This window comes from Oscillospiraceae bacterium (assembly GCA_015065085.1).
In the GTDB taxonomy this organism is placed as follows: Bacteria; Bacillota; Clostridia; order Oscillospirales; family SIG627; genus SIG627.
Genome location: SVQW01000012.1, coordinates 1 through 57671 on the forward strand (window position 1 = coordinate 1; position 57671 = coordinate 57671).

The 57671-nt window shown below is 44.1% G+C and carries 36 protein-coding genes (1 of these 36 running past the window's edge); 23 read left to right on the forward strand and 13 right to left on the reverse strand.

Annotated features, from left to right (window positions below; translation table 11 throughout):
- Positions 1-127: 127 nt before the first annotated feature.
- Genes E7588_08215 through E7588_08225 form a run of 3 tightly spaced genes read left to right on the forward strand, consistent with a single transcriptional unit; the run spans position 128 to position 3243 of the window.
- The gene (locus tag E7588_08215) at positions 128-307 is read left to right on the forward strand and encodes a hypothetical protein (protein MBE6689239.1); all 180 of its coding nucleotides are present in this window, start codon (positions 128-130) and stop codon (positions 305-307) included.
- Positions 300-2219: an SAM-dependent DNA methyltransferase gene (locus E7588_08220; GenBank protein ID MBE6689240.1), complete on the forward strand. Its 1920-nt coding sequence runs from the start codon at positions 300-302 to the stop codon at positions 2217-2219. The genes E7588_08215 and E7588_08220 overlap by 8 nt, the downstream gene beginning before the upstream one ends.
- Entirely contained in the window at positions 2206-3243 is a 1038-nt protein-coding gene (locus E7588_08225; protein ID MBE6689241.1) for a restriction endonuclease subunit S, read from the forward strand. Before E7588_08220 ends, E7588_08225 begins: the two co-directional genes overlap by 14 nt.
- Before the next feature lie 100 nt (positions 3244-3343).
- Here E7588_08225 and E7588_08230 read toward each other — a convergent pair whose 3' ends face one another.
- Both E7588_08230 and E7588_08235 read right to left on the reverse strand, forming a co-directional pair.
- Positions 3344-3694: a four helix bundle protein gene (locus E7588_08230; GenBank protein MBE6689242.1), complete on the reverse strand. Its 351-nt coding sequence runs from the start codon at positions 3692-3694 to the stop codon at positions 3344-3346.
- 261 nt (positions 3695-3955) lie between these two features.
- Positions 3956-4471 (reverse strand): ATP-binding protein, encoded by a 516-nt coding sequence (locus E7588_08235; protein MBE6689243.1) that lies wholly within the window; start codon positions 4469-4471, stop codon positions 3956-3958.
- 220 nt (positions 4472-4691) lie between these two features.
- Here E7588_08235 and E7588_08240 point away from each other — a divergent pair, with 220 nt between their 5' ends.
- Positions 4692-5522: a sugar phosphate isomerase/epimerase gene (locus E7588_08240; GenBank protein ID MBE6689244.1), complete on the forward strand. Its 831-nt coding sequence runs from the start codon at positions 4692-4694 to the stop codon at positions 5520-5522.
- A gap of 55 nt (positions 5523-5577) precedes the next feature.
- On the opposite strand, the gene E7588_08245 is transcribed toward E7588_08240, so the two are convergent.
- Positions 5578-6324 carry a hypothetical protein gene (locus tag E7588_08245; protein ID MBE6689245.1) on the reverse strand — a complete coding sequence of 249 codons (747 nt, stop codon included), beginning with the start codon at positions 6322-6324 and terminating at the stop codon, positions 5578-5580.
- Between the two features lie 85 nt (positions 6325-6409).
- Between E7588_08245 and E7588_08250 the strand changes: the two genes are divergently transcribed.
- From E7588_08250 to E7588_08275, 6 genes are read left to right on the forward strand one after another with little or no spacing between them, the layout of a single operon-like run.
- Entirely contained in the window at positions 6410-7690 is a 1281-nt protein-coding gene (locus tag E7588_08250; protein ID MBE6689246.1) for an insulinase family protein, read from the forward strand.
- Positions 7687-8976: an insulinase family protein gene (locus E7588_08255; GenBank protein MBE6689247.1), complete on the forward strand. Its 1290-nt coding sequence runs from the start codon at positions 7687-7689 to the stop codon at positions 8974-8976. The genes E7588_08250 and E7588_08255 overlap by 4 nt, the downstream gene beginning before the upstream one ends.
- Positions 8977-8980: 4 nt before the next feature.
- Positions 8981-9811 carry a prolipoprotein diacylglyceryl transferase gene (gene lgt, locus E7588_08260; GenBank protein MBE6689248.1) on the forward strand — a complete coding sequence of 277 codons (831 nt, stop codon included), beginning with the start codon at positions 8981-8983 and terminating at the stop codon, positions 9809-9811.
- Positions 9808-10647 (forward strand): bifunctional methylenetetrahydrofolate dehydrogenase/methenyltetrahydrofolate cyclohydrolase FolD, encoded by an 840-nt coding sequence (folD, locus tag E7588_08265; GenBank protein ID MBE6689249.1) that lies wholly within the window; start codon positions 9808-9810, stop codon positions 10645-10647. Before lgt ends, folD begins: the two co-directional genes overlap by 4 nt.
- 18 nt (positions 10648-10665) lie before the next feature.
- Complete coding sequence (locus tag E7588_08270; protein MBE6689250.1) at positions 10666-11604, forward strand: hypothetical protein; 939 nt, start codon at positions 10666-10668, stop codon at positions 11602-11604.
- 15 nt (positions 11605-11619) lie between these two features.
- Positions 11620-12786 carry an exo-alpha-sialidase gene (locus E7588_08275; GenBank protein ID MBE6689251.1) on the forward strand — a complete coding sequence of 389 codons (1167 nt, stop codon included), beginning with the start codon at positions 11620-11622 and terminating at the stop codon, positions 12784-12786.
- 72 nt (positions 12787-12858) lie between these two features.
- On the opposite strand, the gene E7588_08280 is transcribed toward E7588_08275, so the two are convergent.
- On the reverse strand, positions 12859-16374 hold the full coding sequence (locus E7588_08280; protein ID MBE6689252.1) for a hypothetical protein: 3516 nt from the start codon (positions 16372-16374) through the stop codon (positions 12859-12861).
- On the reverse strand, positions 16371-19682 hold the full coding sequence (locus E7588_08285; GenBank protein ID MBE6689253.1) for a hypothetical protein: 3312 nt from the start codon (positions 19680-19682) through the stop codon (positions 16371-16373). Before E7588_08285 ends, E7588_08280 begins: the two co-directional genes overlap by 4 nt.
- Positions 19683-20004: 322 nt before the next feature.
- On the opposite strand from E7588_08285, the gene E7588_08290 reads away from it, so the two are divergent.
- The 8 genes from E7588_08290 (at position 20005) to E7588_08325 (ending at position 30568) form a co-directional block, all read left to right on the forward strand.
- A complete protein-coding gene (locus tag E7588_08290; GenBank protein ID MBE6689254.1) occupies positions 20005-21714 on the forward strand; it encodes a hypothetical protein in 1710 nt (569 codons plus the stop codon).
- Between the two features lie 269 nt (positions 21715-21983).
- A complete protein-coding gene (locus E7588_08295; protein ID MBE6689255.1) occupies positions 21984-23972 on the forward strand; it encodes a hypothetical protein in 1989 nt (662 codons plus the stop codon).
- Positions 23973-24428: 456 nt separating this feature from the next.
- Positions 24429-25274 (forward strand): Mrp/NBP35 family ATP-binding protein, encoded by an 846-nt coding sequence (locus tag E7588_08300; GenBank protein MBE6689256.1) that lies wholly within the window; start codon positions 24429-24431, stop codon positions 25272-25274.
- Positions 25275-25501: 227 nt separating this feature from the next.
- Complete coding sequence (locus tag E7588_08305) at positions 25502-26695, forward strand: phosphoglycerate kinase (protein ID MBE6689257.1); 1194 nt, start codon at positions 25502-25504, stop codon at positions 26693-26695.
- 28 nt (positions 26696-26723) lie between these two features.
- Positions 26724-27479 carry a triose-phosphate isomerase gene (locus tag E7588_08310; protein MBE6689258.1) on the forward strand — a complete coding sequence of 252 codons (756 nt, stop codon included), beginning with the start codon at positions 26724-26726 and terminating at the stop codon, positions 27477-27479.
- A 151-nt stretch (positions 27480-27630) separates the two neighbouring features.
- Positions 27631-28941: a DegT/DnrJ/EryC1/StrS family aminotransferase gene (locus E7588_08315; protein MBE6689259.1), complete on the forward strand. Its 1311-nt coding sequence runs from the start codon at positions 27631-27633 to the stop codon at positions 28939-28941.
- A 1-nt stretch (position 28942) separates the two neighbouring features.
- Positions 28943-29749: a creatininase family protein gene (locus tag E7588_08320; GenBank protein MBE6689260.1), complete on the forward strand. Its 807-nt coding sequence runs from the start codon at positions 28943-28945 to the stop codon at positions 29747-29749.
- A gap of 12 nt (positions 29750-29761) precedes the next feature.
- A complete protein-coding gene (locus tag E7588_08325) occupies positions 29762-30568 on the forward strand; it encodes a creatininase family protein (protein MBE6689261.1) in 807 nt (268 codons plus the stop codon).
- 58 nt (positions 30569-30626) lie between these two features.
- Here E7588_08325 and E7588_08330 read toward each other — a convergent pair whose 3' ends face one another.
- The 6 genes from E7588_08330 to E7588_08355 form a co-directional block, all read right to left on the reverse strand.
- Positions 30627-33107: an S-layer homology domain-containing protein gene (locus E7588_08330; protein MBE6689262.1), complete on the reverse strand. Its 2481-nt coding sequence runs from the start codon at positions 33105-33107 to the stop codon at positions 30627-30629.
- A 61-nt stretch (positions 33108-33168) separates the two neighbouring features.
- Positions 33169-34857, reverse strand: a complete 1689-nt coding sequence (locus E7588_08335; protein ID MBE6689263.1) for an AlwI family type II restriction endonuclease — start codon at positions 34855-34857, stop codon at positions 33169-33171.
- A gap of 12 nt (positions 34858-34869) precedes the next feature.
- Positions 34870-35718, reverse strand: coding sequence for a Dam family site-specific DNA-(adenine-N6)-methyltransferase (locus E7588_08340; protein ID MBE6689264.1), 849 nt, complete (start codon positions 35716-35718; stop codon positions 34870-34872).
- A gap of 251 nt (positions 35719-35969) precedes the next feature.
- Positions 35970-36812, reverse strand: coding sequence for a sugar phosphate isomerase/epimerase (locus E7588_08345; protein ID MBE6689265.1), 843 nt, complete (start codon positions 36810-36812; stop codon positions 35970-35972).
- 10 nt (positions 36813-36822) lie between these two features.
- Positions 36823-37692 carry a sugar phosphate isomerase/epimerase gene (locus tag E7588_08350; GenBank protein ID MBE6689266.1) on the reverse strand — a complete coding sequence of 290 codons (870 nt, stop codon included), beginning with the start codon at positions 37690-37692 and terminating at the stop codon, positions 36823-36825.
- 102 nt (positions 37693-37794) lie between these two features.
- Complete coding sequence (locus E7588_08355; protein MBE6689267.1) at positions 37795-39936, reverse strand: hypothetical protein; 2142 nt, start codon at positions 39934-39936, stop codon at positions 37795-37797.
- Positions 39937-40230: 294 nt separating this feature from the next.
- On the opposite strand from E7588_08355, the gene E7588_08360 reads away from it, so the two are divergent.
- Positions 40231-41073, forward strand: coding sequence for a helix-turn-helix domain-containing protein (locus E7588_08360; GenBank protein ID MBE6689268.1), 843 nt, complete (start codon positions 40231-40233; stop codon positions 41071-41073).
- Positions 41074-41151: 78 nt separating this feature from the next.
- Here E7588_08360 and E7588_08365 read toward each other — a convergent pair whose 3' ends face one another.
- Positions 41152-48492, reverse strand: a complete 7341-nt coding sequence (locus tag E7588_08365) for a hypothetical protein (protein ID MBE6689269.1) — start codon at positions 48490-48492, stop codon at positions 41152-41154.
- Positions 48493-48587: 95 nt separating this feature from the next.
- Here E7588_08365 and secA point away from each other — a divergent pair, with 95 nt between their 5' ends.
- The 4 genes from secA to asnB are packed head-to-tail and all read left to right on the forward strand — an operon-like array spanning position 48588 to position 56710.
- A complete protein-coding gene (secA, locus tag E7588_08370; GenBank protein MBE6689270.1) occupies positions 48588-51335 on the forward strand; it encodes a preprotein translocase subunit SecA in 2748 nt (915 codons plus the stop codon).
- 39 nt (positions 51336-51374) lie between these two features.
- Positions 51375-52649: a hypothetical protein gene (locus E7588_08375; GenBank protein MBE6689271.1), complete on the forward strand. Its 1275-nt coding sequence runs from the start codon at positions 51375-51377 to the stop codon at positions 52647-52649.
- A gap of 17 nt (positions 52650-52666) precedes the next feature.
- Positions 52667-54790: a hypothetical protein gene (locus tag E7588_08380; GenBank protein MBE6689272.1), complete on the forward strand. Its 2124-nt coding sequence runs from the start codon at positions 52667-52669 to the stop codon at positions 54788-54790.
- A gap of 30 nt (positions 54791-54820) precedes the next feature.
- On the forward strand, positions 54821-56710 hold the full coding sequence (asnB, locus tag E7588_08385) for an asparagine synthase (glutamine-hydrolyzing) (GenBank protein ID MBE6689273.1): 1890 nt from the start codon (positions 54821-54823) through the stop codon (positions 56708-56710).
- Positions 56711-57005: 295 nt separating this feature from the next.
- Here asnB and E7588_08390 read toward each other — a convergent pair whose 3' ends face one another.
- Positions 57006-57671 carry the 3' portion of a hypothetical protein gene (locus E7588_08390; protein ID MBE6689274.1) on the reverse strand. 492 nt of this gene lie beyond the right edge of the window, so the window shows 666 of its 1158 coding nt (coding positions 493-1158); the start codon falls outside the window, past its right edge; the stop codon is at positions 57006-57008.

Consider the following 57671-nt stretch of genomic DNA (forward strand, 5'->3'; position numbering starts at 1 on the left):
GTTGGAGCCTTCTCAAAACCATCGAGTGGTAGGAGTTGTTAACCAATCCACAGCATCTAAACAATTATACCATAGTTCTTGGAGAGGAACTCTAAAAACTACTACATTTATTATACGAGGAGTTGTTTTGATTAAAGAAAATAAAGCAAATAGAACTCGACAAGTCCAATTCCGAATGGACCCGAAAATATTTAACAAACTAAAGTCAACCATTGTATATGACGAAGAGATACACAGTATGGCAGACTTATTTAATGAAGCTGCAAAGAAATATTTAAAAGAAAAGGGTGTGAAAATAAATGGCTAAAAAAGAAGTAAAAACAGATTTATGGGTATGGGAGCTTTTGAAACAAGCCGATATCAGCCTTGACGCTCAGGGTAGCACCATACTTGAAATAGATACCGTACTCAAAACAGCCTCCAAGAAAGGCACAGGACGAGTAGGCTTTCCTGAATATGTTGGAGTGGTTAAAGACTACTTGCTTGTTATCGAGGACAAAGCGGACTTGTCAAAGCATATCAAACTTGACGACGGCGGTGTTATCAGTCAAGAAGTGCAAGCCGTAACAGATTACGCCGTTAATGGCGCTGTGTTCTATGGCAAACATCTTGCAGAACATACAAGCTATAAGAAGATAATAGCCTTCGGTGTGTCAGGTGACGAAAAAAAGCACAAGATTTCACCCGTGTATATAGACGAAACAGACTTTTACAGAGAATTACCGGAAGTTGAGTCTTTTATTTCCTTTAACGAGAGCAACATCGACGAGTATTTTGTGCGTGAAGTGTTGCAAGAGGACACGGACAGCGAGAAAGAAACAGCGGAAATCTTAAAGGATGCAGCCGCTTTGCACGAAGATTTGAGGAATTACGGCAGTCTTAAAGATACGGACAAGCCGTTGATTGTTTCGGGAATACTGCTTGCACTCAGAGAAATAGAATTCAAAAACTTTTCCATTGAAGAACTAACAGGCGACACTATCAAGACCGACGGCGAAAAGATATACAGAGCAATAGCAGACAATTTACAAAGGGCTAATGTGGCACCGGAAGTCAAAAAACAAAAACTCTTGTCACAGTTTGCACTAATTAAGGACACGGCAAAACTTAATTCCGTAGATCCGAAACTGAAAAGGACACCTTTGAAACATTTTACAGAGTTCTTATATGACAAGATTTATCGCTCTATCCGTTACAGCCAGAGTGCAGAAGATTATCTCGGCAGATTTTACGGCGAGTTTATGAGCTATTCAGGGGGCGACGGACAGACACTTGGTATCGTATTGACACCAAAGCATATAACGGAGCTTTTCTGTGATTTGGTTGACATTAAACCGACGGACACAGTTTTCGATCCGTGTTGTGGCACGGCAGGTTTTTTGATTGCGGCTATGCACAAAATGTTAAAGCAAGCAACAACCGACAGCGAAAAGCGGAGCATAAAACAAAAGCAACTGCACGGCGTTGAACTTCAACCCTATATGTTCACGATAGCTACAACTAATATGATACTTCGGGGCGACGGTAAGAGCAACCTTATAGACACCGACTTTTTGAAGTTAAACCCCAATCAGTTGCAGTTAAAGGGTGCGACAGTTGGCTTTATGAATCCGCCATACTCACAAGGCAGTAAGGCAAATCCCGATTTATACGAGATAGCTTTCACGGAGCATTTACTGAACAGCTTGACAGTCGGTGCGAGGTGTGCTGTTATCGTTCCGCAGTCTGCTATGACCGGAAAGAGCAAGGACGAGCAAGCCGTCAAAGAGAGCATTTTGAAGCATCATACTCTTGAGGGTGTTATCTCATTGAACAAAGACACCTTTTACGGCGTGGGTACTGTTCCGTGTATTGCAGTCTTTACGGCAGGCATACCGCACGAAGCGGACAAGATTTGTAAATTTATCAATTTTGAAAATGACGGATACAAGGTAGCTCCGCATGTAGGACTGATTGAAACTGAATCAGTAAAGGACAAGAAAGCACATCTGTTGAGTGTATGGCGTGAGGAAATGGAAGCCGAGAGCAAATTCTGTGTATATACAACAGTTGAAGCCGCTGACGAGTGGCTACATAGTTTTTACTATTTTAATGACGAGATACCAACCGAGGCGGACTTTGAAAAGACAATCGGAGACTATTTGACATTTGAGTTTTCTATGATAATGCAAGGGCGAGAATATCTGTTTGAGGAGGACGGCGATAATGCTAAATCTTAACGACAGAGAATGGAAAGTATTTAAAATTTCTTCTTTATTCAAAATAGTATCGGGCAGAGATACGATTTTAGATAACAACACAGGGAATATGCCATATGTTAATTCTTCTGGTGTAAACAATGGTATAACTCAATTTGTAAATGAGTTTAGGGTGATTGTAGAAAATTGTATTACAATCGCAAGAACAGGAACAGTTGGTGCAACATTTTATCAAAAAGGCAAAGTCGCTATTTCTGGTAATATAAGAGCCTTAATCCCTGTTGGATTTGTCTTAAATCAAGATATTGCATTGTTTTTAATACAAACGATAAAAAATACAACAAGTGGAAGATTTAGCTATGGAAAAATTTTAGGAACAGAAAGAATAACAAATCTTAAGATTTTACTCCCAATTACCGATGACGGACAGCCCGACTATGCTTTTATGGAGCAGTATATCAGGGAGCGAGAGGACAAGCTCAAACAGAAATACAGAGATTTTGTCAATGCTCAACTTGAAACGCCACCGATACCGCTTGCGGAAAAGACATGGGGCGTGTTCTATCTCAAAGACCTATTTGACATCATACAAAGGGGCAAGCGACTTGTTAGAGAGCATCAGCAAGCAGGCACAATGCCCTATGTATCATCGACAGCAATGAATAATGGTATTGACGGCTTTATCAGTACGGAACGCACGACAAGGGAGTTTTCAAACTGTTTGACGATAGCAAACAGCGGAAGTGTCGGCAGTAGCTTTTATCAGCCGTCAAAGTTTATAGCATCAGACCACATAACCCACTTGAAGAACGACAGCTACACAATGTATGTCTATTTGTTCATCGCTACAATGACAAAGCGAATGAGTGAGAAATATAACTTTAACCGAGAGATTAACGACTACCGAATATCAAAAGAGAAGATACTGCTACCCACAACCGACGAGGGCAGCCCTGACTACGAGTATATGGAGCAGTACATCAAAGCCGTTATGTTCGGGAAGTACAAAAAATATCTTGAATATCAAAAATGTCCGCTACTTTAACGAGCAGGGAATATGTGTACCATATTCCAAACATTTAGGATATCCTAAGACCTTATTATAAAAGCCTGAAACGACATCTCTCGTTTCAGGCTTAATGATATTATTTTGATTTAACTGTTTTTAGTGAAGAAATTAACATTCTGCGAATGGCACCACATTCATTTTGTATTTTCTTATATTTCTCTTTTTCGATACAATCTGTTTCATATAGTAATTCCAACCAATACTCTGTTTCATAGCATTCTTTTTGTGCTATTTCAAGCTTTGATATAAAATCATTCTTGCTTTGAGCATATTGTGCTTCGTGAAGATTTGCACCTATTGAGGTTGCAGAACGAAGCAGTTGATTTACCAACACCGCTTCTTTATGACTCGATTTAATTTCTCTACACAAGAAAACAATATCCTTTGCAAATTGCTTTGCTTTATCTCTTAAAATACTATCCGCCATAATCATCACCTCTCAATAGTTATACTGTAATTTTTCTGTTTTTTCAAGTTGTATTCTGTACTTCGTACAGAGTGATATTTTTGACAAATCAAAAGTGTTATTAAAACCTTTGGTTTTAGTGGTATTTTATTCGCTGATAAACTGCCGAAGGCAATACCACTGCGGAGCAATATCACTACGAAGTAATAGAACTCGCCGTAAGGCGAATAAAACTGCCGAGTGTCCTTAAGAACACTCCGCATAAACCGGACGCATTTTTATTTACAGTTCGATATTTATTTCGTATTCATCATCAATAAGCACATAATTAAGCTTGTATTCCTTTGCATTTCTCAGAAAATACGCGTTATCCTCCGCAACACCCTCCGGCGTAAGCTCATCATCACAAATACGCTTTTCGATGGCACAGGCATGCTTTTTTATATCATCAAAATGATTTTTTATGTATCTCTCGCTCATTACAAGGCAGTAGTACCTTATATTTTCAAGATATCCGCTGTCAAAATCATTTTTCCAGTTGCAAGGGACATAGCACCCCTCCACAATAAGATTCTGATTGTTTTCGATGGCGGTTTTTATAATCTCACGGACTATGGGCCATAAATACTCTGTCAGTTCCTTGTCATCGCTTAAAGGAGTAAGCTTTGTATTACCGCTTCGTATAAGACCCATTTTCAAATGATCGATTGACAGGTAAGGATATCCGTATTTTTCAAGTAGGTTTTGCGCAAGAAGTGTTTTTCCCGTGTGGGAGGCGCCCGTTATAATGATTATCATTTTTCCCCCTATTACTTTTGCAAATCTTTTTCCTTATTATAGAGTATATCATAATATTTATATTTATGTCAATATTTTAACAAAAATAATATATGATATTGCATTTATTACAAAATAACATTCAAAAACGGCACGTTTTTATAATAAATACTCTTGAAATATATGTTTTTCCATGGTATAATGGTACCAGTATTATTACATAACCAACTATATTGGAGGTATGTTTATGGAACTTGGTATTTTTTACTGTCAGCTTCTTTCGGCTGAAAAAGAACAGGGCGTAAAATACGAGGATGCAATAGCAAAAGCTCAGTCGCTGGGCATTACGGCTATTGATTTGGATGTAACCTATATTTATCAGACCGTACCCGAAGTGCTCAAGGAGCATCTTGCGCAATACGGAATGCATGTTTCTTCAGTTCACTCCGCAGCTCAGTGCAGTGTTTCTCCCGACGGCTGTATACATTTCGGTCTGGAGCGTATGAAGGAGGATATCCGCCGTGCAAAGCGTGTGGGAAGCCCGAGATTCATGGCTGTTCCTCAGCTCCCGGACGACTACAAGCCCGAAAACAGAAAGCTGTATGTTGACGGCTTCCGCAAGCTCTTCAAAAAACTGGCTGTGTACGGAAAAGAAATCGGCGTTCAGGTAACGGTTGAGGATTTCTCCACCACCTCTGTGCCTTACGCTTCCTTTGAAGACCTTGACTGGCTGATGGACAATATACCCGAGCTTATGTTCACCTTCGATTCAGGTAACTTCCATCTTGCCGGATTCGATGAAATGAAGGCTCTTGAAAAATACACCGACAGAACCGTTTATCTGCACCTCAAGGGCATTCTTAAGGTTGATTACGAAACCGATATTCTGCGCGACGGCCATTATTTTGAGATAATGGACCTTGGTACGGGCGTTGTTGACAACAAAGCAATTTACGACCACTTCAGAAGTGTTGGCTATGACGGCGTAATCATTATGGAGTGCAATTTCAGCGACCAGTACAACCGCACACTCAAATCGGTTGACTTCATGAACAGCATAATGAAAAAATAAACCAAAAGTGATATAATTCCGCTAACGCGGAATTATATCACTTTTTTACATTCGCCTAAAAAAGCTCGTAAAGAGACGCGCAGGCAAGAACATCTTTATAATTCAATTCCGATACCGTTACCATTCCGTCGGCAGAGTTGGAATGAATTATTTTGCCGTTGCCGATATACATTGCTACATGTCCTTTGAAAAAAACAAGGTCGGCAGGACGTAATTCTTCCTTTTTAATTTCGTAATCGGAATAAAACGGAAAACGGGCATCACGGTATATTTTTATGCCGTTTAAGTAATAAGCCATGAAGCACAGCCCCGAGCAATCAATACCAAGCGGTGTTTTTCCGCCCCAGCGGTAAGGCACACCCATATATTCCTTTGCACACCTTATTATTTTTGAAGGCTTTGCACGTTTTTGCGGCACAAGCGGCTCGAGATGGGCACAGGGTACAAAAGCTTCTGTGCCGTTATACTTTACGGTGCAAAACTTCTCGCCCTTTTCGATAACCTCCAAAAAAGCCCCCTTGGGCAATGTGTCCGAGGGAAGATGTATATATCCGGGCTGAGGCAATATATCACAAAAATGAGATTTTACCCGATGGGTAGGTCTGTACGTACCGCGTGTTATATCACATACATTGACATAACCCGCATAGCCGTAGTCTGTTTTACAGAATACCCTGCCCTCCTTCTGCTCTCCCACAACCGTCACCTCCCATCCGTGCAAAAGCTCGTCAGACACTTCTCCCAACATATTGAACATAAAGCTATGCCCTTTATTTACATAAAAAATGCTGTCGGTCGGCATAATAATTAAAACTCCCTTCAAAATTTTACAAATTATACTGTAATTGGAATGATATTTGTGTTATACTATTAGTCAGTAGAATAATATGGAGGTATTTGCCTTGATAAAAGAAAATATTTTCGACAGAATAAGTCTCAACATATCAAAAACAGATAAATTCAAAACGAATTTTCTTTCTCTGTTCTTTTCGGTACCGCTGAAAGAAGAAACCGCGGCAGAATATGCACTTCTTCCCAAGGTACTCACCAGAGGAAGCAATAAATTCCCTGACATGCGCGCTATAAACAGACACCTCGACCGTCTTTACGGCGGCCATATATCCACAACGGTATTCAAGCGCGGAGAAAGACAGATAATCGGTATTTTCGCAAGCTGTCTTTGTAATGAATATGCATTTGAAAAGACAGATATTCTCAAAGAGCTGATAAAAACCGCAGGTGAGCTGTTTTTCAACCCCAAAACCGAAAACGGCGGCTTTACCGCTTCCTACGTAGAAAGCGAAAAGAAGAATCAGATTGATTTCATAATGGCTCAAAAGAACAATAAAAACCAGTATGCCCTCAGACGCTGTCAGCAGGAAATGTGTGCCGACGAGGCTTACGGATTAAGCGAGTACGGTACTGCAGAGCAGGTGTCGGCCATAACACCGGTTTCCCTTTATAAAGCCTACAAGCGTTTTATCGCTCAGGCAAATATTGACGTGTTCTTTGTGGGAAAATGCGACGAAAACACGCTTAAAAGCGATATTACCGAAATGCTGTCAGGCGTGGAGCGAGCCGATGCTGAGGAATTCAAGCCCAACATTATAAAAACCGTAGGCGAAGTAAAGAATATTGAAGAAGAAATGAACATAAATCAGGGCAAGCTCACGTTGGGCTTCCGCTCGGGAATGTCCATTTACGACGAAAATTACCTTTCGTTTTCGCTGTTCAATGAAATTTTCGGCGGTTCACCCTCCAGCAAGCTGTTCATGAATGTGCGTGAAAAGCTTTCGCTGTGCTACTATTGTACCGCAGTGCCGGAAGCGCACAAGGGACTTTTGTTTGTTGCCAGCGGAATAGAGGTTGAAAACAAAAAGAAAGCACAGGACGAAATCCTCGCTCAGCTTAATGATATCAAAAACGGAAAAATCAGCGATGCCGAATTTGACAGTGCGGTCAAATCACTGATAAACGGCTACTCCGAGCTTAACGATGACCCTCAGAGCCTTTCATTGTGGTATTACGGACGTATGCTGGCAGGAATCAGCGAAACACCCGAGGCGGTATGCCAAAAAATCACAAATCTCACCAAAGAGGATGTTATAAATGCCGCACGCGGTGTGGTTCTTGACACGGTATACTTCCTGAAAGGAGCAAACCAATGAGTTACGTTCTTAACGAAAACAAGCATATAAACGAAAAATATTACTATTTCAAGCATAAAAGCGGACTTGATGTTTATGTGATTCCCAAAGAACTCGGCACATATTACGCACTGTTCGGAACAAAATACGGCTCTATCGACCGTACCTTCAAGCGTGACTGCGATAAAGATTTCATCACCGTTCCCGACGGTATTGCCCATTTTCTGGAGCACAAGCTTTTTGAAAACGAGGACGGCGTAGACACATTTGCACGTTATGCTCAATACGGTGCAAGTGCCAACGCCTACACCTCCTCTGACAAAACCGCTTATCTTTTCTCCTGTACCGAGAATTTTGACGAGTCCCTGGAAATTCTTCTGGATTTTGTGTCCCATCCCTACTTCACCGAACAAACAGTGGAAAAAGAACAGGGTATTATAGCCCAGGAAATAAGAATGTATGAGGACAACCCCGGTTGGAGAGTGTACTTTAATCTTCTTCGCGCGCTTTACAACAAGCACACCGTGCGAATCGATACGGCAGGAACGGTTGAATCCATCCGCGAAATAACCCCCGAAATACTTTATAACTGCTACAACACCTTCTACAACCCGGGTAACATGGTGCTGTGCGTCAGCGGAAAGGTTACTCCCGAGCAGGTTGAAAAAATTTGCGACAAGGTACTGAAACCGGGTGAGACAGTCGGTATCAGCCGTCGTTACGAAGAGGAAGCGCCCGAAATCTGTGAAAAAATCAAAACCGAAAAGCTTGAAGTAGCTTTCCCTCTGTTTTCTATCGGCATAAAAGACAATGACGTTCCCTCACAGGGAGAAGCATTGATGAAAAAGCAGGCAGAGCACGAAATAATAATGGAAAAGCTTTTCTCAAAATCAGGTGATTTTTATAACCGCCTTTACGAAGAAGGGCTTATCAACAACAAGTTCTCCTCCGGCTACGAGCGCGGCATATCCTTTGCTTTTTCGGACATTTCCGGCGAAAGCCGCGACCCCGAAAGACTTATGCTGGAAGTAGAAAAGGAGCTTGAAAAATATGCCTCCGATTTTGACACGCTTTTCACCGACGAGGATTTTGACATTGTCAAGCGTGTGGTCTACTCCAAAAACGTTCAGGACTGGGGCTCGACCGAGGAAATTGCCAACACCTTTATGGATTTTAAATTCATGGGCGGAGATATGCTTAAGTACCCCAATATTATAGCTTTGCTTACCAAGGAGGATGTGAAAAAACGCTTTCTTTCCACCTACAAAAGTGAGTTCTGCGCCATGAGCGTGATAATGCCGAGGTGAAAATATGGAAACAATGATAGGTTTCCCCGGGCTGGGGATAAAGGATTTCCATGTCAACCCAATCGCCTTTGACGGTGCAGAAATAGGCATGCCGTGGCTGAAAATTGCCTGGTACGGCGTAATTATCGCCTTCGGCATGATACTGGCTTACCTTTACGCCCTGAGAAACATGCGAATTGAGGGTATAAAGGATGACCATTTCCTGGATATAATTATTTTCACCGTTCCCATGGGCATTATTTCGGCGCGCATATTCTATGTACTGTTCAGCCTTAATGATTATCACAGCTTTTACGAAATGATTGCAATATGGAACGGCGGAATTTCCATACTGGGAGCGGTTATAGGCGGTGCTCTTACCATAGTTGCCGTTACAAAATTCAAGAGAATATCCACCTTCAAGGCGTTGGACGCCATTGCTCCTGCAGTAATGATAGGTCAGATACTCGGACGCTGGGGCAATTTCATGAATGCAGAGGTTTACGGCAACGAAACCACACTCCCCTGGCGTATGAGGATAACAAGTGCGCAGGGAACAATCGAGGTTCACCCACTGTTTTTATATGAATCCCTGTGGAATCTGGCAGGACTTATCATAATACACCTTATTTACAAAAAGAAAACCTTTGACGGTCAGATTTTTTTGTGCTATGTATTCTGGTACGGGCTTATCAGGAGTCTGCTGGAGCTTATGCGTAACGACGAATTCATACTCAAAACCTCGGGCGGACTTCCCGCATCATTCATAGTAAGCGTTGCCGCCTGCGTGACGGCACTTATCGTACTTATAACAAAAACTATTCTTACCAAAAACAAAAAGGAGAAAAAAATATGACTGTTATAGACGGAAAAGCAGTATCCGCCTCCCTGCGAGCGCAAATACGTGAAGAAGCGGAAAAGCTACCCGAAAAGCCGGGGCTGGCTGTTATACTGGTGGGAGACGACCCCGCCTCTCAGACCTATGTAAAGAACAAGAAAAAAGCTTGCGACGAGGTGGGCTTTTATTCCGAGGAATACCGTCTGCCCGCCGAAACCACTCAGGACGAGCTTTTAGAGCTTATAAATAAACTCAACAACGACGAAAAAATCAACGGCATTCTTGTTCAGCTTCCCGTTCCCAAGCACATTGACGATGTCGCCGTAATACAGGCTATTGCTCCCGAAAAGGACGTTGACGCTTTCGGATACGAAAACGTCGGCAGAATAATGATAGGCAATTTTGATTTCGTACCCTGCACACCGGCAGGCGTCATGCAACTGCTGAAAGCATACAACATTGATGTGAACGGCAAAAATGCGGTGGTTGTGGGACGAAGCAATATCGTCGGAAAGCCTCAGGCGATGCTGTTATTACATGAAAATGCCACTGTCACAATCGCACATTCCAGAACCAAAAATCTGGCAGAGGTAACAAAAAACGCCGACATTCTTGTCAGCGCCATAGGAAAAGCCAAGTTTATAACAGCCGATATGGTAAAAGATGGCGCAGTGGTTATAGATGTAGGCATAAACCGTGACGAAAACGGCAAGCTGTGCGGTGATGTGGACTTTGATAATGTGAAGGACAAAACCTCCTTTATAACTCCCGTTCCCGGTGGTGTGGGTCCCATGACCATAACAATGCTTATGAAAAACACTCTGGAAAGCAAGAAGAAAGCACTTAAAAAATAATTTTGAGGATGAAAACATATGAGTATTAAAATTTTTGAAGAAAACTACGAAAACTACGGCAAATGCCTGACAATTTCAAACGAACGTCTGGTTATGAAGGTAACACTTGAGGTGGGTCCCAGAATCATATATACCTCTCTGGACGGAGACAGCAATATATTTTTCAACGACCTGCCGCGCGCTGAAAAGCGTGAGGGGGCAGATATGGAAAAGGTATATGACAAGGGCGATGTATGGTATATCTACGGCGGAACACGTCTGTGGTTCAGTCCCGAGGAAATGCCGCTGACCTATTACCCCGATAATGACAAGGTGGATTATACCGTAAACGGCAACACAGTAACCTTTACTCCACCTGTACAGAAGGTTACCATGATGCAGCAGACAATATCCGTCACCATGGACGATACACTTCCCAACGTAAAAATAGACTATACCGCTCAAAATAAAGGCACAAAGCCCTGCAAGTACTCCCTTTGGGCAATGTCGGTTTGCGACAAGGGCGGTATGGCAATTATTCCCCAGCCCGCCGACAAAACAGGGCTTCTGGCAAACCGGGTTATCTCGGTTTGGGAATACACCGATATGGCAGACAAGCGTCTGAGCTGGGGCAGTGATTACATTGCAGTAAAACAGCTTGACGAAGAGGGTATCTCCCCCCTCAAAATCGGTGTGAACAACACCGCGGGCAAGATAGGCTTCGTTCACGGCTCAACACTCCTCATCAATTCCTACACTCCCGACCACAAAAGCGGAGAATACCCCGATTACGGTGTATCCACCGAAATTTACACCTGCAAAAAATTCATGGAGGTTGAAACGCTGGGACAGCTTTACACCTACGCTCCCGGTGACATTCATACTCATACCGAAAACTGGAGCTTTGTGGGCGGTGTGACCCAGCCCGCCATGGACAAAGACGAAATCAAGAGCTTTGCGGATAAGTACCTCAGATGAAATCGGAGAAAATTTATGAAACCGACTATTTTGAAGCATGGTACAATATACCAGTCCGATCATGTTTTCGGTTACGCAGGCTGGCCTACACTTACAAAACTTAAAGACGGGACACTTGTCTGCGTGTATTCCGGCGACAGACTTGCCCACGTTTGTCCTTTCGGGCGTGTACTGATGTCAAAATCCTTTAACGGCGGTGAGAGCTGGAGTGCGCCAATGACGGTTATGAACACCGCTCTGGACGACCGCGACGGCGGAATTGCAGTGTTTGGTGAGAACAGGGACAAAGTAATAGTCACAAGCTTTACCAATACCATAAAAATGCAGATTGAGTATGCCACCACACCCGACCATCCCCATCATCAATATGCGGGTCAGGAACCCAATCCCGGACTTACGGTAGCATATTTTGATAAAATGGAAAAGGCAGGAGTAGCCGAGATACGTGAAAAAGAGGCGCTGGGCAGTACATATGTCATAAGCTTCGACAATTGCAATTCATTTACGGATTTTACCCTTTTACCCATTACCGCTCCCCATGGTCCCTGCGTGCTTAATGACGGAAGTCTGTTCTATGTGGGCAGAAATTTCAGCAGTGAAAAAGGCGAAGATGCCATATACGGCAAGTATCACGCGCTGAAAAAAGGCATTTATTATATGACCGGCAAGGACGGAAAAACATGGACGGATGCGGTTGAAATACCTATGGTGTTTACCGAGCAACAAAAGGAATGGATGTTCTGCGAGCCTTACGCTTTACAGCTGTCAAGCGGCAGAATACTTGTGCACATACGTGTTCATAAATTTGAAAACGGCGAGCAAATCGGATGCGGAATTTACCAGTGCCACTCGGACAATATGGGTGAAAGCTGGACACAGCCCAAGCAGATAGTTGATGTGGGATTTCCGTCACATCTGACACAGCTTAAAAACGGGTGGATAATTTGTTCTTACGCTATTCGATTTGGAGAACAAAAGGGAGAAAGAGTAATTGTAAGCAAAGACGACGGCGAAACCTGGAGTGAGGAGTTCATTCTGCGTGACGACGGCGTTGACGGCGACCTCGGCTATCCCTCCACCGTAGAGCTGGACGACGGAGCTTTGCTTACTGCGTATTATCATAAATTACAAGGTCGTACAAAGCCTGGAATTTACTATACAAAATGGAAGCTTGAATACTAACATAACAAATTAATTGGCTGTAAAAAATCAAATTTGATTTTTACAGCCAATTTTTTGATTCTTAAACGTATGTCACAAATACACTTCTCTTGAAAGTGCAAAGGAGTAGATTATGATTTCCTTAACGGGTCTTTCGGTGATATCGCTTACGGCACGGGCGTAAAACTCCAGCTGTGTACGGTGGCGTTCAATCAGAATACGTTGGTCATTCACGCGGTCGGTTTTGAAATCCACAACGGTATAAGTGCCGTCGGGGTTTTCAAAAAAGCAGTCGATAACACCCTGAATAAGTATCTTTTCCCCTTTCACATCGCTGTCAATGGTATCGGAATCCACCAGGATGTTAAACCGCATTTCACGGCGTACATCACGTGAAGCCTTGATTTTTTTGTACAGATCGGATTTAAAGAAGTTGTCAAGCTTTGCAAAATCCAGTAAATCGTACTGCTCCTGTGTTATGAAATCCTCACGCACAAGTCTGTCTGCCTCGTATCTGCATCCCTTGGCGGCGCAGATTGCATAGTCGCAGAACTGGGCAAAGGTGTGCATGGCAGTTCCCGTTTCAGCACTGATATTCTGCTTTTTACCGCTTACAAAAAACGGGGCTTCAAAAGCATAGACCTCGGGAGGCTGCTGTGTGTCATCCGTAAGCCCCAGATGAAGCTGACTTACCGAAAGCTTCTGCGGCACTGCCGACAGGCGCTCATGCGGATAACAAAAGCTCAGACTGCGAGGGTCAATTTCAGCCACAGGACGGCTTACATTATACACGGCTGTTTTTTGCACATCTTCACTTTCGCCAAGCGGATGAAGAGTTACATCCAGTTTGAGACTCGGGGCAAAAAAAGTCTGATAAGTCATGATATTTTCTTCATAAGCCGCATCATATTTCAAAACGGATGCAATAATATCGTAATGGCTGTCCGCCTTTGTAAGCTCATGAAGAGGGTGGGTATTCTTGGCGGCAGAAAGCTCACTCGGTCCCGCGCAGGCAGTCAGCACAAGATGCTTTTTTGCTCGGGTAAGCGCCACGTACAAAAGGCGCATTTCCTCCTCAAGAAGCTTTTCCTTTTCAGCAAGTGACGCCGTTTTTCGAAGCAGTGTATCATAGCTTACGATGCCGTCGGCATCGGTATGCTTCATGGTAACTCCCATTTCCTTGTTGATTATCATACTGCCGGTAATATCGCCCATATTCATCTTTTTATTAAGACCGGCTACAAAGCAAACCGGGAATTCCAGACCCTTTGATTTATGCATGGTCATAAGTCTTACGGCGTTACCGCTTTCCTGCGGAACGTTATACGAAAAACCGTTTTCAATAATATCATTAACATAGGAAATGAACATGAAGAGACCTTTGATGTCCTTGGTTTCAAAGCTTTGTGCAAAGTCATAAAATGTCAGAAGATTTTCCTTACGGCTTTTGTCGTTCATCAGCGAAAGAACCGAAGTATCGTTGTAAACCGTGCGTATCAGCTGTGCCACACCTATTCCTGTACTAAGCTCCCGCCAATGCTTGAGGGTGCGGTCGAAGCTGTCAATTTTCATACTCAGCTCATCCTCATGCGTATTGCGGTACGACAACATGGCATTATAAAAGCATCCGTCGGCATCATTTTTATCCGCACAAAGCCTTATGTTATAGAGCTGGTCGGGGGTAAACCCGAAAAATGGAGTATTCATTGTACCCACAAGATAAATATCCCTGCGTGGATTGTCTATGGCATTAAGAATACACAGCATCATAAGAACTTCGCTTTTGTCAAAAAGTGACTCACGGCTCTCGGTAACACATGGAATATCATATTTGTCCAACACCTGCTTCATTTTCAAAAGTCCGTCGCTGTCACGCGCCAGAACCGCTATATCGCTGTAATCGTAACCGTTTTTTGCAAATTCCGTTATTCCGGATGCGATATATTCCCATTCCGCCTGCTTTTCCGCTTTGGAGTCACCGGCACCGCGTGGGGACATTTCAAACACGTGAAGCTGAGGAATTATTTTTTCTTCATCCTTGGTGCACACCAGCATGTCCTCGTCAATATACGAGCCGGGGGAAATGCTGTTCATGGTACCCGCAAAAAGCATATTGACAAAATCAAGAACACCGCCGTTACTGCGGAAGTTTTCTGACAGGAATATTTTCTGTTTTATTTCGCTTCCTGACCCGTAGTATTCAAATCCGTCTTTATATTTTCTGAAAATGGAAGGGTCTGCACCTCTGAAGCGGTAAATGCTTTGCTTTATATCGCCTACCATAAACAGATTTCTGCCGTTTGAAATTGCGTTAAACAGTATGTCCTGCAAAAGATTGGTGTCCTGATATTCGTCGATGAATATTTCGGCATATTCCTCTGTCAGTTTTTCGGCAAGCGGAGTTTTTTCGAAGGTACCGTTTTCGTAATCAAAGCTTCCGCTTTTGACAAAAGCTTTAAATGTAAAATGGCTCAGGTCGCTGAAATCCATAATGTGACGACGGATTTTTTCCTCACGCATGGAGATTATAAGCTCATTTACCATGCGTGCCAGCACACAGCTCATTTTGTAATTCATGGCACATTGCTCGAAAACCGTTTCCTGCGGATATGTAAGAATTTCGGTTTTGAGCATATTTATCATTTTTTTGAACTCTTCACGCGCTGATTTTATACGCTCCATTTCGTACTTCAGATCACTTCTTGTGCTCTTGAGGGATTGAGGAATGAAGCAGAATATTTTGTCGCGAAGTAAATCATACGAACTGTTGTCCAGTGTGCGGATAAGGTCCTTTACAAAATCCATATCACTTTTAACGGCAGGGTAATAATTCTTTTCAAGAAGCTCATCCGAAAGTGCAAGCGAGCTTGCGTTATTAAGTACCTTAAATATATTTTCAAGTCTTGTTTGCAGATTGTCTTTGAGAAGCTTTCCCCAGCTTGTTTCAAATACACCGATTTCACCGCGGTAATAGGACTCCAGTTCATTTTCGGTGCGGGTGTTGATTTTTGTAAGTATATTTTCAGGCTCGGGGAAGGATATGAACCTTTTATATATATTGATCAGCGCACTGCAAAAGCCATCATCATCCCTTGCCCCCGAAACAGCCTCGGCAAGATGGTGAAAAGGGCTGGCGGAAGCATTTTCGTACTCGGCATAGTATTTTTCAAGCACCTCATTAACCTTGCGGTTGAGGAATACACGGCTTTCCGCATCGTCCATAAGCCGCATTTTGGCAGGAAGCCCCAGAAGATTGAAATTGTCCTTTATGATGGAGGTGTAGAATGAGTCGATGGTTGAGATTTTGGCCTCGCCTATGCGTGAAATCTGACGGTGCAAATGACGGTCGGAGGGGTTCTCGGCAGATTTTTCGCGAAGTGCCTTGACAATTTTGTTTTTCATTTCAGTCGCCGCGGCACGGGTAAAGGTAACCACAAGGAAATCGGTTATTTCACACTTATCCTCAATTATTTTACTGATAATGCGGTTGGTCAGAACAGCCGTTTTTCCCGAGCCTGCCGCCGCAGATACCAACAACGTTGCTCCGCGTGCATTTATGGCATTAAGCTGTCCCTCTGTCCATTTGATATCACTTTTTCCCATACTCATTCCTCCTCTCCCTTTCTTATTTCCTGCCACGCCTCTTCAAGATCGTTTACGGTTTCATATCTTCTTCCCTTGCCCTCAAAACGGCAAACAGGATAGTTTTCGCAGTATTCGCAAGAATCTTTGCCGTATTTAAACGGATTTATGTCAATATTTCCGTCCTTAAGGCAGTTTATATGCCCCGATGCAAGGCGCTTTATATAATTTTCAAGGCTTCCGAACATTTCAAGAGTGGCAAGACTTTCACCGGCGCAAAGCTGACCGTCCTTTATCTTTACGGGCAAATACACCGAGCCGGGATTTTTCTCCATAGCGCTGACTATTTCCTCATTTTCCAGAATAAGCCCGCTGCGCTTGAAGCTTGTCTCTATCTGATGCAGGTATTCCTCACTGCCTGTCTCCACATTCCCCTCTACCTTAGGGCGCATAGCGGGCACATAAAGTATTCCCGCAGGTGTCACGTCATGCTTTATGCCGTCAACCGTTATACCGCCGCGTCTGACAGAAAACAGATATATCAGCATCTGAAGCTTGAAGCCGTTAAGTACCTCTTTGAGCTTGAATGTGCCGCTTGACTTACCTGTTTTATAATCCATTATACGCACAAATTCCTCGCCTGACGGAGAAGTATAGGTATCAATACGGTCAACAATCCCCTTGAATATCAGCTTTGAGCCATCCTTGAGTTCTATTTCGTAAGGCTGAATTGCTCCGTCGCCAATGCGCGCTTCCAGCATTGCGGGCTCAAACAGCGATTGGCGAAGCTCATCAACAAGGCTGTGCACCGTCAGAAGTGCAGTTTTTGAAATACGGTCAATAAGATATTTGAAGCGCGGTGTAGCGCTGTCAAAATCGGGCAGGTTTTCAGTGATATACTGCTGTGTTATTTCGTCGGTCACGCTCAGTATATCCTCATCCGACATATCCCTGACCTTACCGCCGGTTTTGAGCATGAATTTTTCAAGCACCGCATGAACAAACGTTCCCACAATGGAAAAATCCACCTTTGCGCGCTTTTCGGGCTTCACCCCCAAAAGATTGGACACAAAATAAGAATACCGGCAGTTTATATACTTTTCAAAAGAGCTTTGGGACATGTACATATCCTTACCCTCAAAAAAGCAGGGCGAAAGTCTTTGCGGTGTCTCGTATGCGCTGTGGGCAGTGCGAAGATATTCCAGCTTTTCCATGTAATCGGGGTGGTTTTTATAAAACTCGTAAAGCCCTGCAAGCTTTACCGGGTCGCTCGCATGATTTGCAAGTAAATAATCAAAGCCCTCGTTTTCGCAAACGGGAAGCATGCTGTACGAGTCAAATTCCTCATCCTTAACTTCCGTCAGCACCTTCTGCACACGGTGAACAAATGAAGATTTTGTCAGTTCCCCGCCCGTCATATCGTTTGTTCGCCACATAAGATGTATACCATGGGTAGGGCGGGCAAGCTCAAGATAGAAAAACATCTTTTCGCGGTAGCCCGAATATTCCCCGCTTTCACCCGCATCTATCCCCAGCTCCGCCAGAGTTTTGAGTTCCTTTTCACTCAGAAGCGCACCGCCGTCGGAAGGCTTCGGAAACTCGTTTTCACACATACCCAGAACAATGGTGTGCTTCACGCTGTCGGTGCGCATATGTCCCGCTTCACCTATCTGTACCTGATCCAGTGCACCCGGAATACGCGCCGAAGAACAGGAACTGCAAAGAAGCTTTAAAATATCGCGGAATTTTTCGGCAGATACATTTCTTTTGCCCATTATCAGAACCATCTGGTCGAGACAGTTCATAAGAATGTTCCATACCGTCATCTCCTCATTGGCAGCGCTGTAATCCCCTTTTTCGCGCAAAGCATTGCACTTTTCGGTGATTCCGGCAAGTATTTCGCGTCTGGCAAGAAATTCGTACAATGCGGTACAACGCTGTTTTATATCAGAGTGCTTCATGGCGTCACCCATCTCCGAAAGCGGTTCAAAAACCCTTTTCCTCAGTGAGTTGAGCTTTTCAAGCTTTTCCTTATGCTTTTGTTCAAAAGTCTCACCGTAGCCGTCGGGGTGCATAGTCCATTCTTTTTCCCAGGCAGATTTTGAATTTATGTTCCAGGTTATAAGATAGCTTTCCAAAAGGAATATTTCGTCACCGTCCAGTGACGAAAGACCGCTTTTCAGATATCTCTGCACCGCCTGCAAACGGTATGATTCACTTACACATTCCAGTGCCGAAAAAACAAAGGACAAAAGCGGTTTCAGTGTTATGTCCTCTCTTACCGACATAAAAAACGGTATTCCGTATTTTTCAAAGTACAAATCTATTATTCCGCGGTAGCTGTCCGGATTGCGCACCGCCACGGAAATATCGCTGTAACGTATATTTTCTTCTTTCACCAGCCTCTTTATCAAATGAGCCGACGCAATACATTCTTCATATATATTACGACATACGGTGACATTCACTCCGTCGGTTTTATCATTCGGTAATGCAAATTCATTAAAAATATTATCCTTCAGGTACTTAAGCCCTTCGGTGCAGGTACGTATATCGATATCGGGGGTAATAACATTTACATTTTCCCCCAGTTCCTTCAGCTTATTAAAAGCACTTCGGCATATTTCGAGGCTTTCGTCCAGGACATCACCTGTTCCCGCAAGAGATATATATACATTGTCTGCCTGATTTACAATTCGGCGTATAACATTCATTTCGCCTGCGCAAAACTCATAAAATCCGTCAATGTACACATTGGCGTCCTCAAAAAAGTAAAACTCATCCAGTGCTTCGCACAGTCTGTCCATATCGTCCAGCGGGTCGGAATAGTTTTCGTGAAGCTTGGCTTTGTACGCTGTGTGTATCAGCGAAATATCGTGAAGCTTGCCCTTCAGGATTCCGTCAAATTCATTATCCGTATTCAGAATGTCATTAAGCTGTCCCGCACTTCCACGACGGTTCAGATTATCAAGCTGAGCCGAAAGACGGGAAATAAAGTCGCTGTTGACACTATCGGCATATTGCTCCAACTGCCCCTCAAGCTCCTCCAGAACATCTGCAAGAATAAGCATTTTTCCGCCGCCGTCTATGTATTTTCGGGACATTCCGCCGTATTCACGGAAAACACGGTTACAAAGACGGGTGAAGTTAAGCACCTCAAGGTACATATTGCAACGGTTTGAGCACAAAGACACTATCTGCTTTTCACTTATAACCGATTGCTGCTCCGGCACAATGAGAAAAGCACGCTTGCCGTTTTCAACGTCCTTCTTTATGTTTTCATATATTATCCCGGTCTTTCCGAAGCCGGATTTGGCATAAATAATGTTAAGCATATGTACCGCCTTGTTTTTTATTGAACATATTATACACTATTTCCCCGACTTTTACAAGACACATTTTTCACAAGTCAGAGCCAACGTTTGAACGGGTGATTTTCGGAACATGATATATTTTTTGCATTGTATAAAATTATTTTCGCCAAATCTATTGACAAGCAAAAAAAATGTGCTATACTGCAAATGTAAGTTTTTATATGACGAAAAAGTGTACTCTTGTCCGTGCACACCACTGTTCGGATAAGGTGCCCGCCGTCATTACAAACATCACGTGTTTCTGATACAAACACAAATCAAAATTATTAAAGGAGGCAATTAAATGAACACAAAAAAACTTTTCAGTACCTTAGTTATTGCACTTTTATTATGCACCATGCTTTCAGTTTTCGCACTTGCAGCCGGCGATGTTTACCGCATTGGCTTCAACAGCGTCGGCGCATACCCTCCTGGCTGCGATCACTTTTTTAGAGGTGTAAATAGTCATGGAGGTCCCACACCTACTCAGTCTGTATCAAACTACATTTACAGAGCTGAAGTAGCTAAAGAAAATTTGCCGAACGACAATACCGCGATGCAATTATATTTTAATAATGGTGATGCCAAAAAATCTGCTCTTGCTGTTAACCTCTACGAGTATCCTTATGTGCAGATTAAGTACAGAACAAATTCTCCTACAATGGGTTTCTATGCTTGGGCGTATGAAAACGGCACCGATAGTACCAACGGTAGCGGCGCTGCTTTCTTTGGTTCAGGAAAAGTAACCCCCGATGCGTGGAACACCCTTAATCTTTATTTCCCCAATAATGGTGCCGAAGGTACCTACAGTGGTACCTATAAAGGTAATACGATAGCTAAACACGTGGGTAGTTTTGGATACCCCTCGCAAGATCGCAAATATCCGGTATGGAGATTGGATTTCCGCTTCTACGGTCTGAAAGACTTAAACGAAAATTGGTATGCTGAAATCGAGTACATCGCTTTCTTCAAAACAGAAGAAGCCATGAATACTTATGACCCCTATAAGCTTATCTCTTTCGATGGCAAGGGCAATATCAATCTGACCCTGTCCAACATAGTGAAGAATGATGGATGCGGAACTGCTACACAAGAAATAGCAAACGGCACTTACAGACTCGAAATACCCTACGACAACCCCGTTCTTGCCGGATATTCCGCGTTTTATGACTTCAACATTCCCGAAAACGACCAATTCAATCTTAACGACTACCCCTATGCTATGATCAAGTACAAAACTAATTTCCCCGCAGCAACGCAGTTCTATTTCTCTAAACCCGGTGCAAAATGGAGTGGTCTTTGGTTTGGTTTCAACAATCCGACCGAAAGCGGTTTGAGTTATTTCCAGGCACAGTTCCCTGCCACAACAGAAACCTCTTACACATACAGAGATACAACTGTCGGTGTATTCGGCTCCGGAGCATTCCCCTCTGAATCATACGATGCCACTGTTTGGAAAATTTTCCTGCAGCTCAAGGCTCTCACAGGAGACCAGATAGCCGAAATTCAGGAAAAGCAAGAAAACCTCTATTTTGAAATTGAATACATGGCATTCTTCAAATCGGAAGAAGACATGGATGATTTCTATGCTGCCGGATTAGCTCCTGAAACTCTGGGCGCACAGATAAGAGCCGATGGCACCTTTGGTTTGAGATTCGGATTCGCTCTTGACACCGCTCTTGCTCCCGCAGGCTGCGAAGTTGTTGAATACGGTGCGGTTATCGGTTTAGACGGCACCACACCCGTTCTGGGCAACACCGCGAAATACGCAGTTGTAAGCTCCGCCAAGGACGGTTTCAAATCCGCCACCGACGGCACTGTTATCAGCTACAACGCTGTTGTCACAAACATTCCCGACGGAACCGAGCAGGACAAGCCCAGCCAACTCGCTACCAAGCTTGTTGCTCGTCCTTATGTCACCTACACCTTTGGAGGATACACCTACACCACATATGGCGCATCCGTTACCAAGAGTGTTGATGACGTACGTGAAGCAAGCGGTTGGGAAAAATAATTAACTAAGCATTCATCTTAACTCCTTATATAAATGATTGCTTTCAGCAAACAAGCACCCTCACCACAGGGTGCTTGTTTGTTTTGTGAAATTATTTAAATTTAAATGCATGCAAAATAAAATTATTTTCAACCTTGCTATTGACACAAGGAAAAAATGTGATAAAATTATCGCGTATAAATATGGTGTGATGAGAGGGTAACCTCGCTGTCATCACGCACACGTGTTTCTGATACAAACACTAACAAAATATTTTAAGGAGACAAAAAATGAACGCAAAAAAACTTCTCAGCATCCTGGCTTTTACACTTTTATTGTGTACCCTGTTGACCGCGTTTGCACTGGCTGACTCCAAAGTCATTCGCTTTGACGGCAACGGAACTGTAACTCTTGCCGACGGATACCCCACCGGCGGTACTGTTTCCGATGGCATATTCAAGATGGATATGGCAAAAGGAAGTGTTGTAGGCGGAACTTTCCAGCCCACCTTCAAGTTTGCCGACGGGAATTCCTTTGATCTTGCAGAATACCCCTTTGTGAAGATTAAATACAGAACTGATTTTGATTACACAATTCAGTTCTACGTTAACGACGGCGGCTATTATTCCGATCTCACACGTGTGAGCGGAATTAATGACGGCAACTGGTATACTGCGGAATTGTATTTCAACCTTGACGGTGAAAAAGCGCGTACCTGGGGCGAACCCGAAAAATACACCGGAAGCGACGGAAAAACCTGGCTTACCACTTATCCCAATGTAACAACACTTTCCGTAACAAACTTCTTCTTCCAGTTTAAAAACGGTAAAGCTTCTCCTTCCGCAAATTACTTTGCAGAAATTGAGTATATCGCTTTCTTCGCTGATGAAGCCGATATGAAGAAATACGATGCAAAGCCCGACAACTACGTACTGCGCTTTGATGACTATTCCGACATAGGTGTTACTATCCCTGCAACATACAGCGGTTTTTCCGTGGATGACGGCATTTTACACATCACCACAACCGGAGATGTGACCACTCAGCATAAATTCAATTTTGCCAAATCCTTTAATCTTTACGATTATCCCTATTTCAAAATAAAGTTCAAGACCAACTGGCCCGCAAACACACAGTTCTATATGCCACGTGCGGAAGGCGGTAACTTCCTTTTCCAGCCTACACAGGACTGGGGCTCAGGCGCAACCGAACCCGAGGACGACAAATGGTACGGTGCGGAATTATGTTTTCCTGACGGCGATTCTTATAGCCAAAGTGCTTATATGTATAATGCCGCAGACGGCACAAAATGGAATTCCCGTATTGCCTCAACCCCCGCATTTCCCACTAAAAACGCTAAGGGAGGTTTGAGCGGATTTTTCATATTCTACCGTTCGATCACCGAAGATGATAAGGCGAAAAACTTAACTTATTACACCGATATCGACTATATTGCATATTTCAAAAATCCCGAAGATATGGCAGCATTTACGGCAGAAAAGAATGCTGTGGATACTGCAGCCACCGCATTGGAAAGCGACACAAGCTTCACTTATACAATGCACCTCGCCGCAACAGAAGCAAATATCGAGAAATATGTAAGAGAAACTGTTGAAGCAAAGTATCCCAATCTTTCCGTTACAGTTGAAGCTTCCGCAATTTCAAATGATAACAGCGCATGTGCGGTCGATTTAACTCTCTTCTACGGTAATACCAATTCCAAGGCTGTTGCTCATGCAACTGTAAATGTCACCCTTACTCATTTACCCGAAATCACTTTCGAAACCCTTGGTGCACAAATCAGAACCAACGAGCAAGAACAAACTCAGGCTCTGAGATTTGCGACTCTTATCAATGGTGACACTAATGATGTGTACTCCAATGTTTCTTACGGCATGATAGTTATTCCTCAGAATCTTCTCAACGCACCGACTTACGCGTTTGAGCAGGCAGCCGTAAACGGTGTAGGCACTCTCAAACTCACAACAATCGGCGGTGCCAATGTCAATGCAACCGCAATTGTTAAGAATGCCGACAAAGCACGGGATTGGATTGTGCCCGACGGACGCATATTTACTGTCGCCGTTACAAATATTCCCGAATCAGAATATGACAGACTTATAATTGCAAGACCTTTCATCAAATACACCGCGAACGGTGAGGACTTCATGTACTACGGCAAAGCAATCACTCGAAGTGTAAACGGTGTAATCAATGCATCTACCACAGAGAATAAGCAGGGTTACATTTGGGCAACCGGCGACGAAACCGCAAACTGATATATCCGAGAACAGATTTCTTTAACAGACCATATTGTCAGTCTTAACAGAGCGCAGAAATGCGCTCTGTTAAGACTGTCGAGAAAGTCGTGATACCGCAACGGAAATAATTCATTACAAAAAACAGAAATAAAGCAAAAAATACTTTAACAGCAGGCGATACATCGAATATCACCTGCTGTTTGTCGCTTTTTGCCGATTCAAGCCTTATCGTACCTTTGTACGCCGACAGGCTTTAATCGGCAAAATATCCCTGACTTTTCGAAAGTCTTTCAGTGTGTCGACAGGTTTATCGACACACTGAACAGAGCGCAGAAAAGCGCTCTGTTATTTTTTTATCAAATGGTAAATTTTTATGTCACATTTTGTTTATCTATTGACTTTTCGAAAGGAAAAGGTATATAATAGTAAGAAGTTTGCAGAATACTAATATTACATCTTCGGAGGAATGATAAAATGAGCAACGAACACGAAAACTGTACTCATGACTGCTCTACCTGTAAATCCAACTGCAGCAGCCGTGACCCCAAAAGTCTTATTGAAAAGCCCAACGAGCTTTCTTCCATAAAAAAGGTTATTGCTATTGTCAGCGGTAAGGGCGGTGTAGGTAAATCTCTTGTCACTTCAATGATGGCTACCCTCACCAACCGCAAGGGCTTTAAAACCGCCGTTCTGGATGCAGATATTACCGGTCCATCTATCCCCAAGGCATTCGGCATCACCGAACACGCAACAGGCGACGGTGAAAACCACATTATCCCGGTAACCACCAAAACAGGCATCGACATTATGTCTCTCAATCTTCTCACCGAAACCGACACCACTCCCGTTGTATGGAGAGGTCCCGTTATCGCGGGTGCGGTTAAGCAGTTCTGGACCGACGTTATCTGGAAGGACGTAGACTACATGTATGTGGATATGCCTCCCGGAACAGGCGATGTACCTCTGACAGTGTTTCAGTCACTGCCGGTAGACGGTATCATTATTGTCACCTCTCCCCAGGAGCTGGTTGGTATGATAGTCGAAAAAGCCGTAAATATGGCGAAAATGATGAATATTCCCATTCTGGGACTTGTGGAAAACATGAGCTATATTGAATGCCCCGACTGTGGCAAAAAGATAAATGTCTTCGGCGAAAGCCACATTGAGGAGATTGCCGCAAAGCACGGTCTTGAGGTTTTGGGCAAAATACCCATGGATCCCAAGCTTGCCGCTGCTTGTGACGCCGGAAAAATTGAAGATTTCGAAAATCACTCTCTTGACGATGCAAATGCCAAAGTTTTGAAAGTTTTCGGAATATAACTTGCATAACGGCCAAAACTAATGTGTTAACTTTTTGAAAACATAACACGTAAAATATTGTCAAATCATTTAATATATGTTATAATGACTTGTGTGCGCAATGTCGTCACACGTTAGTTATTACCAAGTTTTCTAATAAAAAAATCCTCACTCATCGTACCGTGTACGGTCTTTAGCCGTTAATTTAGTTTTTAATTAATAAATATCAAATACAAGGAGTTAAACCCATGGCAAACATGTACAACAAGAAATCCATCGAGGATATCGAAGTATCCGGCAAAAAGGTGCTGGTAAGATGTGACTTCAACGTTCCCCTGGAAGACGGCAGAATCACCGACCCCAAGAGAATTGTAGAAGCTCTCCCCACCATCAAATATCTCAAGGAACACGGCGCAAAAATCATTCTCACCTCTCACATGGGCAGACCTAAGGGCGAATTCAATCTGAAATATTCTCTGGCACCCGTTGCGGCAAAGCTTTCTGAGCTTCTGGGCTGCGAGGTGGCTCTTGCAAAGGATGTTATCGGCGAGGATGCAAAAGCTAAGGCAGCTGCCCTCAAGGACGGCGAAATTCTTCTTCTTGAGAACGTTCGTTTCCACAAGGAAGAGGAAAAGAACGATCCCGCTTTCTCCAAAGCATTGGCTGACATGGCTGAAATCTATGTAAACGATGCTTTCGGTACCGCTCACAGAGCACACTCCTCCACCGCAGGCGTTGCTGATTACCTGCCTGCAGTTTGCGGTTACCTCATTCAGAAGGAAATCAAGATTATGGGCGATGCGCTCAATGATCCCAAGCGTCCCTTCGTTGCCATTCTGGGCGGAGCTAAGGTTTCCGACAAGATAGGCGTTATAAAAAACCTGCTTGAAAAGGTTGACACCATCATCATCGGTGGCGGTATGGCTTACACCTTCATTAAGGCTAAGGGTGGCAATATCGGTATCTCCATCTGCGAGAATGATAAGCTGGACCTTGCAAGAGAATTGCTTGCAAAGGCTGAAGAAAAGGGCGTTAAGTTCCTGCTTCCCGTTGACAACCGTGCGGCAACTGCATACTCCAACGATGCCCCCAACATGGTTTGCGATTCCAACAACATTCCCGACACCCACGAAGGTCTTGACATCGGTGAAAAGAGTGTTGCTCTCTTCAAGGAAGCTATCAAGGGTGCAGCTACCGTTGTATGGAACGGTCCTATGGGCGTTTGCGAGTTCTCCAACTACGAATTCGGTACCAAGGAAATAGCGAAGGCTGTTGTTGAAAGCGGTGCCATCTCCATTGTTGGCGGCGGCGACTCTGCGGCTGCTATCGAAAAGCTCGGTTTTGCCGACAGAATTACTCACATTTCCACCGGTGGCGGTGCTTCTCTCGAGTTCCTTGAGGGTCTGGTACTTCCCGGTATCGCTTGTCTCCAGGACAAATAATTATTAATCTGTAAAGAAGGTTTTTACCATGAGAAAAAAAGTTATTGCCGGTAACTGGAAGATGAACATGACTCCCTCCCAGGCTGTTACACTGGCTACCGAAATAATAAACAAAAATCTTGAGAACAACGATTGCGGCATAGTAATATGCGTTCCCGCAATTGACATAGCGGCTGTTCAGCCCATTATTGCTCACACTAATGTCAAGCTTGGTGCTCAGAACGTACACTTTGCGCCCAGCGGAGCTTTCACCGGCGAATTGAGCGTTGATATGCTCAAGGAAAGCGGTGTTGAATACGTAATAATCGGTCACAGCGAGAGACGTCAGTACTTCGGCGAAACCGACGAAACCGTTAACAAGCGTGTTACTGCTGCACTTGAGGGCGGTCTTAAGGTTATCCTGTGCGTAGGCGAACTTCTCGAAGAACGCGAAGCGGGCAAAACTCTTGAGGTTGTTGACACTCAGACCAGAAAGGCACTGGAAGGTATTCCCGCAAGTGCACTGGCAAACCTCATAATCGCATACGAGCCCGTTTGGGCCATCGGTACGGGCAAGGTTGCTACCACCGAGCAGGCTGACGAGGTTTGCGGAATTATCCGCGGTATCATCGCTGACCTCTACTCCAAGGAAGCGGCTGACGAATTCATCATTCAGTACGGCGGCTCCATGAATGCAAAAAATGCAGCAGAGCTTCTTGCAATGCCCAACATCGACGGCGGTCTTATCGGCGGTGCTTCTCTTAAATCGGACGATTTCACCGTTATCATCGAAAAAGCACAATAATATATCAATTCAACAGCTGAAAACTTAATTTGAGTTTTCAGCTGTTTTTTTATTACAAATTTAACATGAATTGACTTGACAAATGTAATATATTGTGCTATAATTTTTTTAATGAATAAAATAATATTTTGTTTTTAAAAGGAGTGTCATTATGCCTAAGAAAAACACTGACTTTCGATACAATACAGGTGAAACCCGCGTACCTTGGGCAGCAGTAGGTGAAAACTACAATGCTGTCGACCTTATGGAAATAGTAAAATTTCTCATGCAAGGCGATGGTGAGGAATATGACAACGCCATCAAGGCTGTCGAAGAACAAATAATAAAGCTGGGTAAGGTTTCTACTGCTCCCGGCAAGCTTTCACTCGGAAGCAGGGTTGAAGCTCTGGAAGAAAAGGTTAACAAATATCTGGGAACTCAGGGCAGTACCTTTGTTGCCAATGCTACCGCCGGATTTGAAATTGCATACAAATATGCAAACCTGGGTCCCGGTGACGAGGTTATCGTTCCTGCCATTACCTTTATTGCTACCATGGCTTATCCTCTCGCATGCGGTGCAAAGGTGGTATTCTGCGATATCGATCCCAAAACCATCAACATGGACCCCAAGGATCTGGAAAAGAAAATAACTCCTCGCACAAAGATGATAGTACCTGTACATATCGGCGGTTATCCCTGCGATATGGATGCCATTATGGCGATTGCCAAGAAACACAACATACTTGTTCTTGAAGACGCCGCCCACGCTTTTGGCGCAATGTACAAGGGCAAAATGATTGGTACTATCGGTGATTTCGCGGGATTCAGCTTCCATGAGGTTAAAAACTGCACCTCCTTCGGAGAAGGCGGCGTGCTTACCACAAATATTGAGTCCTTCCGCGACGAAATGAAGCGCGCGCGTTTCCTCGGACTTGACTTCTCGCGCAAAATCAAAAACTGGTTATATGACGTTACCGCAATACAGGGCAAGGATAAGCCTTTTGTGCCCAACAACAGCTCTACTACCGAAATTCAGGCAGTAGGTCTCAGCCTACAGATAGACCGTTACGATGCTATTCTTGCAGAACGTCGCAGATGTGCCGAATACATGACAAAGCGCCTGAGCGAAAATCCCGCCATAATCCCTCAGGATCTCGGCAACAAAGATATTGTTCCCACATTCCACCTCTACCTGTTGCAAATTGACCCCGACAAGGCAGGCGGAGACATTCAGATGCTCCGTCAGAAGCTGGCGGCAAAGGGTATTACCGAAATTCCTCATTTCGGCCCGCTTTACCGTTTCAATATTCTCAAACAGCTTGGATATGACGAAAAAGAAATTGCGGCAGGATGTCCTGTATGTGAAGAAGTGTTCGACCGCCGTTTCACTCACCTTCCTATTTACGGTCTTACCGACGAACAGCTTGAATACATGGCTGATGCAATTCTGGAATCCGTAAAGGAGATGCAAGAAGGTAAATAATATGGCCGAAATACACAAAAATTTCATGGTCAACATGACAGTCAAGGACATGCAGGAAGCGCTGAAAAGGACCAAAACCGTCATTATTCCCGTTGGTGTTGTAGAGCAGCACGGCTATCACCTTCCCCTTTCCACCGACATCCACAACGCAGAAGACCCGCTCAGAATAGCAGGCGAGCGTCTTAATGCTATCGTAGCCCCTACCGTAAACTACTGCTTCTCGGGCGGTGAGCTTGCAGGTACCGTTAATGTGAGCCCTCAGGTTTTCGGGCTTTACATGATGGACATTTGTTGTGAATTTGTCCGTATGGGCTTTAAAAACATTGTTATTCTATCCGGACACGGCGGTACGGAAAACTGGGCAGCACTCAGAGGAGCACTGCAATCCGCAATGCGCAGAACCCCGGAAATGAAAAACGTGAATATTTTTGCAAGAAGCTCCGGCGGATTTTCCGCTACAATAAATCACTATTTCGGAATGGAGCCTCAGCACGATTTTCACGCAGGTCTTACCGAAACTTCCAGAATGATGTACTGGGCTCCAGAGCTGGTACGTATGGATGAAATGGAGCTGGACGAAAAAGAGCTTCTTGAGACAATGCGTATCGACTGTGACTATTATGCCACCGCCGAAAAGAATGTGGACGATGAATTTGTTATTCCTTATCTTCACCAGAAGCCCGAGGTAAAAATCGGTGTTATGGGCTTTCCCGAAAAAGCCGACGTCGAAATCGGCAAAAAGATCAGCGACGAAATGGTAGAAGGCATAGTAAGCTATATAGATATGATAAACGAAAAAACAAAATAAGAGGTTATCGACATGTCACAAATTTTAAAAAATTTCATGATAAACATGACGGTCAAGGACATGCAGGAAGCACTGAAAAAAACCAAAACCGTTATTATTCCGGTAGGTGTTGTGGAACAGCACGGTTACCATCTTCCCCTTTCAACCGATATTCATAACGCAGAACAGCCTTTAAAAAGAGCCGGAGAGCGTCTTAATGCTATCGTAGCTCCCACCGTAAACTATTGCTTTTCGGGCGGTGAGCTTGCAGGTACCGTCAATGTAAGTCCGCAGGTTTTCGGGCTTTACATGATGGATATATGCTGTGAATTTGTACGCATGGGCTTCAAAAACATTGTAGTTCTGTCAGGTCACGGCGGCACGGAGAATTTTGCCGCACTCAAGGGTGCGTTGCAATCTGCAATGCGCAGAACTCCTCAGATGAAAGACTGCACCATTGCGGTTATGACCACTATCGACCTTTCTCCCACCTGGCTGAGCCACTTCAACATGCAACCTCAGCACGATTTTCATGCAGGCTGGAGCGAAACCTCTGTAATGAAGTACTGGGCACCCGAGCTGGTACGTATGGACGACTTGGCAATGGACGAAAAAAGTATTGCCGAAACTATGCGTATAGACTGTGACTTCTATGCAATTTCCGAAAAAAATGTGGATGACGAATTTGTTGTTCCCTATCTCCATCAGAAGCCCGAAGTAAAAATCGGCGTTATGGGGTTCCCGGAAAGGGCTACCGAAGAAATCGGCAAGCAGATATGTGACGAGCTGGTTGAAAGCATCATAAACTACGTAGATATGCTTAACGAAAAAACAAAATAACAGCTTTGTAAAACAAAACCCCCACCGCATTGCGGTGGGGGTTCTGCTTTGGAATGAATTATTTTTCTGCGTTCATGTAGTTGCAAATAAGTATTACGCTTTCCGCACGGGTAATGTTTTCGTCACCGTTGAAACAGCCGTGTGAGCCGGAAATAATGCCCAACGCCTGCGCCAGTGCGGCGTAACCGATATAATCGGTATCAATAGCGTCATTGTCAGCAAAATCAGTTTTGAAAATGTTGCCCAGAGTAGCAATCTTTTCATAACCCATACCGCGCATTATGAACTTTGCGGCATCCTTACGCATGAGAGGTGCTTCGGGAACGATATCATCGTCCTTTTCGGGAATATAGTAATTACTATACTTCATTTCCTCAACAAGTGCCGAAAGGTTTGCATCAATATCCGAATAACGATAAATTATGGGGTGATGATTTGTAACCGCCATAAGCATTGCAATAAATTCCTTCTGGGTGATAGCCTCATCGGGTCTGAAGCTTTCGGAGGCAATAACAACACCTATGTCGGAAAGAAGCTCTATTTTTTCCTGTGCCCAATGGCCGTCAATATCATTAAAGCCATCAAATTTCTCGTATATCTGATGAACATATTCTTCGCCGTTGTGGTCAATGGGCTTTCCGCTTACGGCAGAAACTGCATAAAACGGGCACGAGAAAGCATATACAAGACGGGTTTCATCGCGTGTTTCGATAACATCGCCGCCGTAATATTTGCCCGACACCATATTCGTATCCGCAGCCTTAACTGCCGCTTCGTCGTACAGGTAAACGGTGTAGTGAATGTATTCAAGCTTTACATCGGAATTTTCAAGATATATATCCAGCGCTGTTTCGGCATCAATTTCTGCCTTTTCGCTTTCAAAGGTCAGATTGTCTGTCCAGCTTACGGAGTAATTGGTTATCTTACCCTCTACGCAGTCAACCGTAACGGAAGCACTGTTGCCCATTACCTGTATTTCGTTGTGAGTGCGGTTATAGCTTGCAGCAAGAGAGGTGTAGTAAACACCATCGTTATAGCCGTCGTCGTTGCCGTAGTCCTTGGCTTTGTAAGTGAAGGAGTTGGTGGTGCTTACGGAAGCAACAGCAAGGTCGTCATACTTTTCGGGCTGAACCTTTTCAAGGAAATTATCTGCAAGCTTTTCTGCCTTTTCTTTTTCAATTTTGAGAACAGGCTTTACAAAATTACCATCTTTATCAAAGTGGTCGTAGTATCTGTAAGAGGAGAAGCTCACAAGCTCGCCTGTTACAGCGTTTACGGTTGCACGTGCGGTAAGAGGGCTGAAATCACCTTCGCGTACAACACCCGTGTAGCTGAGATTCCACACGACGGGTCTGTCGGCGGTATCGGTGTAAGGCTGATAGCTGTAACCGGTGGAATAGGAGGACAGAGTAAAGCTGTCATCAATGGCAAGGTCGGTGTAGGAACGTACAATCTTGTCCGCATCCTCAACCTTTATATATCCCGCCAGCTCCTGCATACGCTTCAATTCATTTTCGCTGAATTCAACTCTTGAGGAGGAATTGAGAGAGCCCGACGCCATCGAATCCATCGTAACATTCTCGGATTCTTCGGGAGCCATAAACTTATCATTTGCAGTCCAGCCGTAGTTTTCCTCAAGATATTCACCTGTGAGAGCCAGAATGTTTTTCTGAGCATCCTTATTAAGGTAAACCGGCTTTGCTATGGTATTAACATACTCACCGTTCTCGTAACGGGAAAAAATGCGGTATTTAAGCTCCATTTCGGAGTCAGATTTCCATTTTGCCAAGGCATCGGACGCGGAAATTACATTTTCGGGGCTGTCAAACTCAAGTCCGGCAGTCCAGTTGATGCTGAAGGAACGAACCTCGCCATCGGTGTGGTCAACCGAAATGCTAAGGCTGTTTGCGTCGTAGGGAATGTCGTTCACAACACGGCGGAAATTGAACTGATAGCAGTTGGAGCCGAAATATATTGAAGTATTCTCGGTTATAAGCTCCAGCTCGTTCATTATCTCGGGATACAGCTTCTCAATAAAGCCGTATGCGGTTTCAAGCGCCTGAGCTTTGCGCACCGCGGGTGCTTTGAGAAGTGTGGGACGGATATATTTATTATAGTATGTTATTCTTCCGTCTCCGTCAGCATCTATGTTGATATTCTTTGTATTATTCTCAGTGCGCCAGATAAAATTCCAGTTTTCCTTTTGATAGCGTGTGTAAAGGCTATAATCAAATTCGGTGTATTCCTCGGGAATGTCAATGAGAAGCTTTACCTGTGTAAGGACCTCTTTAAGACGGTTTTGTTCATCAAACATACCGTCAGCATTTGTCTGCACATCGGGAATCGGCATAACAGCACGTGTAATACCTGTTCCGTAAGCTTCTGAAAGAACATTAACACTCATTGCAGACAGCATAGCCACTGCAAGAATTGCAGATAAAATTTTCTTCATAATCATCATAATCCTTTCCGTATGATGCTTTTTTGACGATACAATATCAAAAAAGTTCCTGTATTTTACAAAAAAGCAAGCGTTCATATGCTGAGTGTTCTTAAGGACAGAAAATCCCACTTTCAAAACTCGAAAGTGGGATTTTCATTTATGCAACAAGCCAACTATCAACGCAGTTTTGTATCTGAGCGTTCCACTCATTCTCGTTCTCAGATAAATCAATTTGTTCGATTACTTTATCTAAAAATCTTCTTATGTCCTTTGGTGTAGGCTGTGTCTTGTAATTATATGAGTTCTCTATCATTTTCATAAACTGATCCAATTCAAGTGGAATTATCTTTGTCTTTCCTCCGTAATAGGATATATTCATTTTATTCAAAGCAAAGAAGTGCGCCAAAGCTGCTCCGTTTATATTAGGAGCAATAAACAGACAGTATGAGTCCTTTCCGGTTCTCTTTTTCATTTGTCCATAGTGCCTTGCAACAGGTTCTCCCTCTGATTCATACTGTCTTTGTCCTGATTGCAAAGTGACCTCGACAGATAATGCAAAGTCGTCATAATCACATTCGATATCCGGCATATTTCCTTGTGCCGTAGATAACGGTTGGCCTATATCGTCAAATTTAAAATTACCTTTTATGTTCCCACCGTCAAGCATTGTCATAGCTCGCCATGTGTTGTATTCAAACATAAGAGGAGCATCGTATAATTCGTCAGATATAATCTCGTTAAATGTATCTATTATCTCAGAGTACAACGAATATGACTTGATTTCCGTTACTTGTTCTTTGATAACAGCTTCTTTTCTGTCGCTAACAACCTTATCTCTTAAATCTTTAAGTTCGTTGATATTTTGAGTTTCAAGTTCACGCCTTGTATGCGAACTTATTCTCATAAGATTATCAATAATATTATCTTTGTTATCGGTATAAAGAACCGGTAACGCAGATGAAAATAAATATTCCTTATATGATTTTTCGTCGTCGGTGTATATCGGTTTGCGTTCGATATTTGATAAGAAATAATCTACTTCATTAATCTTATCTTGGAAAATAGAAATTGTTCTGCTCCTGTGAGTAATTGAAATCAATCCAGTATATCTCAAGTATCTAAAACAAGCGTCTGCATAGTCTCGTAAATTATTTTTTTGAGTAGATATGAATTTTTTGAGACTTGCATCATTGGTTTCTCTTGTTTTCGTTTTTCCTTCTGCAATTCTATCGCTGTATATTTCTAAAATAGCGTTAGTCCATTCCTCATTAACAAACTTTTTATACTGGCCTTTGTTTTTTTCTTTTTCGGTGCGGAAGGTGAGTATTTTGTTTTTTATAACTTCAAATTTTCGATAATCTGTAAGCTGTATTGCATACATTTTCAATTCGTCAAATGTAATATACCCGAGTTCACGCACTAATCTAAACATTTCCAAGTACGGCTTTATATAAAAAGTTCCGCATATTTTTTGGTTTTCTTTATGGTATGGTGAAGGTAATTGGAACTTAAGTAACTGTCGCAAAAATATCTCTTGTGGTCTTTTCCCGTATATCAGGTCGTTTCCGGCCTCAGTTAGTTCTATTTTGGGGTTAAGGTCAATAAAGCCAAGTGCTTTGGGAGCACGGTTAATTCTATCACGAGCACTAAACGCCTTGTCACTTGGGGAACCATTCCCCTCAAAGAAATCGGACGCTGCTAAACAATCAATAAAATTTTCTTGTGTTTGTGTATTCCAAGGTTTTCCGCAAAACTGTTCGTGAAGGAGTTTAATCTCTGGTATCATTTTGCTTGGTGTTCGTGGTGATGTTGTGAAGAATAATACCTTGTTATCAATTCTCGCCATTTGAACACCCCCTTAATAATTTTTAACAACAATATGCATTTTGTCATTGTTAAAGCGATTTCTAATATTTACAGAATAATTTTTATAGTATTCGTCAAATATGTAGTCGCCGTACAATTCTTCCGTCAACGGCGTTTTCCCTATTACCATTAAAGCTCGACAATTTAAATTTCTAAAATCTGCTGCTAATCTCCGGTGTTCGGTTTCGTCAAATCCGTTCATCAGGTCAATATTGCCATAATCATTAAACACACAATCATACGGCGGATCTAAAAATATAAAATCATCCTCTTGTGCCATATCAAATATTTCTCTGTAATCAACGCTATACAATTCGGCTCTTTTTAACAACTCACTGTGCTGTTGAGTAACAAGTTTCGTATTTAGATTAGGATATCTTCCAAAAGGAACGTTATATTCTCCATTGTTATTATATCTAATCATACCTGAATATGCAGTTTTGTTAATAAAGAAGTACAAAACTCCGTCCAAATAAGTATCGTCTGGATTATTAAATAATGCTCTTATCTTATAGTACAGTTCTTCGTTTGCGTTTGGCACTCTCTGTTCCGGGCTCTTAGCCTTTAATTCTTTGAAGTCAAGTTGATTCTTCTCGTACAAAGCTTGTAATTCGTCCAACTGCGAACGCATTTCAGCATAATTATTTCTTAACTGACTGTAAAATGTCATTAATCTTTGGTTTAGGTCGTTAATGATAGCATTGTCAGGCTCTAAATAAAAATAAACTGCACCGCCACCGAAAAAAGGCTCTATGTAGCGGTTGAAATCGTCCGGTATATATTGTAAGAAACGGGGAATCTCTCTTGATTTCCCTCCACGATATTTCAATACAGGATTCATAACAACACCTCCGTTTCCGATTAGTACAACTATCCAATTATTACACATTAATTATAGCACAAATAAAACATAATTTCAATACAATGTTTCAAAATTGTCCTGTACAGTAACAAGCAGGGAATATGTGTACCATATTCCAAATATTTAGGATATCCTAAGACCTTATACAATAAAACCCGAAACAATACTTTTGTTTCGGGTTTTAAACTGTCCTTAAGAACACTCCGCATAGGAACGCTTGCTTTTTCAGATTATATCTCGGTAAGAGCTTTTGCTATTTTCGCAAGACCGATTTCATAGTACTCAAGAAGCTCGGCAGGGTAGCGTGTATAGTCACGTGCGCAGGTTTCAATGGAAAGCGCGTTATCAAAACCGATTTCATGAAGCGCCTTTCCGAAGCCGTTCCAGTCAATGGAACCGCTGAAGGGCAACCAGTGTCTGTCCTGAACTCCGTCGGTGTCATGTACATGGAGAGTGGTAAGATGCTTTCCGCAAAGTCTTACCATATCCGCAGGCTTTTCACCGTACAACCATGCATGGCCTGTGTCATAACAAATCGAAAGATTGGGAATCTTATAGGTTTCAACAAAGTTGAGCACCTGTTTTACGGTCGAAAGCGAGAAATTTGGGCCAAATGGCATATTTTCAATGCAAACACCCACTCCGAGATTTGCACCATATTCACAAAGCTCTCTGTAAATCTCAGCGTTCTGATCCAGCATGTCGGGGTATTCTTTCCAGTTTTCATCGTAAATTCTGGTAGGATGAACCACAAGGTACTTCGCCTGCAGGAAGGATGCGCCCAGAATAGAACGCTTTATGTACTTCATTTTTTCTTTTCTGGATTCGGGTGTGGAGTCGTCTACCGGCCAGGGTCCGTGCGCCTGACTGTATTCAAGACCCGCATCCAGCACCTTTTTGCGTTCCTCGGTGAGAGCCTTTTTTAATTCGTCCTCCGTCATCTGATAGTATTCGCCCTTGATATTTCCCATTTCTCCGGCATCCAAGCAGTCAAAACCATGGCGCTTGAACTTTGCGTAATCCTTTGTTCCGTCCGGATTTTTGTATGCACCGTTGATGATACCTATTTTCATAGCTTTTACCTCACTGTCTTAATGTAATAATCTCTTCGTGTTCTATAATATATCTTGCTACATTACAAAGATTTGAAGCAAAATATTCATGCAGATCAGCGGGCATTCTGCGGGTAACACCACCCTCGAGAGAGAACACACCCTTGTATCCCACATCCTCAAGAGCCTTTCCGAAGCCGCCCCACTTCATTCTGCCCTCACCGGGCACCCAGTGATAATCACTTTTTCCGTCGTTGTCATGAACATGCAGGGTCGTAAGCTTATCCCCCATTATTCTGACGGCATCCGCAGGACCAACCTGGTAAAGCCATGCATGACCTGTGTCAAGACATATGGAAAGATTGGGAATATTTGCATCTCTTACAAAATCCGCAATGGATTGCGGTGAGGACAATGTATCTCTGATGAAAGGCATATTTTCAATGCATATTCCCACACCGAATTCTGCGCCATATTTGGCAAGCTCGCCGAAAAAGCGGATATTCTCGTCTATCACTCCGTCATTTTCACGGCTTCCGTCAGCTTCCCACATTCTTGTAGGATGCACAACAAGATATTTACCGTCCAGAAAATGCGTTCCGCGGATAGCGGTTTTCATATTCTCCAGCTTTTTTGCACGGGACTGCTCGGTGGAATCATCCACCGGCCAGGGAGCGTGAACCTGGCTGAACTCAATTCCCGCATCATTCGCCTTTTTGCGTTCCTCGGTAAGTGCAGTTTTGAATTCAGTATCGCTCATAGAATAAAACGCACCCTTTGTATTGCACAGCTGCTGATAGTCCATACATTCATATCCGTGTTTTCTGCAAGCGGCATAATCTATGCCGTTGGGCGTAGAATAAGCGCCGGAAAATATTCCGATTTTCATGTCGACCTCCATAATGTTATTATTTGGTTACAGTATAATACAAACATCAAGAAAAATCAATAGCAAAAAAGCAAAAACCATGGATAAAACCCATGGTTTTTGCAAAAATTCAAATCAGCCGTTATTCCAGCTATCGTTACTGTTGCCAATATTAGTCTCAACCTGTACAACAGAGCGTACAACAGGGTCAAAATAGTGATACGCACCGTCGTAATAAATATATGCCCGCGCAATCAGCTCTTCACTTTTTCTTGCCTCGGTGATGTCCAATACAACTGCAGTGTAGACAGCAAAGGTATCATTGTACTCAAAGATATTCTCTGCCTTTACATCGGCAAAATTATTTGCAGGCGCATTTTCGTGGGTGAGAGTAGCGGCAGTAACGCCGTCGGGAAGCTCGGACACGGGAAGTATGATAGTACCTGCATATCTGGTATCCGCCTCGCCGCCTTCAACATATGTATACTTGATTTCTTCAAGAGTTATATCATCGGTGAAGTTGATTTGTGTACCGAATCTCAGACCCTGGGGAGCGGTTGTTCTTATCTGCGCACCCAGCATTTCTCCGTCAACATCGATGTCACCCACCGTTTTTACGGTAACTTCGTCTATCCACATGTAAAAATTCGAACTCTGTCTCAGATTAAAGCCAAATCCGGTGAAATAGCCGTTGCTGTCCTTGAGAGCACTGAAAGTCTTTCCCTGACTAACAACAAACTCCTCCGTGATCTCGTAATCAATCCACTTTCCCTTGGTAATAGAATGAACATTTGGTATCCAATAAAGATTGTTGTTTGTACCGGGCGTCGGGTCTACAACATCAAGGGGTGAATATCTCACATTGTCCGTACCCTCGGAAGCATATAACCTTACGGTAACAGATTCCACCTCGTCGGCAGGTATTTTCAGACCTGAAAAATCAAGGTTTACACCCGTACCGGATCCCTGACCTGTAACCTTCCATACGTGACCCTTGTAATCGACGCCTGCAACACCGGGAGCGCCTCTCAGAGCCGCCAGCTCCTCACCATACCAGATAACGTTGCCAATATACGGGGGATTGTCGCTCACAGTGCTGTTTCTGATTTCGCAAACCTCGGTATAATCGGGAGCTTCATCATACTCAACGGTAACACTGTCTATCCACATGTAATCTACGTTCTTAACATTGAAACCGAAGCCGGTAAAATATCCATCGCTGTCCTTTCGGGTGCTAAAGCTCGTTCCTTTACCGATAAGGAACTCTTCCGTCAACGTGTAATCATACCACTGTCCGGTTCCAACATGATATGAACCGGTAAACCAGTAAGAATAGTTTACTCCTGCAGCCGGAACACCGTCAAGGGGAGAAAATCTCACATATTCCTCAGAATCGGTAGGGGCATAAAGTCTTACAGTAACAGACTTTACTGTGTTGGCAGGTATTTTCATCTTAGTGAAATCAAGGTTTACACCCGTACCGCTTCCATTAGCAGTATCAGCTACATACCACACATGTCCGCTGTAATCAACACCTGCGGTACCGGGGGCTCCCTTTTGAGCGGCTGTTTTCTCGCTGTACCATTTAACAGCGCCGGGATACGGCGGATTTGCACTTACAGTGCTGTCTCTGATTTCGCAAACCTCGGTGTAATCAGGCTCTTTGTCATAATCAACGGTAACACTGTCTATCCACATGTAGCGGTCTGAACTCTTAATATTGAAGCCAAAGCCGGTAAAGTATCCGTTGCTGTCTTTAAGAGCACCAAAGCTCTTGCTGTAAGTAGCAAGTGTTTCTTCTGTAAGCTTGTAATCAACCCACTGTCCCTTGGCAATAGGCAGCTGAGCAGTAAACCAGTAAACATAGTTGCCTGTTGTGGGGGGCGGAGTATCAAGAGGAGAAAATCTCACATTTTCCGTGCCGGGAGAAGTGTAAACTCTTATGGTGACAGACTTTACTGTGTTGGCAGGTATTTTCATCTTAGTGAAATCAAGGTTTACACCCGAGCCGCTTCCGGAAGAAGCTGTTACTTTCCATACATGTCCGCTGTAATCAACACCTGCAACACCGGGCACACCGTTTTGAGCGGCTGTTTTCTCACTGTACCAGGTAACGGTGCCGAGGTACGGCGGATTTGCACTTACAGTACTGTCTCTGATTTCACAAACCTTGGTGTAATCGGGCTCTTCGTCATACTGCGGGGTTGTTGCCGTAACACAGGGAACAAGGCACAGCACCAGTACCGCCGCCATTACAAGTAATGCGAGTTTTTTCATTATTCGCATACCTCCTGGAATAATATAATTTTAATATACGTCTCACCGTAGAAAACGCTGTACAAACGTATGATACGAACATCTGTACATCAATGTATAGTAACTATATAACGAAAAATGCTGTATTTCTATCAAAAATCGTTCAATATATGTCAAAAATAGGTCAAACTAAAAAATAACGATTGACTTTTTTACATAATAGTGTATAATTAAATCAACTAAACTGAATTGATTTTTTTATTTTGCTGTAATTTAGAATAAAAATACAAAAAACAAGTCAAACAGGTAATTCTCATGTTTAAACCGATTTTAACAAAGCTGCCTCTCACCTTCATGCGCATGAAGTACGGATTTCACCGCTCAAACCGTTTCACCACGCCGAATGAGCAGGAGCTGGACGATTCTCATATCCACAGTTTTTACGAAATATATGTAAATGTGTCGGGAGATGTTTCATTTCTTGTAAACAACAAGCTTTTCGGTATAAAAAGTGGCGACATAATCATAACACGTCCCGACGACGTACATGTGTGCATAATAAACAGTCCATGCATACATGACCATTTTGTGCTGTGGTTCAGCTGTCCCACCCCTTCAATGCTCATGGAATTTATAGGCAGTGATGATTTCAGACATATATACAGTGCGGATGAAAAAGACAAAGATATGCTTTTCAGCATACTTCAGGGTTTGGACAGTTCAGACCGCGACAACAACGAAGCCGCCCGCACCGCCTATATTTTCGCACTTATCGCGCTTATCAATGCACGTCATAAGCAAACTGCTCCCAGACCTGCGGATGAAGTAAAAATCCCCGCTGAAATGCAACGCGTTCTGGATTATATAAACGAGAATTTTGCCGCTATCCGTTACATCAGCGACGTTGTGGAAAATACCTATGTCAGCACCACCACGCTCAGCCGCTGGTTCAGAAAATACATACATCTTTCCCCTCATGAATACCTGGAAGCAAAAAAGCTTTCCTACGCGCGAAAGCTTCTGGACGAGGGTAAATCCGTCACGGATGTTTGTATGGAATCGGGCTTTTCCGATTGTTCCCACTTTATATCCGTATTCAAGAAAAATTTCGGCATTACACCGTCAAAATACGCGCGCGACAGCAAATCAGTGAATTAAAATCGCCCCGACAGAAATAATTTCTGTCGGGGTGAAATTTCTGTTGGGGTGTTCGGTCTGTCGAAAAAGTAATGGAGCTCACGCATCGCCGGAATTACTCAAAAGCTCGTAATACCACGCTGCAGAGCCGGTATACCAGCTCCAGCCGCCACGCGCGGGATGGGATATATTTGAATACACATCACCGCAAACCACATACGGCTCGGTCATATACTTTTTGAAAAGCTGTTCATCCGCGGCACGTAATGCAGGGCACAGTGCTCTTTTGATTTCTTCGGCACGTTCGCTCTGCCCCGCACATTCAAACCCCATTGCTCCCCATACAGCCGCATGGGTATATTGACCGCCGTTTTCACGAAGCCCCGCCGCATAGCTTTTTATATATCCGGGGTTTTGGTCCGTATCCTCAAAAGGCGGAGAAAACAGCTTTAAAATGCGGTTTTCAGGGTCGTAAAGGTACTTGTACGCATAATCCAACCCGCTTTTTATACGTGCCTTGTCACTGCGGTATGCATTCGGGCGCGTCCTTTGGAGAAAATCATCGCATATCGCCGAAAACGCCTGCGGTAAAAGGTCAATTCTACACTCGTCACAGCTTTCATCTCCCAGCGGTGAGCCATCGTCATAAAAGCCACGCAAAAACCACTTGCCGTTGTAGGCAAATTTATCGATGTTTTTTCCGAGAGTGTCAGAAAGCCTGAAAAAACGTGAAGCATCCTCCCCTTTTTGAAGACAGACACGGGCAAATTTTTCCAGTACTATGCGTCCGAACAATGCCAGCCATACACTTTCTCCCCTGCCCGCTTCACCTACTGCGCTGAATCCGTCATTCCAGTCACAGCTTCCGATGAATGGCATTCCGTGTGCGCCAAGTCCGCGTTTTTCAAACAGATTCACCGCACGTCCGCAATGCTCATACACGCTTTCATATATATCCGAGCGTTGCGGTGTACTGTATCTTTCATGCTCACTCACTCCCAAAGGCTGGTCGTGAAGGTACCGGACTTTTACATCCCATATGCTGTTGTCACCCGTTTTTTCTGCATATTCACATGCCGTATACACCAGCCACAGATAGTCGTCAGAGCATCGGGAACGTATTCCGGGCGATGAGCCGTCAGGTGCAGTGAGATTGTGCCACCAATGCTGGACATCTCCCTCTTCAAACTGATGTGCCGCGCATCTTATGATGTGCCGTCGGGCTATACGGGGATTAGAGCCGAAGAATATGCGGCAATCCTGAAGCTGATCGCGGAAGCCATATGCACCTCCCGATTGATACAGCGCTCCTCGTGCGAAAAAACGGCAAAATACCGCTTGATACGGAAGCCAGAAATTTTTCATCAGCTCAATACCATCCGAACCGACGGGGCTTTTTTGAAGCATTCCCCCAAGCAGCTCCTTTGTCATTTCCAGACTTTGTCCGGCAAATGCGTCAAAAGTTCCGTTTTTCAGTACTTCAAGGGTATATTCCATCGTTTTTTCGCCTGTTATACAACACAGCGAAAACTCTAAATCACTTCCCTCTTTTCCTATTACAGCCATATCATTTATTGCGCCGTAGCCGTCAAGCGCTTCAAAAAGTGAGGTATAAACAAAGCAGTTTTCTTCTCTCGGCATTACAACAAGCCCTTTATCCTTTGAAAAATGAGAGCCGAAAACTATATTGTTTTCACCTCTGACGTAATACACAGCCGATGAAAATGTCGGACGCAATGCATAGAACACTTTTTGAGGACGGGAAAGCTTTACCCGCACGGATTTCACAAACAGCTTGTCATGCACGAAAACCTCGATTTTATACGCAGTATCCTGCGCTCTTCCGCTGTAAACGGCTCTGTTTGGCAGATATTCCACCCTTGAAGCAGTGCGGCAAAGGTCATATAGACCGCTTTCACCCTTCATATACACCGTTTCGCTTGCAAAGCTGTCATAAGCGCTGTTTTCAAAGCGTGTCAGCCGTCTTTCGTGGGAATTTGAAAACCAGGTATACCCAAGGGAATTTTGGGTTATCACAGTGCCGAAAACACGGTTGGACAAAACATGGGCATAACTGAGCGGTGGCCTTTTGCTGTTTTTGTCTATAACGAATCCCAAAGAGGTAAAATCTCCGCCGTAGGTTTCGTAAACCGCTTCATACTTTTCGCCTTGCCAGTGGCGGTCGGGCGAGGTAAAAATATTATAAAGTCCCGAGGTGTACGGCGCACTCTCTGTTTCTTCATCACCTTCCAGCCACAAGCATGACACTGTACGGAAAATTTCTCTTGCTTCCGCATCGCCAACGAAAAACAATCCGCCCTTTTTACCTACAAGATAATCGCTTCTGTATCCCGAACACAACGCACGAAGACCTCCGGCAATGGGACGGGTGTATACCTCCGTTTCGTTCATCACAAATACCAAATCATACATAAGTCCCTTAAGATTGCATAATCTGTGAAGCATTATCATACGTCCGCAAAAGGTAAGCTGTTTTTCGCTTTGAACGTACACACATACAACGGGTACATCCCCCGAAACGGAATACTTCCACAGCTCTTCACGCGAAAAATTTTTTTCGGGAACAGTGTCAATTGAAACGCCGTTTTGTCTGAACGACACGGCACGCAGAATTTTTTCCATCAGTAAATGGTCCGAAATGTCCATACGGTCGGTAGAGGTTTCAAGCGCTTTTTTCGTGTTTGCCGTCGCAAGAGCATCAGCCTCACGCTGGGTGCCGTAATTATCACGGGCTTTTAAAAATGCATTGATTGCTTTGGCTTTGTCGGTAGCACACAGTACCATAAAGCACAGCTTTTCGGTGCTTTTGCCGTGTCGGTGAGCATTGGATGAATTCACTCTTATTAAAAGCCTTGGGTCTATGCAGGCGCCCGTTGTACAAGACAGTGTCGCATCGCTTTTCAACACGTCGCACAGCTCATCAAATTCCGCGAAAAGCATGTCTGCACGTGTCTCGAATTGCAGGTTAACATTTACCTGCGCACAGCCCGCCGCCAGATATAAATCCTCGCCCGGCTTACGTGAACGGCGGTGAAAAATAATAATTTTGTTTTGCGCATCATATTCCGCCTCCACCGAAAGCGCACCGAAAGCGGGATGTGCGTCATAATCGTCAAAGCTGTCCATGACAGGCTGAAGATACAGCATATATTCCACACTGTCACCTTCACGGCAATTCACACTTATATCTGTGTACATAACGCAGGTGCGTGCCGACAATCGCAAAGAAGCATTCACCAGTCTGTAACCGTCGGTCATGTTGAAATCGGCACTGTCACGGTTATATTCAAACCCCACCTTTACATCCCCTCCGCACAGCTCGCCCGCAGGAGAAAATATTTTTCCGTTTATGCAGGCTGCGGTAACGAATCCGCGTCTGCGTGAAGTAATGTCGGTTGGCGGAACATTTACACAGCGGTTTCTTCGCTCTCCGCGCCTTTCAAGCCATATATGTCCGCTGTCGGACACTCTCAAACTGCTTCTGTATCCGCTGAAAAGCGCTATGCGGGGGTTCGCCGTATCTATGTGTTCGCTTTTTAGTCCGTAAGGAGACCTCGTGCGTTTTTCGGGTATATCACCGCTGTCAATGTCATTGAAAATATTGGCATCGGTAGGTATTTTTTCCTGCAAAAGCTCTGCGGCGCACGCCATCTGAGCATCCGCCATAAATCGTCTGCGGAACACATTTGAAAAAACGATATTGGCACAGGCAACTATGCTCATCCCCACATGATGCGCCATGTAGCTTTCCACCATGGCATAGTCACCCTCGGCGCGTGAAGGGGTAAAATCCGCCGCTTCATAAAAGCCGTACACCGAGTACATACCCAGCGACTTCATGATTTCAAGATTTTCAAGCACTTTTACAGGATTGCACTCCATCATAAGAAATGAAGAATAAGGTGAAAAAACAAACTCCTTGTCCTGCTCATGTTTAAGACTGAGAAACGGTGCACCAATGGCTTTATACTGATAATTCATGCGGGCATCAAATTCGTAAAATCCGCATTCCGAGCTTCCCCATACACGCTGTTTTCCCACCGATGCGCCGTGACGCATCTGCTCGCGGAAAGCAAATTGCAAAGCCTCATAGGAAAAGCTGTTTTTATACACCGGCAAAAGAAGCGCCGGCATAAAGTATTCAAAGGCAGTTCCCGTCCAGGACGCCGCACCGATATAAGAACCCCGGCTGATGAGTATTCTGCCGATGGATGCCCAGTGACGTTTAGGCACAATTCCCCGCGCTACGGCATAGTAGCTTGTAGTGCGCGCCTCACTCATAAACAGGTCATAACACCCCTCACCCATGCTGTCATTGTCGGCATTATACCCAAGATAAAACAAATCACGCTGAGAATTGTAAAGCGCTCTGAAATCCGTTTTATCCATAATATCGCGTATTCGGCTCATAACAAATTCCAGTCTGCCGTCCGAGACACTGTATTCCTTAAGTCCCTTCTCCAAAGCCGCAAGACAGGTTATAAAATTACCGCTGTCTACGGTTGAAACGTATTTTGTACCTTCAACAGACAGAGTGCAGTTATCGTACCAGTTGAACAAATGACCGTGCCATTTTTCCATTTTGCAAACGGTATCAAGTGTGTTGTTTATGCGCTCATACAGCTCGTTCCCGTTTATGAATCCGAAATCGCATGCCGCCATTACCGACAAAAGATAAAGTCCTATATTTGTCGGGGAGCATTTACGTGCACAGGAATACACGGGAGAAAACTGCACGTTATCCGGCGGAAGATGATTTTGTTCAGCCGTCACCTCGGCTGCGAAGAATTTCCACATATCCCGACAATATTCCGTCACGGTATCGCATTGCTTTGAAGTGATGCGGAGGGTGTTATCCAACGGACGCGCCAAGAGATAACATATGACCGGGCTGAGAAAGAACATAATACCCATAAATCTCACAAAACCGCCGTCGGGCAAAACAAACAGCAGCCCTGCCGCCACACTGTACTTCATATACCCGTAATAAGCACGCAAACCGCCACCCTTAGCCTTATCGGCTTCAAGAGCGGTTGTCCACTCAAGCATATTTCGGTGTGAAATTTTCATGCGCCACAAGCTTCTTACAATAGCATCCGCATTGATGTACGCACGATGAAAAAGAGTGGAAATGTCGTAAAGCAAATTAAGAAAAGCAGACCATATACCGCTTATTACATCGGCAGTGAACTTTCGGAATATCTGCTGAAAGCGTCTGCTTGTAACTATACCGACGGCATCACACACAAAGGGAACAAACAGATACGACAGTGTGGGTATCATCACACGCTCATATCCGCTTACAGCCGCAAAAACTATGCCGACAACACCCAGTATCGGTAGTGTTATGCGGGAAATATTACTCCACAGCTTATATTTTGACAGATTGCCAAGGGGATTTTTCGTGCTTACACCCTCTGCATTTTTAACTCTTGTTCCGGCAAACGCCATCGCCTGAACATCGCCCCTTGACCAGCGGTGCTCGCGTTTAAAATAGGAAATGGCATTTTGAGGAAGGCTGTCGGTAAACACCACATCGCTGACAAGTCCGCATCTGAGCAAACACCCCTCCAGAATATCGTGGCTCAGAACGCTTTCGTCCGGAAAAGCCCCGTCAATCACAGTCAAAAAGGCATCCACATCAAAAATACCCTTTCCGCAAAACATACCGCTCGAAAAAAAGCTCTGGTAGATATCAAATGCGGCAGAGGAGTATATATCCTTGCCTCCCGCGCCGCTTTTGAGCACGCAAAACGGGGTTTTGCCCGACGGTTCAAGAGCATAGCTCATAAGAGGCTGCATTATTCCGTAGCCGCTTTTTACATAGCTTCGCCCGTTTTCGGTTTCAATTACGGGCTTGTTCAGCGGATGAGCCATTGCCGAGCAAAGCTGAGGTATCTGCCCCATCCCCACTTCGGTATCCGCATCCAATGTGAGTACGTATTTTACGTCTTTAAGCTGTGAAATGTCACCGCCGATATGGCTGAGGGTAGTATCAATTCCCCTCAGCAGGCGGCTAAGCTCAATAACCGCACCGCGCTTTCTTTCGTATCCCATATAGCAGTTCTGGGTCTTGCTGTACACCCTGCTTCGTATGAAAACATAAAAACCTCCGCTGTATTTTCTGTTAAGCTTTTCCACACACTCCAGTGCGTTTTTTATTATTCTTTCATCCTCCGGGCTTGTTTGGCTGTCACATTCTTTAAGGTCGCCCAGTATCCCGAAATATAGGTTTTTATCACGGTTGGCAAGATAAAACCGCTCCAGTCGTTCAAACAGCTTTCCGTCCTCGTTTTCGCCGAACAGAAGCGATGTTATTACCGTAAGCGTGCGCCATTCCCTCGGTATACCGCCGGGATGCTCGGATTTCAGCTTAGGTATTATGCCCGGCTTTGCCGTTCGGGAGAAAAAACGGTCACACAGCATACGCGTACTTTCAAAAATGGGAATTATAAAAATCAGCACCGACGGTATTATAAAATATCCCATATCCAGACACATACAGACAGATGCAAAAAGCAAACCGAAAAACACCAATGTCATGGCAATAACATACGGTGCACAATTCGGCTTGTTCATAAGATAAAAGCCTATGTGCCTCATATCACCGTCATTGGCAGTGCATTTTTCAAGTATTTCCTTAAGCACCTCGGTCTGGCTCATGCGTCTTTTACGGGACAGCTTTTCAAGCCTTGTGCGGTAAAGTGCCTGGGTCGGCTTATCCATACGTGAGTAAACTCCCGCAGGGTCCAGCCTCATCATACGCTCGATGGGTGAATATCCCGTCACATATGCCCCAAAATCGATTATGGAGCTTTTTCGCAACGAGGTTATAAGGTTGCGCGCCAGATTTTCATCCGCAATAGCCTTTTCCGCCCAGGCAAGGTCAGATCCGCCCTTGAATGAAAGCTGACCGCACAACAATGAAATACGCTGTATAATAACCGCTTTCATTGCATTCTGAACACTTGAAATTTCACGGTCATCCAAAAAGTCGTTACGTGAAAACACTTCAAAAAAACTGCTTACAGCGTCGTTATTAAGCTCATATTCCGTGAAAAAGAACAGCTTTTCCACATACGAATAAAGCCGTGAAGACAACGGAAGCTCACGGCGCGGAGCCTTTAAAAGCTGTTTTGCTTCACGCTCGATAATATAGTAATTATCCGACAGCCACTTGGCACTTACAGCATTGCCCACCGTGTCATTTCTGACAGCGGTACGGCAAAAACGCTTTATACGCCTCAAATCGGAAGAAATATCCGGGCATTTCTGTATACGCGCGGGGGAATTGTATATTTTTATGGCATATTCCTTTATCTGTACTTTATCCGGCATGATATGTCCTTTCGGAAAGAAAATTTTTACATCGCTTTTATTTTGCACGCATGAAATCAAATCATACATTTTATTATTCAAATGTTTACATTTATCCCTTTCATTGAGAGCAATAATATAGTATAATAAGATGATAAATACACTATTGTAAAATTCGGAAAGGTTGTTGCATACAAATGGGTATAATTTCAAAAATCTTCGGAACTCATTCCGAGCGTGAAATAAAAAGAATAATTCCGCTTGTGGACAAAATTGAATCCCTTGCCGATGAGTATAAAGCTTTAAGCGACGAGCAGCTCAAGGCAAAAACCGCGGAATTCAAAAAACGTCTTGCCGATGGTGAAACACTTGATGATATACTTTGTGAGGCATTTGCAACGGTGCGCGAGGCATCCGACCGTGTGCTTGGCAAAAGGCATTACAGAGTTCAGCTTATCGGCGGTATAATAATCCATCAGGGACGTATTGCCGAAATGCGTACAGGCGAAGGTAAAACCCTTGTGGCAACGCTCCCCGCCTACCTCAACGCGCTCTCCGGAAAAGGCGTTCATGTTGTCACGGTAAACGACTATCTTGCCAAGCGTGACAGCGAGTGGATGGGAAAAGTATACAATTATCTCGGTCTCACCGTAGGTCTTATAATTCACGACATAAAGCCGGAGGACAGAAAGGCACAGTATGATGCCGACATCACCTACGGTACAAACAACGAGTTCGGATTTGACTATCTGCGTGACAACATGGTTATTTACAAGGAGCACATGGTTCAGCGCGGTCATAATTTTGCCGTTGTGGATGAGGTGGATTCCATCCTCATCGACGAAGCGCGTACTCCTCTTATCATTTCGGGACAGGGCAATGAGTCTTCCGAAATATACGAAACAGCCGACAAATTTGCCCGCACTCTCAAGGTATTCCGCATAAAGGAGCTGGACGACAAAAAGGACAACGATGACATTGATGCGGATTACATCGTAGATGAAAAAGCCAATACTGCCGTGCTCACAAAGTACGGAATAGAAAAGGCGGAGAGCTTTTTCAAGCTTGAAAATCTTACCGACCCCGAGAACTCCGAAATTGCCCATCACATCAACCAGGCTATACGCGCACACGGCGTAATGAAGCGCGATGTGGATTACGTGGTAAAGGATGGTGAGGTAATAATTGTCGACGGCTTTACGGGACGTCTCATGCACGGCAGACGTTACTCCAACGGTCTGCATCAGGCAATAGAGGCAAAAGAGCATGTAAAGGTTGAAAAGGAATCAAAAACCCTTGCCACCATCACCTTCCAGAACTATTTCCGTCTTTATTCCAAGCTCAGCGGTATGACAGGTACCGCACTTACGGAGGAGTCGGAATTCCGCGAGATATACAATCTGGATGTCATTGAAATTCCCACCAACCGCCCCATGATACGCAAAGACAATGTTGACCTTGTTTACAAAACACGTCAGGCAAAGCTCAAAGCCATTGTAGAGCAGATAAAAAAATGTCACGAAAAGGGACAACCCGTACTGGTGGGTACTGTTTCCATCGACAAGTCGGAAGAGCTTTCACGCATGCTGACAAAGGAAAACATCAAGCACAATGTCCTGAATGCGAAGCTTCACGAAAAGGAAGCGGAAATAGTTGCTCAGGCAGGTAAATTCGGTGCAGTCACCATTGCTACCAACATGGCAGGCCGAGGCACCGACATAATGCTTGGCGGTAACGCAGAATATCTTGCGAAGCAGGAATTGGAGCGTGAAGGTATTGAGGAAAGGCTCCTCATATTATGTGACAGCACCTTTGACACCGACGATGCCGAAATACTCGAAGTGCGCGAAAAATTCCGTATCCTGACCGCAAAGCACCAGCAACAGATAGCTCCCGAAGCAGAAAAAGTGCGTGCAGCAGGCGGTCTGTACATTTTGGGTACCGAGCGCCACGAAGCCAGACGTATCGACAACCAGCTCCGCGGACGTGCGGGACGTCAGGGTGACCCCGGCGAATCCACTTTCTTCCTCTCCTTCGAGGATGACCTTATGCGTTTGTTCGGAAGCGACCGTGTAATGGGTATGGTTAACCTTGCGCTTGAGGATGACAAGCCCATGGATATGAAAATCATATCGGGCACTATCGAAACAGCGCAAAAAAACCTGGAAGACAAGCACTTTAACAGCCGTAAGAACGTCCTGAAGTTTGACGATGTAATGAATCAGCAAAGAACCATTATCTATGACCAGCGTCGCGAAGTTCTTAACGGCGAAAACATCAAGGAAAAAATAGCAAACATGATGGAGAGCTGGATAACCTCCAACGTAGACACTTTCTGCTCTGCGGAGGCTGCACCGGACGACTGGAATTTTGACAGTCTGAGAGCTTACTTCGCCATGTTCATGATGGCGACCGGCGCAGACTTCAGATATGACCAGGAACAGCTTTCATCCGTCACTTCAGATGATATAAAACAGCTTCTTATACAGCGTGCAAACGAAATTTATGCCAAAAAAGAGGAGCTTTTCGGTGCGGACGATATGCGCGAAGCGGAACGCACCATTCTGTTGGGCAACGTTGACGACAAGTGGATGGAACACATTGACGCCATGGATGACCTCAAGGAAGGCATCTATCTCCAGGCATACGCCCAGCACGATCCTGTTACAGCATACAAAATCGAGGGCTCCCAGATGTTCGAGGAAATGGTTACCGCCATCCGTGAGGACACCGTAAAATCACTTATCATGCTCCAGAAGCAGGAAAAGCCCATTGAAAGAAAGAAGGTTGCCATCGAAACAGGTGCTTCGCACGGCGCCTCCGACGGCTCTATCAAAAGAAAGCCCATCCACACTGCTCACACAAAGGTCGGCAGAAATGACCTCTGCCCCTGCGGAAGCGGCAAAAAATACAAAAAATGCTGCGGTTGGGATGAATCAAACTGATTTTGACTCGTATATGCAACCGTAAAGGAGAATGAAAACATGGGAACAGGTCTTATAATCGCAGGAACAATATTTCTTCTCAATCCCAATATAAACATTGTGGATCTTCTGCCCGATTTCATAGGATACATTTTGATATTCCGCGGACTTTTCCGACTGGCTGACATGGATGACCGCATGGCAAGCGCCAGAAAAAAAGCAAAATGGTTATTGTTTGTCAGCCTTGCAAAAATAGTTTTCATGCTCCAGCTCCCCTCTTCAAGCGACAGTGACGTTCTTTTATTCACATTTTGCTTTGCGGTAATCGAAATACTTTTGTGTATACCGCTTTTCAGCGAATTTTTCGGCGGAATGAACTATCTTTGCTCCCGCTACGACAACGAAACAGCACTGAAAAGCGAATCGGAAGCCAAGGCGCTTATATATATTTTTTTGATATTAAAAAACGCCCTGCCCGTTATACCCGAGCTTTTCTCTCTCAACGACGCGACATACGGCTTTGAGCTGAACCATGACCACTACAAGCACATCAGAGACATGGAAATAATAAAAAAGATTTCCGTTATAGGCGCTTTTGTAATTGTCCTTATATGTGCCGTTGTGATAGGCATAAAATTTATCTCATATCTCAGAAAAGTAAACTCGGACAAGCAGTTTATTTCACGTCTTGAAGCCTACTACCGAGAAAATATTCTCAGCGATTCGGCAATGTGGGCAAGACGCCATCAGAATCTTGCTCTCACTTTCTTTGCCGTGGGAATAATGTTTTTCAACAACATTTATCTGGACACATTCCCGGTAACCCCCGATTCATTGGGATATATATTCTTTCTTGCGGGTGCGTTCTATCTGGCAAAGCTTGGTATAAACGTCTTTTGCATGTCGCTGTTATCCGTTGCGGGCACGGCAATATGTGCAGTAAGTAATATTTACCGTATGTACTGCTCGGGCTTCGGTGCCTTTTCAGGCTACTACTGGGATTACTTCAAAACTTCCTATGCAATACCGCTGGATATAATCTGTGCAGTAATTTTCATTGCAACAACGGCAATACTTCTACGCCATATCCGCACAGTGACTGCCGATAATCCCGACGGTGTGGTATTCCCGTCAAAAGTGCTCACCTCGTTAATTCCCGTCGCGGCGTTATCCACAATGCTTACCGACCTTTTGCCCATTCTGGACAAAACAGCAGTTTCAGATGCAATACCGGACTATTACGCCATTTTTGCATTCATAATTCCCGTGTGCACACTTGCTGTAACATCGGTGTGCGCGGCGCAAATGCTCAAAATGCGCACTGCCGCACAATAAATTAAGGAGTACAAAGTATGGAAAAAATACAAAGCATTATAAACTCCTCGGCTGACGCCCTTACTCCCGTCGTGCTCTGGCACTGGAACGGAGCCGTTTCACGCGAGGGTCTGCTCCGACAGCTTGTACGCATGAAAAAAGCCGGGGTTGGCGGATGCATCGCAGTTTATAATCCCGCGGATAATGCGGAAATAACCCGTGAAGAGCTTTGCGACCTTGTTTTTGTATGCAGTGACGAATGTCAAAAGCTTAATATGGATTTCGGGATTCTTGATACTCCCGACGGTCATCTGTTATCCGCGGTACACTCCCTTACCGACCGTGCCGTGGCAGTTTATGATAACAATAATCAAGATGGCTTTATAAGCATTTCACTCACCGAAAATGAAAATGACATAGAATACGCCCTTTCTCGGTTTACGTCATGGAGCAGTGGCAGAAGCCGTTTTGTTTCGGGCTGTAACATTCCCGAAAGCGATGAAAATGTATTGGAGCTTGCGAAGCATGCCTTTGATATGGCAATCGTTCGCGGTGCCTGCCGTGTTGCTTACCCCGTTCCGTATTCACCGAACGGAAATATAACCACCGCGCTCTCTCCCGTTCAGCCCTATTATGACAGCTGTGAAAAGCTCAACGGTTATATTTCCCGTCTTTCGGCTCTTATGAATGAGGGATGCGACACAGCGGATATACTGCTTATAATCGACAAAGCAGATAACAAAGATGCCGTAAATCTTTACAATCTGCTCTCAAAGCTTCACATTGATTTTCATGTTGCCGAGGCTTGTGCCATAAAAGACAGCATTAAATATAAAAAGCCTGATGTTTGCATCGATGCAACGAAATATTCTGATATATTTGTTATCGACAGCCAAAAAGAACACTTCCCCTCCGCTGTTTTGCAGGCATTGGACGAATTTGAAGCAAACGGCGGAAAAATGGTTTGTTTCGGTGAAAATGTTCCTCTTGAATACGAAAGCATTCTCAGCCATATGTATCGTGAAAAGCTTAAAAATGTCAAAATCCTCTCACGTACGGGAAATGGCGACGAAATATTGTATCGTTGTCGAAATCACGACGGATTAAAGGTGTATTTCTTTGTAAATACCGCGCCTTACCACGTAGAATCCAAAATATATATAAACGGCGAAAACAGCGCCGTGCGCCTGAAAGCCGAAAACATGACAAATATACGCCTTTTGGATATCGATTATCCTCAGGGCGTTGCGTTCAAGCTGAATTTTGAGCCGTATCAGTCCCATATTGTATTAGTTGCACATGAGGGCACGTTGCCTGAGGGGATAAAAGCAGATAAGCCCGCCACCCACGTCCGTCTCAAAAACGATTGGGAAATTGAGGAATGTGAAATCAATGCGCTGGTGCTTGACACCTGCCGCATTAAAACAGGCAGTGAGCTTTCCGATGAAATGGAAATATCACATGCCGTAAAGGTCTCTGAGGGTGAATTCGAGCTTCATTTTGATTTCGAAATTGATGAAGCCATGAGCCTTAAAAGCTGCGAAAACCTCCGATTGGTAATCCATAATGCAATGGACCATCATATTTCCGTAAACGGACGGCGAGTATTTTACAACGGTTATTCCTGGTGGCGCGACAGCTCACTGGAAGTTATTGACATAAAAGATTTTGTTTCAAAAGGACACAACGATATAACTCTGCGCGGCACAAAGCCGTTTGAAAAAATATATCTTATCGGAAATTTCGGCGTATATTCCCGAAGCGGATATCTGCGCACTGCCCGAAATACGGTAATAACCGACGGACCTTTTGTAATTTCAAATCCCCCGTCGCAGGTACCCGATGGGTTGTTGGCAGATGCCGGAATGCCGTTTTTCACCGGAAGAATTCTGTTAAAACAGAATCTTAAAATCAAAAAGAGCTTTGGAGAGCGTATTTATCTTGATTTTAACATGCCAAAAGCCGCCATGTGCCGTTTGTATATAAATTCGGTTGCAGCATTTGACGTTCCGTGGCGTGATTCTCCACTTGATATCACAAGCCTGGTAAAGCGAGGAATAAATACGCTCAAAATGGAGCTTATAATTTCCGATAACAACCTTACCAACCCCCGCAAAAACGGAATTTCCAACAGATACCGACTTAACGATACGGGTATTTAAAATAAACTTAAAAAGGAAGTATACACTTTTATGTGCGGATTTGCAGGACTTTATAAAAAGCTGTCTCTGAGCGAAAAAGACAGGGAAAACATCAAAAACATGTCAAAAGCAATTGATTACCGCGGTCCCGACCAGGATTGTATAATCACCTATGACAATCTTGCGCTTGCCTTCAGACGTCTCAGCATAATAGACCTCGAAAAAGGTTCCCAGCCTTTTTGTGGCTTTGACGGACGTTATACTGCGGTGTTCAACGGAGAAATATACAACTACCGTGAGCTTCGTGACGAATTGATGAAAAAAGGCTACACCTTTACCACCAACTCTGAAATTGAGGTACTGGTAACGCTGTGTCACGAGCACAAGGGGGACTTTGTAAAGCTTCTCAGAGGAATGTTTGCATACGTGATATTCGACAAACAGGAACAAAAGCTGTTTGCCGCACGCGACCCCTTTGGCATAAAGCCGTTTTACTACCGCGAAAACGGTGAGGGCATAGTATTTTCCTCCGAGACAAAACCGTTCTTGTTTGATGACAGTATGGGTGGATTTTCAGTTGACAAAGAGATGCTTCAGCACTATCTTTCTTTCCAATACGTGCCCGAGCCCAACACCATGAGCCAAAAAATAAAGTCGCTCCCCGCAGGACACAGCATGGTTTGTGATTTTAAATCCGAAAACGCCGTGACGGTGGAAAAGTATTTTGACCCCATGTTCTGCCCCAAAAAGGAAATAAGCTTTGAGGACAAGGCAAAATTAGTACGCGAAACCGTACTTTCATCCGTCAAGTATCATATGATAAGCGATGTTGACGTGGGAACGTTCCTTTCCAGCGGCATAGATTCTGCCGTAATAACTGCGGCGGCAAGTAAATTAAACCCGGGTATAAAAGCCTTTACCGTAGCTTTCGGTGTAAAGGAATATTCCGAAATAGATGCAGCAAGCGAAATTTCAAAGCATCTTGATGTAGAGCACATAAAGCTTGTGGCGGGTGTTGAAGACTTCAAAAATGCCTTTGAAAAAGTTGTATATCACCTTGACAACCCCACCGCCGACCCCTCTACCGTTGCAATATATCTGATTTGTCAGGAAGCCGCTCGGCATCTTAAAGTTGTTTTGTCGGGCGAGGGCTCAGATGAATTGTTCGGTGGATACAAGGTATACGGCTCAGCCATGCCGGCGGCGAGGTTTTATGCTCTGCCCGGCTTTATAAAAGAAATCATCTACCGCTTTGCAATGCTTCTGCCCGACAGTGTAAAAGGCAAGGCTTTTATCGAACGCGGTTACACCCCTATCGAAAAGCGTTACATCGGAAATGCATTCATATATTCCGAAAAAGAGAAGCCCTCCATACTCAAAACATACGACCCCAACGTAAAATTCTACTCACAGGTGGAGGACATATACAAGGCATGCAGTCACCTTTCTCCCCCCAACAAAATGCAGTATGTTGATATGAACACCTGGATAAGAGGTGACATTCTTGTAAAGGGCGACCGTCTCAGCATGGCACATTCACTCGAGGTCCGCGTTCCGTTCCTTGACAAAGAGGTTTTCAAGGTTGCCTCCATGTTATGCGATGAGGATAAGCTTTCCCACGGCACAACAAAGTATATACTGCGCTATGCCTTCAAGGACATGATAAATGAAGAAACCTTCATGCGTCCCAAGCTGGGCTACCCGGTCCCCGTGTACAAATGGCTCAAAAACGAGCTTTATGATTGGGCAAAGGACATTATCGAAAACTCCACTGCCGATGATTATATCGTAAAAGAGGAAGCACTTCGTATGCTCAATGCCCATCGTGACGGCAGTGAAAACAACTACCGCAAGCTTTGGACAATACTGGTGTTCATCACCTGGTACCGCCTGTACGTTACCGATGCGGAAAAAACCAAAAAAGCAATAATGGAAAAATAAAAATAAACGGCAAGCGACGCTTGCCGTTTACAGTGTGTCGATAAACCTATCGACACACTGTAAGGCTTTCGAAAAGTCAGGGATATTTTGCTGATTTAAGCCTGTCGGCGTACAAAGGTACGGTAAGGCTTGAAGCGGCAAAAAGCGACAAACAGCAGGTGATATTCGATGTATCACCTGCTGTTAATTTCTTTTTTGATTTATTTGCGTTTCTTGAAATATAATTTATTTCCGTCGCGGTATCACGACTTTCTCGACAGTCTGTAAACGACAAGTCAAACTTGCCGTTTATTTTTTATCCCTCGTAAACCAGATTCCGGTCTATCATATCGTCCACATTCATAGCATTCCACCAGGTACCGGCAATGGCAACCTCGGCAGTCACTTCCTTGTCCTCAAGAGCAAACACACACTGCTCCACCGCCTGATATCCTATCTGATAGGAATCCTGCGCCACTGCACCCACAAGCTTGGGGCCGGTGGTTTTTTTCATCCATTCTATCTGCTTTGTGCCGGCATCATAGCCACAGAATTTAATTTTGTCATACTTGCTTCCCGACGCGCCGATAGCGTCATAAACCTGCTTTACAACACCCTCGTTGGTCATGAATATGGCATCAGCGCCCTTTTCGTAAAGAGCCTCCAGTGCCGTTTTGTATGCATTGTCCGCATCACCGGGCTTTACCTCTTTTTCAATAACGCATTTTCCCTTGGTGGTTTCATCGGCTTCGGCAAGCTGTGAAAACTTATCAATAAACCCTTTTGCGCGGTCGATACCTGTCTGAGTTTCGTCATGCTGAATAACACCCAGAATATAACTGTCAGATGATGCAATTTCATCTTTTATCGAAAGATAAAAATTCTCTGCCGCAAGAGCCGCCGCCTTTTCATTACTGGTGGCAACCCAGGCGAGTATGGGATTTTTATTTGCTTTATCAAGTGCCTGAAGGTCATTTGCCCA

Excerpts from the sequence above, each read along its gene's own strand:
- E7588_08335 (MBE6689263.1), bottom strand. The coding sequence starts at position 34,857 with ATGGCGAGAATTGATAACAAGGTATTATTCTTCACAACATCACCACGA.
- E7588_08280 (MBE6689252.1), bottom strand. The coding sequence starts at position 16,374 with ATGAGTATGGGAAAAAGTGATATCAAATGGACAGAGGGACAGCTTAAT.
- asnB (MBE6689273.1), top strand. The coding sequence starts at position 54,821 with ATGTGCGGATTTGCAGGACTTTATAAAAAGCTGTCTCTGAGCGAAAAA.
- secA (MBE6689270.1), top strand. The coding sequence starts at position 48,588 with ATGGGTATAATTTCAAAAATCTTCGGAACTCATTCCGAGCGTGAAATA.
- E7588_08350 (MBE6689266.1), bottom strand. The coding sequence starts at position 37,692 with ATGGAGGTCGACATGAAAATCGGAATATTTTCCGGCGCTTATTCTACG.
- E7588_08345 (MBE6689265.1), bottom strand. The coding sequence starts at position 36,812 with ATGAAAATAGGTATCATCAACGGTGCATACAAAAATCCGGACGGAACA.
- E7588_08245 (MBE6689245.1), bottom strand. The coding sequence starts at position 6,324 with ATGCCGACCGACAGCATTTTTTATGTAAATAAAGGGCATAGCTTTATG.
- E7588_08275 (MBE6689251.1), top strand. The coding sequence starts at position 11,620 with ATGAAACCGACTATTTTGAAGCATGGTACAATATACCAGTCCGATCAT.
- E7588_08230 (MBE6689242.1), bottom strand. The coding sequence starts at position 3,694 with ATGGCGGATAGTATTTTAAGAGATAAAGCAAAGCAATTTGCAAAGGAT.
- E7588_08310 (MBE6689258.1), top strand. The coding sequence starts at position 26,724 with ATGAGAAAAAAAGTTATTGCCGGTAACTGGAAGATGAACATGACTCCC.
- E7588_08360 (MBE6689268.1), top strand. The coding sequence starts at position 40,231 with ATGTTTAAACCGATTTTAACAAAGCTGCCTCTCACCTTCATGCGCATG.
- E7588_08375 (MBE6689271.1), top strand. The coding sequence starts at position 51,375 with ATGGGAACAGGTCTTATAATCGCAGGAACAATATTTCTTCTCAATCCC.
- E7588_08340 (MBE6689264.1), bottom strand. The coding sequence starts at position 35,718 with ATGAATCCTGTATTGAAATATCGTGGAGGGAAATCAAGAGAGATTCCC.
- folD (MBE6689249.1), top strand. The coding sequence starts at position 9,808 with ATGACTGTTATAGACGGAAAAGCAGTATCCGCCTCCCTGCGAGCGCAA.
- E7588_08240 (MBE6689244.1), top strand. The coding sequence starts at position 4,692 with ATGTTTATGGAACTTGGTATTTTTTACTGTCAGCTTCTTTCGGCTGAA.
- E7588_08320 (MBE6689260.1), top strand. The coding sequence starts at position 28,943 with ATGGCCGAAATACACAAAAATTTCATGGTCAACATGACAGTCAAGGAC.
- E7588_08255 (MBE6689247.1), top strand. The coding sequence starts at position 7,687 with ATGAGTTACGTTCTTAACGAAAACAAGCATATAAACGAAAAATATTAC.
- E7588_08225 (MBE6689241.1), top strand. The coding sequence starts at position 2,206 with ATGCTAAATCTTAACGACAGAGAATGGAAAGTATTTAAAATTTCTTCT.
- E7588_08295 (MBE6689255.1), top strand. The coding sequence starts at position 21,984 with ATGAACGCAAAAAAACTTCTCAGCATCCTGGCTTTTACACTTTTATTG.
- E7588_08325 (MBE6689261.1), top strand. The coding sequence starts at position 29,762 with ATGTCACAAATTTTAAAAAATTTCATGATAAACATGACGGTCAAGGAC.
- E7588_08305 (MBE6689257.1), top strand. The coding sequence starts at position 25,502 with ATGGCAAACATGTACAACAAGAAATCCATCGAGGATATCGAAGTATCC.
- E7588_08330 (MBE6689262.1), bottom strand. The coding sequence starts at position 33,107 with ATGAACGCTTGCTTTTTTGTAAAATACAGGAACTTTTTTGATATTGTA.
- E7588_08355 (MBE6689267.1), bottom strand. The coding sequence starts at position 39,936 with ATGAAAAAACTCGCATTACTTGTAATGGCGGCGGTACTGGTGCTGTGC.
- E7588_08270 (MBE6689250.1), top strand. The coding sequence starts at position 10,666 with ATGAGTATTAAAATTTTTGAAGAAAACTACGAAAACTACGGCAAATGC.
- E7588_08300 (MBE6689256.1), top strand. The coding sequence starts at position 24,429 with ATGAGCAACGAACACGAAAACTGTACTCATGACTGCTCTACCTGTAAA.
- E7588_08315 (MBE6689259.1), top strand. The coding sequence starts at position 27,631 with ATGCCTAAGAAAAACACTGACTTTCGATACAATACAGGTGAAACCCGC.
- E7588_08220 (MBE6689240.1), top strand. The coding sequence starts at position 300 with ATGGCTAAAAAAGAAGTAAAAACAGATTTATGGGTATGGGAGCTTTTG.
- E7588_08290 (MBE6689254.1), top strand. The coding sequence starts at position 20,005 with ATGAACACAAAAAAACTTTTCAGTACCTTAGTTATTGCACTTTTATTA.
- E7588_08285 (MBE6689253.1), bottom strand. The coding sequence starts at position 19,682 with ATGCTTAACATTATTTATGCCAAATCCGGCTTCGGAAAGACCGGGATA.
- E7588_08235 (MBE6689243.1), bottom strand. The coding sequence starts at position 4,471 with ATGATAATCATTATAACGGGCGCCTCCCACACGGGAAAAACACTTCTT.
- lgt (MBE6689248.1), top strand. The coding sequence starts at position 8,981 with ATGGAAACAATGATAGGTTTCCCCGGGCTGGGGATAAAGGATTTCCAT.
- E7588_08250 (MBE6689246.1), top strand. The coding sequence starts at position 6,410 with ATGGAGGTATTTGCCTTGATAAAAGAAAATATTTTCGACAGAATAAGT.
- E7588_08380 (MBE6689272.1), top strand. The coding sequence starts at position 52,667 with ATGGAAAAAATACAAAGCATTATAAACTCCTCGGCTGACGCCCTTACT.